This is a genomic window from Pseudomonas sp. GW456-L12 (assembly GCF_059424045.1).
The window spans coordinates 1-41642 of sequence record NZ_JBWKZA010000042.1 but is presented as its reverse complement, the minus strand read 5'-3'; the positions used below and the strand labels follow the sequence as shown (position 1 = coordinate 41642).

The window sequence follows — 41642 nt, the reverse complement described above, 5'->3', positions numbered from 1 at the left end:
CTCATCGCGAGCAAGCTCGCTCCTACAGAGGACGCGATCTCTGTAGGAGCGAGCTTGCTCGCGATAAAGCCAACGCCGATTCAAGGCAACAACAGATACACCGCGCTCGCCACCAGCAGCGCTGCCATGCTGCGGTTGAACAGGCGCATGCCCTTCGGGTTGCTCAGGTACTGGCGCAAAAACGTCCCGGCGTAGGCCCAGCAGGCAATCGACAGGTAGCAGATCACGAAGTACACCAACGCGAACTGCCACACCAGCAGCGCCTCGCCATTGGCGGCAAAGGCCCCCATGCCGGCGACGCAGGCCAGCCAGGCCTTGGGGTTGAGCCATTGCATGATCGCGCCGTACCAGGCCGACGGCACCTTGGCCTTGTCGTCGCTGCTCAGCCGGCCGTCGTCCACCGCCAGCTTCCAGGCCATGAACAGCAGGAAGGCCACCCCGAACAACTGGATGCCACGAGTGAGGAACGGCCATAGCCGCAACAACTCATGCAAACCCAGGCCGATCAGCACCAGCAACAGGACAAAGCCCAGGGTCGCGCCACCGACATGCCGCAGGCTGGCGCGAAAGCCGAACTGCGCGCCGGAACTCAGGGCCACGATATTGACCGGGCCGGGGGTAATCGAAGAGGCTAGCGCGAAGGCCGCCATGGAAAACACTACGCTCATCACACACCTTCAAAGGATCAATCGGAGAGTCCGGTGACCAAGGTAAGTGCGCAGGCCGCCCAGTGTATTGAAGAAAAATACCCCCCTCGCGTATGGACGAATCCCATGACCGATGCTCCCTCCTCCGCGACCACCCTCACCGCCCGCCTGCTGTTGCGCGCGCCAACGGCCGCCGACCTGGACGTCACCCACCTGCTCCACAGCGACCCGCGGACCCAGCGCTATAACCCGGCCGGCCCGGACAGCCGCGAGAGCTGCCAGCACCGGCTGCAGGGCTGGATACAACACTGGCAGGACCAGGGTTTCGGCTATTGGGTGGTCTGCGACCGCGCCCAGCCCGAGCGGGTGCTGGGGTTCGGCGGCGTCATGCACAGCCGCTTCGGCGAGCGCACCGGGCTGAACCTGTACTTTCGCTTCGCCGTCGATGCCTGGGGCCAGGGCTACGCCAGCGAAATGGCCGGCGCCGCGCTGCACCTGGCGTTCCGCGTGCTGGGCAAGGAACAGGTGATCGGCCTGGTGCGCCCCGACAATCTGCCGTCGCGTCGCGCCCTGGAACGCCTGGGCCTGACCCTGGACGGCGAACTGGACGACTTCCCCGGCCTGCCCTCCAGCCTGCTGTACAGCCTCAGCGCCGAACGCTACTTCGCGGCCCAGGCCACATCGCCCACCGACACTGTGCGGAGCCTGGAACCATGAGCCTGATCGAGCTGCACCCGGCCCAGCGCGACGAGCTGGAATGCATCGAAAACCTGATGCAGTTCTTCATGTACGAATTCAGCGAGTGGCTGCCGCTCAAGCTCGGCCGCCACGGTCTGTTCCAGATCCAGCCGAAGACCGAATACTGGCGCCAGCCCGGCACACGTCCCTGGCTGCTGCGGGTCGACGGCGAACTGGCGGGCTTTGCCATCGTCGACGAGCAGGTGCACTTTGCCGAGGTGCAGTACAACCTCGCCTACTTCTTCGTGGCCCGGCGCTTTCGCGGTCGCGGCATCGGCCGGCAGGTGGTGAGGCAACTGCTGGAACAGCTGCCCGGGCACTGGCAGATCGTCCACATCGATGACAACCGGCCGGCCCGGGATTTCTGGGCCCGGGTCATTCCCACGCTCGTCGGCGACGCCTACAGCTGTCATCCAATCACGGCAGACGGCTACCCCTGCACCCTGTATAAATTCCACACCCCGACATCGCCCGGGCAATGATCGAAGCGCAATCATCAACAGCCTCACCCGCCGCACAAGGACCGCCCCGGCATGGATTCAATGAGCCTTCTGGACACCGAGCACTGGCGCATCAGCTATCGCCGCGATGCCCGCCACCCAGGCAGCCTGATCGTCGCCTCGCGGAGCAACGCCCGCGACCTCGCCGACCTTGCACCAGCAGCGCTGGTCGCCCTGGGCCAGGTCCTGGCCCTCAGCGAACGCCTGCTGAGCCAGGAGTACCAGCCGCACAAGGTGGTGTTCTACAAGCTGGGGTTCTCCAGCGGCTTCAGCGTGCATTTCCACGTGGTGGCGGTGACCCGGGAACTGCTGCAAGAGATAGTCGAACACCCGGATTACCCCGACGAACCCGACGGCAACGACGCTATCCTGTTTGTCAGCCGCGAATACGCCGAACGGGCGCTGACACCGATGGAACAACAGGAACAGACGCAGCAGGTCGAACGCCTGCGCCAGCGGCTGGCGAGCTTGAATTGAACCCCGGAAACCTCGCCTTACCAATGGAAACTACCGTTCCAGAGGCGTCCAGCTATTTTTTCGATGCGTCAAAAATATCACGCGTGAGTCATTGAGCCGTAACAAAATCCCCTGTAATGTTCTCACGCGTGATACGTGCACAACGGAGTCACCCCATGAAAAAGACCCTCCCGGCCAGGCAGCCTGCTGACCTACCGGCTTCCTCAGAGAGTCGACAAGGAGAGCGCTCGAAACCTTCCAGTAACAAGGCCTCCAGCAACAAGGCCCCCAGCAAGGCTTCCGCCAAGAAGCCGTCGAGCTTCTACATGAAGCAGATGCGCGCGGGCCTGAGTGCCGCTGGTTATGTGAAACACGAAACCTGGGTACTTCCGGAAAACCGGAGCGTGCTCAAGCACATTGAGAAGAAGCTGCGCCAACCCCTGATCGGCGGCGCACCGGTATTGGAGAATGACATGATCGCAGGTGAGAACTGGACCATCGACCGCCTCTTCGGCGCCTTGCAGGCCCTGGACGAAGTGACCTCGAACGAAATCGGCCTGAGCCTGATTCAAGGCGCCGAGCCAAGCATCAAGCTGGAAATGCACGACTTCGGCGGCCTGCCGATCTACATCGCGGTGGTCGGCGAGCAGATCATCGTCGACACCGTGCTGGTGGACCTGGAGTCGATCAACGACGTTGCCCGCTTCAATGACGCTGTGCTGCGCAGCCGGGAGATGTTCCCCCTCTCCTCGATCGGCATCGAGTCCATGCCCAACGGCCAGACCGTCTACAACATGTTCGGCGCCCTGAGCGCCAGCTCGAACCTGACCAACGTGGTGACCGAGGTCAAGACCCTGGTGGACAACGTCCAACGCGCCACCGAAGCCTTCGAAAGCTTCTTCAACTGATTGCCGAGAATCCGGAGTACACCTACATGACTCAGTCCATCTGGAACAAACTGTTCACCGCCCTGCGCGGCGGCGCCAACGAAGTCGGCGAGAGCATCGCCGACCAGCAGGCCCTGCGCATCCTCGACCAGGAAATCCGCGACGCCGACAACGCCCTGTCCAACGCCAAGCGCGAGCTGGTCACCATCATGGCCAAGCACAAGCTGTCCACTGAGCGGGTCAGTGAATTCACCGCGAAGATCGCCGACCTGGAATCCAAGGCCCTCGCCTCGCTGCAGGCCAACCGCGAAGACCTGGCCCTGGAAGTCGCCGAAGCCATCTCGACCCTGACCACCGGCCTGGAAGCGGAGCAGAAGCAAGCCAGCGAATTCGGCACCTACGCCGAGAATATGCGCAAGGACATCGGCAAGGCCGAAGCGCGCATCCGCAGCCTGCGCCAGCAAGTGGACATGGCCAAGGCCCGGGAGAGCGTGCAGAAGGCCCAGGTCAGCGCCTCGATCGCCAGCGGCGGCGCCAACGGCAAGCTGGAAACCGCGGTCAACACCCTCAACCGCCTGCAAGCCAAGCAAGACCAGCGCGCGGCGGAAATGGAAGCCCAGGAGCAACTGGCCGATGCGAGCAACGGCAACGACCTGGAACGCCGCCTGCGCGAAGCCAACATCGTGCCGGACCAGGGCAGCGCCAACGCCATCCTCGAGCGCCTGAAAAAGCAGAAGTCGGCCGAGTAAACAGCGCTGTTGCACCACTCAACCTGTAGGAGCGCAGCTTGCTCGCGATGGTCGTTAACGATGTCGCGTACTGCCTGGATGAGCGCGGCGCCCTCCAGTCCATCGCGAGCAAGCTGCGCTCCTACAGTGAATCGTCTGTGTTTTCTCGGCCTCCTGGAGGGCCTCGATGGCCGTTGCAAATGGTTTCAAGACCCTGGCGGGCCTGGCCCTGGTAATGATCGCCGTACAGGTGCTCAACAGCCTGAGCGGCTACAGCCTGAATCTCTTCGGCCTGATCCCGCGCACCCTGCAGGGTTTGCCGGGGATACTCGCCTCGCCCTTTCTCCACGGCTCCTTTACCCACCTGACCGCCAACCTGGTGCCCTTCCTGATCCTCGGCGCCATGGTGATCGCCGAAGGCCAGCGGCGCTTCGTGGTGGTCAGCCTGATCATCATCCTGCTCGGCGGCGCACTGGTCTGGCTGTTCGGCTTCAGGGGCATCCACGTCGGCGCCAGCGCCTGGGTCTTCGGCCTGTGGGCCTACATCCTCACCCGCGCCTGGCTGCTGCGCAGCTGGAGCAGCCTGCTGGCCGCCGCGGTGACGATGTTTCTGTATTCCGGCCTGGTCCTGGGGTTCCTGCCACGGGCCGGGGTGTCCTTCGAAGGGCACATCTTTGGCGCCTTCGCGGGGTTTATCGCAGCAAAAGTGCTTTTATCCGGCGCCAAGCCGATGTCTAATGCCGCGCGGCAATGAGCCATGCCTTGCCCGGGCACGGCGCGCTGCATCACGGATAGATCTGCTCATCAGGAAATCAGGGATTCGATGTCGATTTTCATCTTGCTTCGGGTATACGCGGCCACCTTCTTCCAGCGCTTCGGCTGGATGGGCCTGGCCATCGCACTCGGCGTGCATGCCGCAACCTCCTATCTCGGCCTGGTGGCCCTGGGCGAGCAGCACCTCACCGCGCCCGCGACCTTCATCTATTTCTATTTCACCACCACCCTGACCGTGGGTTATGGCGACCTGTCGCCGCAATCCGCCGCCGGCCGGGTGTTCGTCGCCGTGTGGGTGATGCTCGGCGGCATCGCGCTGCTGACCGCGGCCATCGGCAAGACCACCAGCAGCGTTATGGACCTATGGAGAAAAGGCATGAAAGGCAAAGGCGACTTCACCGGCAAGACCGGGCATACCGTGCTGGTCGGCTGGGAAGGCGCGTCCAGCGAGCGGGTGATCGAATTGCTGCTGCAGGACGAAACCTCCAACGACAACCTGATCGTCATCTGCGACGCCAGCCTCGACGAGAACCCGATGCAGGGCAAGGCCGCCTTCGTCAAGGGCGAAAGCCTGTCGTCCGCGGCCCTGCTGTTGCGCGCCGGGGTGCCCGGCGCCGAACGGGTACTGGTGCGCACCAGTTCCGACGACCTGACCCTGGCCAGTGTGCTGGCGATCAACCAACTGCGCCCCAGCGGCCATGTGGTCGCCCACTTCAACGACAGCGAAATCGCCACCCTGGCCGCCTCCTACGCCCCCAAGCTGGAGTGCACCTCGAGCATGGCCATCGAGATGCTGGTGCGCTCCTCCCAGGACCCGGGCTCCTCGGTGGTGATCAACGAACTGCTGTGCGTCGGCCAGGGCGCCACCCAATACGTCATGCGCCTGCCCGAGACTTACGAAGGCCGTTTCGCCGAGTTCTACGTACACCTCAAGGAACGCTACAACGCCACCCTGATCGGCTACCGCGCCCGCGGCGCGCAACACCCGCAGATCAACCCGCACAGCGATACGCGGATCCAGGGCGGCGAACTCTTCTACATCGCTTCCAGCCGCCTCAAGGACATCGACAATGGGATGGTTTAAACGCTTTCTGGGGCTCCAGGCCCCGGCCACCACAAGCTCGAGCTTCGCCACCGGCCCACTGGGCCTGAGCATGGGCGCGGGCATCCGCTTCGATGCCAGCCTCAAGCTGCTGCTCGCCGACAACAGCCGCGTAGCGATTCCCGGCGACCAGGCGGTCTACAGCGAAGGCCTGGTGGACCTGGGCCAGTCCGAATGGCTGTCGCGCTACTACCTGGACGACGAGGACTACTGGCTGCAGGTGCACACCAGCGGCGGCATCGACGGCCAGGTCAAATCGATCATCCTGTTCAACTACCTGAGCAACCAGGCCGTCAACAGCGAAGCCGAGCTGCGGCGCCTGGCCGGCCCGAACAGCCTGATCGGCCAGCCCACCTACAGCCTCGACGGCGTCGAGTACCTGCGCGAATGGGGCACCGAAGCCGGACAGACCGAGCTGGTGCCGCTGCGCGAGCAGGTGTCCAAGCCGGACGAGACCTTCGCCTTCGAAAGCCACTCGATGCTCTATGCCCGCGACACCGGCCTGACCAATCGCCGCGAGTTCCTGCTGTTTTCCGTGGAGCAATACGCCGACGGCAGCGTCAGCCTGGTGACCTCACTGGGCATTTCCCTGTACATGACCGACCTGCAAACCCTCTGACAAGGACCAGAACCCATGCTTGAAGCCCTTTCCATCTCCCTGAACAAATTCGCCGTGGTCGGTTTCCTGACCTACATCCTCGGCGCGGCCGTGCTGTTCGCCCTGTTCCAGTTCGTCTACACCCGCCTGACGCCGCACAAGGAATTCCAGCTGATCCGCGAGGGCAACGTCTCCGCCGCCATCGCCCTGGGCGGCGCCATCATCGGTTTCGCCATCCCGGCGAGCAACGTCATCGCCTACTCCATCAGCCTGCTGGACTTCGCCGTCTGGGCGCTGATCGCCGCCGTGGTGCAACTGCTGGCGTTCCTGATGACCAGCCTGGTGCTCAAGGGCACTTCGCAGCGCATCCGCAACGGCGAAATCGCCGCTGGCATCTATGTCGCCGCCGTGGCCATCAGCGTCGGCCTGCTCAACGCCGCCTGCATGACCCCTTCGCAGAACTGATCGACCGCACGGAGCCCTCGATGAAACGAAGCCAATACGTTCAGCTCTCCCTGGCCGCCTCGGTGGCCCTGGCGATCTCGGGCTGCAACTCGGAGCCGGAGACCCTCGCGGTCCAGCAGAAATTCAACTTCCAGTCGGTGCAGGAATGCGTGGACGGCAAGATCGCCGTGGACGTCTGCTCCGATGCCTATATCAAGGCCATGGCGGAGCACCGCGCCCAGGCGCCGGTCTACGACAACCAGGCCGATTGCGATGCCGACTTCGTCGAAAACTGGTGCCAGGTGGATTCCAGCGGCAAGTTCGTGCCCAAGCTCGGCGGCTTTGAAATCAACGCCCAGGGCGCCTTCACCCGCGAACAGCTGGCGGCAGCCGGGGTCAGCCCCGAGGCTGGCCGCAGCTCGTCGTTCAGCAGCAATGACAGCGGCCTGCTCACCGGCCTGCTGATCGGCAACCTGCTCAGCGGCGGCAACCGCAACTATTACTCCGAGCCGGTCTACCGCTATCGCGACGACCGCGGCAGCTACGCCAACTCGACGCTCAACCAGCGCATCGCCAGCGGCTCGACCTTCTCCAAGTCTCGCCAGGCGCAGTCGGGCAGCGGTTTCCGGACCACCACCCGGCCGATGTCCGTGTCCTCCTCTACCTCCCGCGGCGGCTTCGGCAGCCAGGCCAGCGCCCGCAGCGGCTGGGGCGGCTCCAGCTCCTCGAGCTGGAGTTCGGGACGCTCGAGCAGCTAAGGAGGCGCGCCATGAAGAAGATCCCCTGCAACGAACGCCCGGACTGGCGACAGACCGCGGAAAAACTCGGCTTCCTGTTCCACACCATCGACGGCGAAGCCTACTGGGACGAAAGCGCCTACTACCAGTTCAGCCTCAAGCAGATCGAGGACGACCTGGAAGACCCGACCACCGAGATCCATGAGATGTGCATGGACCTGGTGGACCGGGTGGTGCGCAGCGAGGCCCTGCTCGATCGCCTGAGCATCCCGCCGGCCTTCTACGACATGATCCGCACTTCATGGCTCGAGGGTCACCCGCACCTCTACGGCCGCCTGGATTTTTCCTACGACGGCCAGGGCCCGGCCAAACTGCTGGAGCTCAACTACGACACCCCCACCAGTCTCTATGAAACCGCGGCGTTCCAATGGGGCTGGCTGGAGCAGAACATCGAGCGCGGCCTGCTGCCGCGGCATGCCGACCAGTTCAACAGCATCGACACCCGGCTGCACCAGGCTTTCGCCCAGCTGGGGATCAAACGCCCGTTCTATTTCGCCTCGATGAAGGATTCGGTGGAAGACCGCGCCACCACCGACTACCTGCGCCTGATCGCGGAAAAGGCCGGCATCGAGTCGCGGCACATCGACGTGGAAGACATCGGCCTCACCGCCGAAGGCCGCTTCGTCGACCTGCAGGACCGCTGGATCCCGCACCTGTTCAAGCTGCACGCCTGGGAGTTCATCTTCCACGAGCCCTTCGGCGCGGCGATCGCCGCCAGCGACACGCAGTTCTTCGAGCCGGCGTGGAAATCCATCCTCTCCAACAAGGGCATCCTGCCGCTGCTCTGGGAAGCCCACCCGGGCCACCCGAACCTGCTGGAAACCCACCTGGACCCGCACCCGCAACGCGAGGTGCCCAAGGGCTGGGTACGCAAGCCGTTCTTTTCCCGCGAAGGCGCCAACATCGAGTTGCGCACCCCGCAGGACGAGGTGGTCAAGGAAGACGGCCCCTACACCGACGCGCCCTACATCCTGCAGTCCTTCGCCCCGCTGCCGCGCTTTGGCGACAGCTACACCCTGATCGGCTCCTGGGTCATCGGCGACCAGGCCGCCGGCATCGGCGTGCGTGAAGACAACAGCCTGATCACCAAGGACTCCAGCCGCTTCCTGCCGCACCTGATCCTCGACTGACGATTCGCCCTATTCGCCGGGGCGCGCAATGCGCCTCGGCCTGTTTCTCAATGGCTACAGCACAATAACTATCTCCAGCATTGTTATGGCCGTCATTCAGAACTGCCTTATATAACTTGCCCATCATTTATCTGAGTTCCGCTACAGACCTTGCTTAAAGCTGAACGAATATATGATTCGTGGCAATTTAATCTTGACTTGACAGGTGGCCCTGAGTAAATTGCGCGGGCCGGCCAAACCGGCCTTTTTTCAACTCACAAAAGAAGCCAATGGACACAGTATCTAGACGCTGTCTGGTCGATGCGCTTGCGCAGGGCTGGGCACTTAACCCAGAACATGACGGGACTCGACTTTTCGGTCGGGTGAGCTGCGCTAGAGCTTGACGCTCCTTCGTAACTTGCCTTCACCGGAGCCAGTCCGGTCGCGAGGCAACTGTTATGAACTTCAAATCCACTGTAATGCCCGGCGTACGCGCCTTTGCATCGACCATGCGGGTCAAGCCCTGCGCTGAGCGCGCGGCCGTTTCCCGGGTCGGCACCCTGTATTCCACCCCCTCCTCGCAAACCCGGCCGCGGGCCAACTGGCGCGTCTGCCCGGTCACCTGCCGGCTCCAGCAACGCTGGAGTTTCGACGACAGCCAGGACCCTCAGAGTCGGAGCCTGGCCGGCCTCCTCATGCAGGCCGACCTGCTGCTGAGCCTGTCCCGGGACTCGCACTTCTAGTTCAACCGAAGGCACTTTCAAGTCCTTCCTGAACGTTTTCCCTAATAAGGAATTCGGCAACTTCCTATTGCCTGCTTACAACTAAAAGTTGGTGGTAATTGTTATGGACGAAGCCAGTAGTAGGTTCGTCGCCTGTTCATGTTCATTGAATAGGCGGCGAACGTTAAAACCAATAAAACGCAACTACCTGAATCGATCGCTTACTTGCGGCTCGACATACGTTCGCTCGTCTTTGAATAGGTGAGTGGTCTGTGTGTCGTGCCGCAAGCCTGCGGCAGGAGCACACGTAATGACTACGGTAAAAACCCGCACCTCCTCCTCGCAAAACTCCACCCGCGACGACACCCGGCTGTCGATGCGCGCCGCCCGCGAAGCGCAGAACAGCCTTGGCGTGACCCTGGACAACGTCAAGTCGAACGCCAACGGCCTGACCGAGCTCGACGCCGAAGGCCGCCTGCAGCGCGACGGCTTCAACGAAGTGGCCCACGACCGGCCGCCGCATGCCCTGGTGCAATTGCTGCAAGCCTTCAACAACCCGTTCATCTATGTGCTGATGACGCTGACCGCCATCAGCTTCTTCACCGACTTCTGGCTGCCCCTGCAAGCCGGCGAGGAAACCGACCTGACCGGGGTGATCATCGTCCTGGTCATGGTCCTGGCCAGCGGCCTGATGCGTTTCTGGCAGGAGTACCGCTCGGCCAAGGCCGCCGAGGCGCTCAAGGCCATGGTGCGGACCACCGCCACCGTGCTGCGGCGCGAGCAGATGGGCATGAAAGCCGCGCTGCGCGAAGTGCCGATGCGCGACCTGGTGGTCGGCGACATCGTGCAACTGTCGGCCGGCGACATGATCCCCGCCGATATCCGCCTGATCGAATCCCGAGACCTGTTCATCAGCCAGGCGGTGCTGACCGGCGAGGCGCTGCCGGTGGAGAAGTACGACACCCTGGGCGCGGTGCAGGAGAAATCCGCCCACCGCACGGCTGCTGCTGACCAGCAGGACCTGCTCGACCTGCCGAACATCTGCTTCATGGGCACCAACGTGGTCAGCGGCACCGCCACCGCGGTGGTGGTGGCCACCGGTGCACGGACCTACTTCGGCTCCCTGGCGCGCTCCATCGTCGGCTCGCGGACCCAGACCGCCTTCGACCGCGGGGTAAACAGCGTCAGCTGGCTGCTGATCCGCTTCATGCTGGTGATGGTGCCGGTGGTGCTGCTGATCAACGGTTTCACCAAGGGTGACTGGGCCGAAGCCTTTATGTTCGCCCTGGCGGTGGCCGTCGGCCTGACCCCGGAAATGCTGCCGATGATCGTCAGCGCCAACCTGGCCAAGGGCGCCGCGGCCATGGCCAAGCGCAAGGTGGTGGTCAAGCGCCTCAACGCGATCCAGAACTTCGGCGCCATGGACGTGCTGTGCACCGACAAGACCGGCACCCTGACCCAGGACCGGATCATCCTCGAGCACCACGTCGATATCAGCGGCAGCCGCTGCGACCAGGTGCTGCAACTGGCCTGGCTCAACAGCTACCACCAGAGCGGCATGAAGAACCTGATGGACCGCGCGGTGGTGAGCTACGCCGAAAACAACCCGAAGTTCAGCGCGCCCGACGCCTGGAGCAAGGTCGATGAACTGCCGTTCGATTTCGTCCGCCGGCGCCTCTCGGTGATCCTCGCAGACGCCAGCGGCCATCACCTGCTGGTGTGCAAGGGCGCGGTCGAGGAAATGCTCGACACCGCCACCCGGGTGCGCCAGGACGGCGTCACCGTGGCCCTCGACGCCGGGCGCCGGGCGGCGCTGCTGGAGCTGGCCGAGGAATACAACCGCGACGGTTTCCGCGTGCTGCTGGTCGGCACCCGCGACCTGGCGCCGGGGCAGACCCGCCAGCAGTACAGCGCCAGCGACGAGCGCGAGCTGATCATCGAAGGCTTCCTGACCTTCCTCGATCCGCCCAAGGAAACCGCCGGCCCGGCCATCGCCGCGCTGCGCGAGAACGGCGTGACGGTGAAGGTGCTGACCGGCGACAACCCGATCGTCACCGCGAAGATCTGCCGCGAGGTCGGCCTGGAAGTCGGCCAGCCGCTGCTCGGACGGGATATCGAGCACATGGACGACGCGGTGCTCGCGCGCCTGGTGGAAGAACGCACGGTGTTCGCCAAGCTCACCCCGCTGCAGAAATCCCGGGTACTCAAGGCCCTGCAGGCCAACGGGCACACCGTGGGTTTCCTCGGCGACGGCATCAACGACGCCCCGGCGCTGCGCGACGCCGACGTCGGTATCTCGGTGGACAGCGGCACCGACATCGCCAAGGAGTCGGCGGACATCATCCTCCTGGAAAAGAGCCTGATGGTGCTCGAAGAAGGGGTGATCAAGGGCCGCGAGACCTTCGGCAACATCATGAAGTACCTGAACATGACCGCCAGTTCCAACTTCGGCAACGTGTTCTCGGTGCTGGTGGCCAGTGCGTTCATTCCGTTCCTGCCGATGCTGGCGATCCACCTGCTGCTGCAGAACCTGATGTACGACATCTCCCAGCTGTCGCTGCCGTGGGACAAGATGGACAAGGAATTCCTGCGCAAGCCACGCAAGTGGGACGCCAAGAACATCGGGCGCTTCATGCTGTGGATCGGGCCGACCTCGTCGATCTTCGACATCACCACCTACGCCCTGATGTGGTTCGTGTTCGCCGCCAACAGCGTGGAAATGGCCGCCCTGTTCCAGTCCGGCTGGTTCATCGAAGGCCTGCTCTCGCAGACCCTGGTGGTGCACATGCTGCGGACCCAGAAGATCCCGTTCATCCAGAGCACCGCGGCGCTGCCGGTGATGCTGATGACCGGCCTGGTGATGGCCCTGGGTATCTACGTGCCGTTCTCGCCGCTGGGTGCAATGGTCGGCCTGGTACCGCTGCCGTGGGAATACTTCCCTTGGCTGGTCGGCACCCTGCTGTGCTACTGCGTCGTCGCCCAGACCATGAAGACCCTCTACATCCGTCGCTTCAAGCAATGGTTCTGAGGGCCTGACGGTCCGCTTTGCTGCCATCGCGAGCAAGCTCGCTCCTACAGAACACACCCCCCTTGTAGGAGCGAGCTTGCTCGCGATAGCCGCAAGGCGGCGCTACCCCAGGCACCGCCCATCCAGGTATCGCAAACACCGGGCCCCGCCCAAGTGGAGCACCCAGCATGAAACCGATCATCGAGCTGCTGTCATCGGCCGAACGCGCCTTGCGCGCGCTGCTGGTGATCGTCCTGGAACGGATCGCCACCCTACTGACCAAGGCCAGCGTGCGGCTATATGCCCGGGGCCTGCTGAGCGGGGTCGAGATCCGCCTGCTGCTGGGCTTTGCCAGCGCCCTTCATCGCCGCTGCATCCGCCTGCTGCGATCCGCCAAGCCATGAAACACACAAGGGAGAGTCCTCATGTCGGGAACTACTCTGCTGATCAACCTCGCTGGCTCCATCGCCCTGCTGCTGTGGGGCACCCAGATGATTTCCTCGGCGCTGCTGCGCGGCTTCGGCACCCAACTGCGCCAGTGGCTGGGGCAGCACCTGAACAACCGCTGGATGGCCCTGCTGTCCGGCATCGCCATCACCGGGGTCCTGCAAAGCAGCACCGCAGTGAGCCTGATGGCCAGCTCCTTTACCGCCACCGGCACCCTGGGCCTGGCCCCCGCGCTGGCGGTGATGCTCGGGGCCAATATCGGCTCGACCCTGGTGGTGCAACTGCTCAGCGTCGATATCTCGATCCTCACGCCGCTGGTGCTGCTGGCGGGCTTTATCGTGTTCCGCCTGCGCGACGACTCGCGTTTTGAAAGCCTCGGCTGCGCGCTGATCGGCCTGGGGCTGATGCTGCTGGCCCTGCGCATGCTCGGCGGCACCCTGGGCGAAGTGGAAGGCACGCCGGTGTTCGCCGCGCTGATGCGTGGCCTCGACGGCGACCTGCTGATCGCCCTGCTGGCGGCGGCGCTGCTGACCTGGCTGTGCCATTCCAGCGTCGCCGTGGTGCTGCTGGTGGCGTCCCTGGCCGCCACCGGGCTGCTGTCGTCGGTGACCGCCATGGCCCTGGTGCTGGGGATCAATATCGGCGGCGCCCTGCCGTCGCTGCTCAACGCCGACTCCAGCGTCGCCCGGCGCCTGCCCCTGGGCAATCTGCTGGTGCGCCTGTGCGGTGCCGCCGTGCTGCTGCCGTGCCTGCCCTGGATCGCCCAGAGCGCGCCGGTCGCCGCCCTCGATGCCAGCCTGCAGGTGGTGTACCTGCACAGCCTGTTCAACCTGGTGCTGGCCCTGCTGTTCATCGGCCTGACCGGGCCCATGGCGACGCTGCTCAGCCGCCTGCTGCCGGAGCCGCCGCGCGACGTCGACCCAGGCATGCCGCACTACCTGGACGAAGCCGGCCTGGCGGTGGCCAATATCGGTCTGTCCAACGCCGCCCGCGAGGCCCTGCGCCTGGCCGACATGCTGTCGCTGATGCTCGACCGGGTGCTGCGCCTGTTCCAGGCCTCGACCCCGGCCGGTGCCGATGAGGTGCGGCGCATCGACCAGTCGCTGGACCTGCTCAGCGCGGCGATCCGCGCCTACCTGGCGGATATCGGCCAGGACGGCATCAGCGACCAGGACGCCGACCGTGCCCAGGAAATCCTGCTGTTCGTGATCAACCTGGAACACGCCGGCGACATCCTCTCCAGCAGCCTGACCCAGCTGGCGGCGCGCCGGCTGCGGCGTGGCGAGCAGTTCTCGGTGTTCGAGCTGGACTGCATCGAGCCCTTGCACCAGGCCGTGATCGACAGCCTGAGCCTGGCGATCACCGTGTTCCTGCGCGAAGACCTGGCCAACGCCCACCAACTGGTGAACCGCAAGGAACTGGTCAGGCGGCTGGAAGCCGACGCCAGCCGCGAGCACTTTCGCAGCCTGCGCGAAGACCGCACGGCCTGGGCCGAGTCCGGCGACATTTTCCAGCGGGTGCTGCGCGACTACCGGCGCGTGCACCACCACATCGCGGCCCTGGCCTATCCGGCGCTGGAGCGGGCCGGCGAGCGCGACCTGGATAACGCCGAACTGGGCGAAATGCTGCTGGACAACCCGTTGAGCATCCAGCCGACGGCGCAGGAGACCGCACGATGCGTGTCCTGATCTGCGCCGGGCGCCACTGCGCCGACGTCCAGCTGTGCCGGCGGGTACTCGACGCCTTTCAGCGCCTGCATGAAGTGCAGGTGCTGATCCACGGCGGCAGCCAGTTCCTCGGCGCAGAAATAGAAGACTGGGGCCGGGAAATCGGTGCCGACATCGTGCGTTACCCGGCCAACTGGCAGCTGCACGGCAAGCTCGCCGAACGCCTGCGCAACGCCTTCATGCTGCGCGACAGCCGGCCCGACATGGTCATCGCCCTGCCCGGCGGCGACGACACCGAAGAGCTGGTGGCCCTGGCCAGGGCCGCCGGCATCCAGACCCTGTCAGTGAGCGACTGGCAATGACCCTTTTCCCCACTCGACTACTTCCCCACTCGACTACGCAGCGGCCCACACAGCGCGGCCGCTGCCCATGCCTTAGCGAGAACCGACATGTCCAAATACAGCCCTTCGCGCCACAACCGCTTCGCCAGCCTCACCCGCGACCTGCCCCCGGCGAAACGGCGCATGCTGCGGCGCAACCTGATGTTCGTCACCATCACCCTGAGCCTGATCGGCCTGCTGACCCTGGTCGCCAAGGCCAACGCCGCGGGCGGCGCCTATGTGGTGGACGACGGCGCGATCAACGCCCCGGGAGAGTGCAACCTGGATATCTGGTACCAGAGCCTGCGTCACCAGGGTTCCAACCATGGCGCGGTGATCTCCCCGGCCTGCACCTTCGCCGCCCTGCCCTGGTTGCAGGTGGGTGCCGCCATTGAGCGCAACCGTGAGGACGGCCACGGCGAAACCCAGCTGAGCCCGCAACTCAAGGCGCAACTGTGGAACCGCGAAGACCTGGGCCTGCAACTGGCGCTGGCGACGTCCGCGCATTTCGCCCTCAACCGCAACCACTCGTTCGACGGTGGCGACATCAGTCTGCCCCTGACTTATCAGCCCCTGGACAGCCTGCGCCTGAACCTCAACGCCGGCTGGGCCCACGCCTATGACGACGGCCAGCAGAACCACCACTGGACCTGGGGCGGCGGCTTCGAATACGACCTGGGCGAACGCCTGACCCTGGTCGCCGAGCGTTACGGCCAGCGCGGCGGCGAGCAGGCCTGGCAAGCCGGGCCACGGCTGCACCTGGGGGCGAACCTGGACCTCGACCTGGTGCTCGGTGGCCAGTTGAACGAAGGCCGCGACCGCTGGCTGACCAGCGGCGCGACCTTGAGGTTCTAGAGGCTGTTTCAGAAAGGTCGCGCCAGGGACAACGCGGTGTGCCTGACACACCGCCTCGCGAGCAAGCTGCGCTCCTACAGGATCGGCGCCTGCCGCGAGTCCGCGCTCGCCGCAAAGCCTGTAGGAGCCAGCTTGCTGGCGATAGGCGCAGCGCGCCGGCAGGTCAGACTAATGCAGACTCAGCGGATATCGCTGCGCCGATACAGGCTCAGGCCCAGCGCCAGCACCGCGAGCATGCCGGCGCAGCTGCGGTTGATCCACAGCATCGCCCGCGCGGAGAAGGTGCGCATGGCATAGCGCCCGCCAAAGGCGTAGGTCGCCATCATCACGCAATTGATCGCCGTGCTGACCAGCGCCAGGATCAGGTACTGCTGCGCCACCGGCTGGTCGGGGCGCACGAACTGCGGCAGGAAGGCCGAGAAAAACAGCAACCCCTTGGGGTTCGACAGCCCCACCAGCAATGAGCGCATGAACGCCCCGCGCCCGCTGCTGGCAGCGCCGCTGCTCTGCGCGGCCAGCGCCGTTGTCGGCGCCTTCCACAGCACCCACGCCAGGTACAACAGGTATGCCGCACCGCCCCACTTGACGATGGAAAACAGCTGCTCGGAGGCTTGCAGCAACGCCCCCAGGCCGCAGCCCACCGCACCGATCAGCAACAGGTCGGACAGCATCGCGCCAGCCATGCCGCAACCGGCGATGCGCATGCCATGGGTGGCACCGTTATTGAGAGCCAGCAGCATCGACGGCCCCGGGGTCATCATCACCGCGCTGACGGTGACGACGTACAAAAACAATGTGGTGGCGTCCATCCGAACCCTCCGTAAAACCACAGGTACAACAGGTCGGCCAGCATACACCAGGCGCTTTCAGCCCGGCAGTGACGCGCCCCAGTCCGCCACCTGGCGGGCGCTGATGCTGACGCCGCCGCACACCACGATCACCACGTCCCGCGCCGCGGCGATGGCCGGGTGATCGAGGTAGGCCACGGCCAGCGAGACGCCGCAGGCCGGCTCCACCAATTGCCGCAGATTGTCGGCATAACGCACCACGCCGAGGATCGCCTCGGCATCCGACAACACCAGCGACTGATAGGGAAAACCCTGGATCTGCTGCAACGGCCAGGCCGCCACCTGGGCCGCGCCGAGGGAACTGGCGACGGTGTCGATCTTCGCCAATTTGACCGGGTGCCCGGCCGCCAGCCCCGCAGCAAAGGAAGCGCTGCCGGTGGTTTCGCAGGTGATGATCCGGCAGTCCTGGCGCTGGTGGTGCAGCAGGCCGGTGAGGATGCCGGCCAACAAGCCTCCGCCGCCCACCGACGCCACTATCGTGTCGACCTGCGGACAGTCTTCGAGGATTTCATCGACCATGCTGCTGTGCCCTTGCCACAGCACCGGGTGGTCGAAGGCCGGCACGTATTCGCTGTCGGCAGCGCTGCTCAGTTGCAACGCGCGTTCGTTGGCTTCATCCCAGACCTGGCCATGCACCAGCACCTCGGCGCCGGTCCGGGCGATGCGTTCGCGGGTGGTTTGCGCGGTGGTCTGCGGCACCACGATGCAGGCCTGCAGGCCAAGGCTGGCCGCCGCCATCGCCGTGGCCAGCCCGGCATTGCCGCCGGAGGGACAGACCACGCGGCGCTTGCCCTGCCGCGCCGCCTGGGTACAGAGCAGGCCCAGGCCGCGCATCTTGAACGAGCCGCCGGGCTGCAGGTTTTCCAGCTTGAGCCAGATACGCCGGGTGGCCGTGGACAACCCGGGATGCAGGATCAGGGGGGTGCGGATATGCAGCATCATGGGCTCCTTGGACGAAGACGGGCGTCTTGCAACCATAGATGCTCAGGCTAGCCTATGCCGCCTCCCCCTGGCCGCTCGCCGGTCAGCGAATCGGCGGAATGCGGATATCGCCTTGGCGGCACTGGGTGCGCACGCCCTTGCCACACGCGCCGAACCCCAGGTTCTTGTCCAGGCAGACCCGCACTTCGGAGAGTTCCGGGCCGCTGCACAACACCGCTACGCCCTTCTCCGGGATGCCTGGGTTGGCCTGGCGGAACAACTGTTCGATCTCCCGGGCCTCGAAGTAATGCACGGTGGTCGAAGGTTCCAGCACCTGAGGAATCTTCACCTTGCCCAAGGCCTGGTCGGAGGTCTCCAGGTAGCCCATGGCGCCCAGACCGCTGCATGTGCCGTGCTTGCTCCATTCGTGCTCCATCAGCTTGGCGGTGGGGAACAGGGTCAAGCCCTTGGCCCGCTCTTCGGCGTTCAGCTGCGTCAACGGCGGGCAGGACTGCGGCCAGCCGCCCTTGGCGTATTGCGGCCACAGGCCGTGCAGGACAAAACCGTAGCCCTTGCCGGAGCACTGCTCGTTTTCCGGATGGGTCAGGCAAAAGGTCGGCGACCAGGACAGCGACAGCAGGTAGTAGTCGAACACCCCGGCGACCGAGTCGCGCTGCTGCCGCGCCTCTCGTGCCTGGCTGACCCCGACGGTGCAGATCATCAGCGCGGCCAGTGCCGCGGTTGCGAACAGTTTTCTCATAGACCCTCTCCTTGGGATGGGGCAGTGAATGAACGGCCCCGTAGTGACCTGGCCGGTAGCGGCCAGACACTCTTCTTGGCACGGGGCTGTTGCAGGAAGATGACAGGCCGGCTTCTCCAAGGAAGAGGCCGGTCGATACTAGCGAAGCGTTGTAGCAGACAGATCGGGTTGGCGCCATGGCCGACAGATTACGAACCGGTCATGGACTCGCGGTGAATACTAGCCTCTGTAGGAGCGAAGCTTGCTCGCGAGGCGTCGTATCAGGCACACCGCGTTACCCCAATCGCCGGCAATCGAGCGTCGACCGGCCGCTCCTACAGAAGCATCTGCGGGGTGAACGAAATAACGATCGTTGGCGCCAAGTGCGCAAGATCGTTCAAGCCATTTCCGTCGCGGGCTGGCACAGTCGGTTCCCGTTCCTTGATTGCAGGCTGTCATGTCCAGCGTTCTTCTTCCCCGCACCGCGTTCCTGCGCGGTGCCGTTGCCATCCTGCCGCTGTCCCTGGCCACCGCGCCCTGGGGGCTGCTGGCGGGTTCCATGGCCATCGAGGCCAGCCTCACGCCCCTGCAAGGCCAGGGCTTGTCGAGCATCGTCTTCGCCGGCGCCGCGCAGCTGGTGGCGATCGGCATGCTCAAGGGCGGCGCGGGGATTTTCTCGATCCTGCTCACCACTCTGCTGCTGACCTCCCAGCACCTGCTGTACGGCATGAGCATGCGTTCGGTGATTGCGCCGCTGCCGGGGCGCTGGCGGGTCGGCCTGGGGTTCCTGCTCACCGATGAGCTGTTCGCCCTGACCAGCCAGCACGACAAGCAGCAGTTCGACCGCTGGTACGCCCTCGGCGTGGGCCTGACGTTCTATATCGCCTGGAACCTGTTCACCCTGGCCGGCATCGTGCTCGGGCGCGCTATTCCCGGGCTCGAACACCTGGGCCTGGACTTCTCCATCGCCGCCACCTTTATCGCCCTGATCACGCCGCTGGTGCGCAACGTGCCGACCGTGGTCTGCGTGGCGGTGTCGCTGTTCTGCTCGGTGCTGTTCAGCTACTGGCAATGGGGCTCGGCCCTGGTGCTGTCGGGCCTGCTGGGCATGACCGCGGGTTTTCTCTGCAACAAGTTCTACCGGGAGCGCACATGATGGTCTGGGCAGTGATTTTCGGCATGGGGTTGCTGGTGTTTCTCAACCGCTATGTGTTCCTCGAACCGCGCCTGCCGGTGCGCCTGAGCAGCAACGCCCGGCAGTTCCTCGGTTTCGCCGTACCGGGCATGCTCACCGCGATCTGCGGGCCGATCGTGTTCATGCCCGAGCACCAGCTGAACCTGGCCTACGACAACCCGTACCTGATCAGCTCGCTGGTGGCCATCGTGCTGGTGATCTACACCCGCAACACCCTGGTCAGCATGCTGCTGAGCATGGCGTTCTTTTTCCTGCTGCGGTGGTGGTTGTAGGGGCTGGAAAAAATGGCTAACGCGGGATGTCCTGCAGAGAACGGTAGACCGGCAAGCCCAATTGCTCGCCCATGGCGACCAGGGCATCGGCACGGGCGCAGGCCCCGCCGACGCGCAGCAGCGCGTCGCAACGCTGCAACTGCTGCCGCGCACGCGCCTGGAACTCGTCGACAGCGCTCGAAGCGTCCGCCGCCAACCCCAGCCACTGGCCGAACACGGGGCTGTGCCCGGCCTCGAACAACTGCGCGGCCCAGTCGTCCAGGCTGGCGACCTGCTGCGCCAGCGCCGCCGCATCGTCGGTGGCCGAGTACCGGGGCGCGGCCACCAGGATCGTCAGGCGGCGCGGCGGCATCAGGCGCAGTTCCAGGTATTGCAGGAGCATGATGGTCTTGCCGTCGACGATCTCGCCGCTGCGCACCATGTCCAGCGCCTGCTGGTAACCCAGCTCCAGCACCTCGATGTCCTCGCCCTCTTCCTCCAGGCCGCCACCGTCGCCGATACGATCGTCGGGGGAGTATTCGCCGATGAAAAAGTGGATGCGCTCGGTGACCGAGCCGGGGCTCATGAAGGCTTCATAAACCTTCTCCACCGCGCCGACGCGGTAGCCGGTTTCCTCTTCGGCTTCCAGGCGGATGCGCTCCTCCGGGCTGGCATTGTCCAGCAGGCCGGCGGCGGTCTCGATCAGGTAGCCGCTGTGCTCGTTGACGTAGGTCGGCATGCGGAACTGGCGGATCAGCAGCACCGTGCGCCGCTCGCGATTGTACAGCAGGATGGTCGCGCCATTGCCGCGGTCGTAGACCTCGCGGGTCTGCGCCTGCCAGCTGCCGTCGCGGCGCTGCAGGTCGAAGCTGTATTTCTTCAACAGGTACCAGTTGTCGGAGAGCATCTCCTCGGCGGTGATGCGCACGGGTGCGGCTTGCATGGTCTTCCCCCTTGGCAATGGGCCGACATTCAACACGAGTGATGCGCCAGATGTCGATCTCGGCAGAGCGGAAGGACAGGAACAGTGATGGCAAGATCGTCGAACGGGAAACCTGCGGTGATGGAGACAAGCAGCGGCCTAGCCACGCCCATGGAATCGACCCGCCTGCCCAGGCATGACATTGGGAACAGGGTGATGGCATATTGCCTTGCGCCATTCAATCCAATGGCCTTCACTAAACACCCGAGTCACCTCGGACGATACAACCCGACAAGGAAAGGACAGTGACAAATACTGCGAGTAAATCCACGTTCAAAAAAAGCCCGACGCTCTGGAAGGACCTTGGCGTTCTGATCCTATGGCTGATCGTCCTTACAGCGATCGTGATACTGGGCGCGACAAAACTCTTCGATAGCACCTTTGACTACCGGTTCTTTACAGCACGAATGGCGCCTGTCTATTCGCTATTCGGCACTATCTGCCTGGCCTATGAGTTCTTTACCTGTATCCGTAACGAACGCAATAAAACCTGGCTGACCCAGGAACTGGGTAAAAACCTAGAACACAAGATTGCCGCTGGGGCCATCGTCATAGCCTCCGACCGCCTGCGTCGAATCCAACAGCTGGACCAGGAAATAGCGAGCCTGAACGCTGACCTTCAACATGAAAACCAGTTCATCGGACGCAAATATGTCTTCGGCGTCGTTGGCATCTGCCTGACCCTGCTGTCGACCATGCTGCAATTGCCCTGAGTCTTGCAGAACCGTTGCGCAGAACGCCCCGCTTCGATCACGGCATCCAGCCACTGGTCATCCGCCTGACGCAGAAACGACAACGCCCCTCATGGGAGGGGCGTTGGCGATGACGCATTAAGTTCGCTTACACCTGGATCAGGTTGGCGATCTTCACGTCCGGATCGACATCGGCTTCATAGTCGACGCCGTCGATCTCGAAACCGAACAGGCGCAGGAATTCCTGCTTGTAGCCGGCGAAGTCGGTCATCTGGTAGAGGTTTTCGCTGGTGACTTCATCCCACAGCTGCTTCACGCGGTCCTGGACGGCAGGTTCCAGTTCCTTGTAGTCGGCACGCAGGCGGCCTTCCTGGTCGATGATCGGGTTCGGGTTGTACAGGCTGTCCTTGTACAGACCGTAGACCTGTTCGATGCAACCTTCGTGACTGCCCTGCTCTTTCATGACCTTGAACAGCAGCGACAGGTACAGCGGCATGATCGGGATCGCCGAGCTGGCCTGGGTCACCACGGCCTTGAGCACCGAGACCCGCGCGTCGCCGCCCAGGTCCGACAGTTCCTTGCGGATGCCGATGACTTTCTGGTCCAGGTCCTTCTTGGCTTCGCCGATGGAACCGTTCCAGTAGATGTCGTGGGTCAGCTTCTCGCCCAGGTAGGTGAAGGCGGTGGTTTTAGCGCCTTCGGCCAGGACGCCGGCTTCGTGCAGCGCGTCGATCCACATCTGCCAGTCTTCGCCGCCCATCACGGCCACGGTGCCGTCGATTTCTTCCTGGGTGGCTGGCTGCAGGGTGGTTTCCTTAACGATTTCCTTGTCGGTGTCGACACCGCGCAGGGTCACCGATTTGCCCAGCGGCTTGAGGGTCGAGCTCAGGACTTCGCCGGTTTTCGGGTGGGTACGGCGCGGAGCGGCCAGGCTGTAGACCACCAGGTCGATCTTGCCCAGGTCGCGCTTGATGGTTTCGATGGTCTGGCGCTTGACTTCGTCGGAGAAGGCGTCGCCGTTGATGCTCTTGGCGTACAGGCCTTTTTCTTCGGCGAACTTGTGGAAGGCCGCGGTGTTGTACCAGCCGGCGGTGCCGAGCTTGCCGTCAACGCTGCCGCGCTCGAAGAACACACCCAGGGTGTTGGCGCCGCAACCGAAGGCGGCGGTGATACGTGCGGCCAGGCCGTAGCCGGTGGAAGCGCCGAGCACCAGTACGTTCTTTGGCCCAGCGTCGATGGTGCCTTGTTCGGTGACGTAGTCGATCTGTTGCTTGACGTTGGCTTCGCAACCGACCGGGTGGGTCGTCACACAGATAAAGCCGCGAACGCGGGGTTTGATGACCATACACAATCTCCCAATTTCAATATGCCAAGAGCCAATACGGGCTGCAGCAGCGTCACTTGTTCAAGTCGTAGACGCTCGGAACGTCCTCGCGTCACGCCTTGGGTTTTCAATGAGTGCAGATTTGCCCGCCAGCATAAGTTCATTCCGGGGTTTGGGCCAGAAAACGCTGAGATTGCTCCATGACCGTCGGGCCTGGGAAAAGCGGCGGTCATTTGTTCAAACGGTGGGCATCGTAGGCATCCAGGGCCTGATAGGCGCTGTAGGTCGCCTGCGCCGCGACCAGGCCGGCCAGGCCGAAGGTGGGCACCAGGCCGAACTTGCCAAAGCCCTGGGGAATGGGGATGGCCTTGGCGATGGCATCCGCCAGCACTTCCCCCGCCACCGTGGTCGGCGCCATGCCGTGACCGCCAAACCCCACGGCATGCCACACGCCGTTATCGTCCCGGCCGATCTGCGCCATCTGCTGGCGGCCGTAGCTCATCAGCCCGCCCCAGGAATACTCGATCTCGACGTCGGCCAGTTGCGGGTAGACCGTGATCAGGTCGGCTTTGAGCAAGCCGGCGATCGCCTGCGGGCCCCGATTGAGGATGGAAATACGCCCACCCCAGAGGATCCGGCTGTCCGCCAGCGGGCGGTAATAGTCGAAGGCAAAGCGGGTGTCGTAAATGGCCGACTCGCAGTTGATCGCCTCCCGCAAACGCTCGCCCAGGGGCTCGGTCGCCACCACATAGGTGGCAATCGGCAGCGTCGCCCGCTCCACCGGCCGGTACAGCCCACGGGCGTAACCACCCGCGGCGAACACCACCTGTTCGGCCAGGACTTCACCACCCGCGGTCCTGACCAGGTACTTGCCGCCCTGCCGCTCGATCGCCAGGGCCGCGGAGTGTTCGTGGATATCGATGCCGTAGCCGGCGACAGCCGCCGCCACGCCATACACATATTTGAGCGGGTGGAAGTGAAAGGCATTGCTCTCGAACAAGGCGCCGAAATAGCGCTCGGTCTTGAGCTTTTCCCGCAACTCGCCCGGCGCCACATACTGCCAGTCGACGCCATAGACCTCCTTCATCAGCTGCCGAGGCTTTTCCAGGCGCGCCGGGTCGTTGAACCAGTTGGCCAGCAGCACGCCCCTGTCGGTCAGGTCGCACTGGATACCGTATTGCCGGACGCGCTGGCGAATCAGGTCGACCGCGTCGATGGTCAGCCGGTAGAGCCGCCGCGCTTCCTCGCGGCCCAGGGTCTTGAGCAGCTCGGCATTGCCCAGGCAATAGCCGCCGAATACAAAACCGCCGTTGCGCCCCGAGGCGCCGTGCCCCACGGTGTGGGACTCCAGCACCACCACGTCGGTCACCCCACGTTCGGCCAAACCCAGCGCCGTGGAAAGCCCGGCCAGCCCGCCGCCCAGGATGCATACCCGGGTCTCCACCCGGCCGCCGAGCGCCGGATAAGCGGTCTTTTCAACCGTGGCCTGGTAATAACTTTCGAGAAAATCCTGACTCATCACTTGGCTCCGACCTGGGTCATTCGCACAGGAAGACCCGCATTCTCATTCATAGCCGATTCCAGCGGCGGGCAAGTCTCGGACTTGTTGCGAATCATCGAAAAGCTCATGTCATCGAACCTGACAAACCTGGAGCCACTGATGACTTTGTGCGCCAGCCAGATCGCCAGGAATAGCACCAGGCCAATATAGGTGGCGGTCAGCCCGGCCCAATCGATCGAGTCGCCGAGCAGGGCTTGATAGTTCTGCCCCAGGGTGACGAACAGGCACAGGACAAAGGCGAAAATCGGCCCGAACGGAAAGAACCGCGACACATAGGGCAGATTGCCCAGGTCATGGCCCTGGCGCACATAACCGCGACGAAAACGATAGTGGCTGACCGCAATGCCCAGCCAGGCGATAAAGCCGAGCATGCCCGAGGTGTTGAGCAACCAGTTATAGATCTGCCCCGGGCTGAAGATGAAGGTCAGGAAGCACAAGGCCGCCACCGTGGCCGTGGCCAGCAACGCCCACCGTGGGGTGCCGGATGCGCTCAAACGGGCGAAGATCGCCGGCGCCTTGCCCTCCAGGGCCAGGCTGTAGAGCATCCGCGAGGAGGCGTACATACCGGAGTTCCCGGCGGACAGCACCGAGGTCAGGATCACCGCGTTCATCACCACGGCCGCGCCGAGCATGTCGGCCCGTTCAAAGATCAGGGTGAAGGGGCTGACACGGATATCGGACACCCCATTCCTCAACAGGCTGGGGTCGTTGTAAGGAATCAACAGGCCGATGATCAGAATGGTCAGCACGTAGAACAGCAGGATCCGCCAGAAGATCTGCCGCACCGCGCGCGGCACGTTTTTCCCGGGGTCCCGGGTTTCACCGGCGGCGATGCCGACGAACTCGGTGCCCTGGAACGAAAAACCCACGATCATCGCCACCCCGACCAGGGCCCCCAGGCCGCCGACAATCGGCGCATCGCCAATCGACCAGAGCCTGGGGCCGGCATTTTCGCCGCCGCTGAGAATGCCGAACAACATCAGAATGCCCACCGTGATAAACAGCAGGATAGTGATGACTTTAATCAGGGCGAACCAATATTCGGACTCACCGAACAAACGCACCGAGGCCATATTAAGTGCGGTAATGATCAATAGAAAACCCGCACTCCAGATATACCCCGGCACCTCCGGAAACCAATAAGCCATGATGATCTGCGCGGCCACCAGATCGACCGCAATGGTCACCGCCCAGGCATACCAGTAGTTCCATCCCAGGGCGAAGCCGAAACTTTCATCGACATACTTGGAGGCATAAGTCGAGAACGAACCGGTGACCGGCATGCAGGACGCCAGTTCACCGAGGCTGGTCATCAGGAAGAACACCATGGCGCCGATGACCACAAAGGCCAGCAGCGCGCCGCCCGGCCCGGACTGGGCAATGGTCGAGCCCGAGGCGACAAACAGCCCGGTACCGATGCTGCCGCCAATGGCGATCATGCTCAGGTGCCGGGGCGTCAGGGTTCTTTTCAGTCCGCCGGCGCTTTTCTCGCTGTGAAAATCGCCGGTCAGGTCGCACGCACCCGGCACTTTTGTGGAGTCTGTCATGGATCACCTTTTTATTATATTTAAGCCACCGATGAGTTAACTCACGCGGTATGGCAGTGTCCCTTGATTGTTTTTCCTCCCCACTAAAGCCCACAAAAATACCGCTGACAAATGATTTTCCCGAATCACATCAGTCCCATACGGAATACGCCAACAGTTACAAAATCCAATAATCAGAAACACTAAACACCCACAACTAAACATCTAACAAACCGTCAGGTTTAATTGGTTTTCGACGGCATAAAACAGAAAATCCCTACACACTAACAATTTGACTTAAAGAACAGAGTGTTTGAATGCCCACGCCCATGCCTGGCACCGGGCAATGCCCGCAGCGGCCTTGGAAAGAAGGAAAAGAGAGGGTCGTGCGCAGGCCCGTCGCGGTCCACTTCGCGTCCGCCTGGAGGGCGGCGCTCGCCCCCCATCGACCGGCCGGCTAACTCTGCCAACCCACAAACCACTGCCCGAACGCCCGGGCCGGCAATGGCGAGGAAAACAGCTGGCCCTGCCCCACGTCATAGCCCCGCGCCTGCAGGATGTCGCGCTGCGCGGGGTGTTCGATGCCCTCGGCGATGACCCGCAGGGATAGGCCCTTGCCGATGCCGATGACCGCCTCGCTCAAGGCGCGGCAGGAGGCGTCGTGCTCCAGCTCCTCGACGAAGCTCTGGTCCAGCTTCAGCTCATTGATCGGCAAGCGCCGCAGATAGCCCAGGCTGGAATATCCCGCGCCAAAGTTGTCGATGGCCAGGCGCACGCCCAGGGTATGCAGGTCCTGGAGGGTCTGCTCGGTGGTCGGGCTGCTGCACAGGAAAACGCCCTCCGTGACCTCCACGCACAGGTCCGCCGGCTGCAGGCCGCAACGCTGCAACTGGCGGGCGATCAGGGCCGCCAGGTTGAGGTTGTGGAAGTTGATCGGCGACAGGTTGACCGAGATGGACGGCACCCGGATTCCCGATCGACGCCAGCGCGCCAGTTGCTCGCAGGCTTCGCACAGCACCCACTGGCTGAGGTAGTTGATCAACCCGCACTCCTCGGCCAGCGCGATGAATTGCGCGGGCGCGATAGTGCCCAGGCTTGGATGCTCCCAGCGCGCCAGCGCCTCGACCCCGACCAGGCCGTTGCTGTGCAAGTCGATCTGCGGTTGATAGACCAGATGCAGGCCGTCGCTGGTCAGGGCCTGGCGCAGCGCCGTCTCCAGTTGCAGGCGCTGCTGGGCGAGCTGGTCCATCTCCTCGAGGAAGAACCTGAAACCGCCGCGCTCGGTACGCTTGGCCTGGTACATGGCGATATCGGCGCAATGCAGCAGGCTTTCCATATCCTGGCCGTCGCTGGGGTACAGGCTGACGCCGACACTGGCCGAAGGCACCACGGCGGTCCCGGCAATATCGGCCGGGGCGCCCAGGGTCGGCATCAGGCGTTCGAGAAAGGTCGTGACCCGGGTGGCGTTCATCCGGGGCAGCACCAGCACGAACTCGTCGCTCGACAGCCGGCCGACGATGTCCGACTCGCGCAGCACGCTGCGCAGCCGTTGCGCCATGAGCTGCAGCAGCTCGTCGCCCGAGGCATGCCCCAGGGCCTCGTTGACCTGCTTGAAGCGGTCCAAGTCGACATACAGCACCGCCAGCTCGCCCTGCTCCAGGGCCACCTCGGCAATGCTGCGATTGGCCTCGGCCAGCAGGGAACTGCGATTGGGCAAGCCGGTCAGGGCATCGGACAAGGCCATGTGGCGGATCGACTGGCGCGCCTCCTCGCGCTCCAGGGCCAGCATGCACAGGTGGGTCCCGGTCATGATCAGATGGGCATGGGTGGTATCGGGCTTGCGGCGCTCGCGAAAGTACAGGGCAAAGGTCGCGCACACCCTGCCGGCGCTGTTGCGCAGCGGGATCGACCAACAGGCCCGCACCCCGGCCTGCCGCGCCAACAAACGGTAATCGACCCACAGCGGATCGGTGTCGATATCGGTGACCAGCACCGGCTCGCCGCGAAAGGCTGCGGTGCCGCAGGAACCGGCGGCGGGCCCGATCGGCAGTCCCTCCATGGCTTGGGAATAGTCGGCCGGCAGGCCGGGACTGGCCAATGGGTGCAGCAACCCCTGCGGGTCCACACCAAGGATCGAGACAATAACCTCCGGCGCCAGGCGCTCAATTTCCTGGCACAGCAGCGTCAACAGGCTCTCCAGGGGCTGCTCTTGCAACAAGGCGCCGATGACCTTGTCCTGCAGCACTTCGGGCAGCCTGGAACGGGTGATGTCGGTGAACACAATGACGATGTTGCCGATCCGCCCGCCGGCGTCGAACACCGGCGCCGAGCAGACCTGCACCCACAGCCGCTGGCCGTTGCGCTTGCTGATCAGGCCGCAGGCTTCATGGGGCTGGCCACTGAGGATGCTCTCCAGTTGCAGCTCGTCGGCCCGGGCCTGCCCCGGGGTATCGGTGACGAAGAACATCTGCGGCGAGCGCTCCAGCAATTCCTCGCGGGAATACCCCAGCAAGCGCACCAGCCCGTCGTTGATATAGATCAGCCGGCCGTCGGCGTCGACGATGCAAGTGGCCGAGCTGCTGGCATTGACCGACATCGACAGCAAGCGCTGCTCGATATCCTTGAGCCGCGTCTGGGTCACGTCCTTGAAAAAGGCGGCATACAAAATGCGCCCCTGCAGGGTGATCTTCGAGATCGCCATCGCGCCCCAGCGCTCTTCGCCATCCTTGCGCGTGATGCACACATCGCGGCTGGTGCCGATGATCTTGTTGACCCCGGTCTCGCCGTCGTTCCGCAAGCGGATGGGGATCGGCACCAGCGTGCTGACATCGCTGCCCAGCACTTCGCACCGTGGACAGCCCCAGAAGCGTTCGGCCGCCGCGTTGAAGAACACCACCTGGTTGCGATCGTCGATGATCACCACGGCATCGTTGGCCTGTTCCAGGGTCTGCACGAAAAAGTCCGCCGCCTCTTCTCCGGTCGTTGACCCGACGCTCATATCCATGGCCACCACTGCATGCATGCCCTCACTGTCATCGTCCCTGATCACCGTGAAGCGCCATTAACCGCCCTCGAACTGGAGGGGCCCGTCCTCGAAGCAACACCCGACACGGCTCAGCGAGGCTGAGAAACGCGCGTTTATCCGGGCGAGCAGGACATCAGGCCATAGGCGTGGACATGGATCTTTAGGCCATCGACCTGAAATTAGAGAATAGCCGCGAAGTGGCAGGGCCATGGAAAACCGTGCGAACGCCGGTCAGCCACTACTTCTACCTGACCATTGCCGGCCACTTCCACACCAAGGGCCTGCTGGACGCCATCAGCGAAATCGGTGTCGATCGTGTGCTGTTTTCGGCGGGCTATCCGAGGAATACATGGCGACCGCGAGTAACTGGTTTGATCAGGCGCTGATCAGTGAGAACGATAGGGAGAGGATTGGGCGGGGGAATGCGCGGAGGTTGTTTGGGTTGAAGTGACAAAAATGGGGTGCGGGTATTGGGTGGGGTGGGTGGTGCCTGGGTATCCGTGCTTTTAATCGTTCCTCCTCGGTCTGTCAGTGCGCTTCTGTGCAGGGATGGATGCCGACCTCGAAGCCAGCCTGAAAGTGGAGCAGTTGGTCATTTCAACTAATGATCGAAGTGAGTGACTACATAATGGCCAATAGCTGCCGCTGGTTAAAAAGCCCGGTCAGACAAGAATCGTCCCCCGAAACGTTACCTACAGAAATGGGTGCGATTCATGCTGTACAGATAAACAGCCCATGTATTTATCGAATCCAAATTACCGGTTCCTGCTAGACCAGTTGATAGCGATTTGATAGCTTCTGGGATATCCGAGGTCGCAAGGCCACGCGAAGTAAACAGATGGTGGCCCATCGGCGCCAATAGATTTCGGAAGGATACGATGAGCATCGCCTCCCGATGAGTATTCACAAGGCAGGCATGCAGTGATCACTACACCCGTTGGCAAATTCACAGGTATAACTTGGGAAGCGCAGTGTCAGCTCGCATTTAAACTCAAACATGGCGATGACGGATATCAGCATATACCGGCCTCTCCTGGTGATTTTGGAATCGAGGGATACACGAAACACACCGGATATGCATTTCAGTGTTATTGCCCAGACCGGCTCTATCATCAAGACGAGCTCTATGAGAAACAGCGCACGAAGATCAACGACGATCTGAAAAAACTCAGAGATTATGCTGTTGATTTACAGAAAATTCTGGGCGGTACAAAAATCAAAAACTGGTGTTTTGTCACCCCCGAAATTAGCAGAAACAAACTGCACTCCTACACCCAGACCAAACAGACAGAAGTCAGGGGGTGGAGCCTTCCACATCTCGATGAAAACTTCACGATCCTACTCCATGACCATGAGTTCTACATAAAAGAATTCAATCTGCTGCGAACTACAGAAGGTTTACCTCCATGCCTGGGCTCGCCAACAGAGTCTTTGCCCAAAGTGAGCACTACTCCTGAGCCGTATGACGAAAATCTTGAAAGGAAGTGTCGCCTGCGAATGCCAGGGAGACCCGACAAGAAAATTGAAGATTTGATCAAGCTGACAACCAACAACTTCCTGGATCACGACACATATTTTCAGTCCCTGTATGACCGATCACCCCAAACGTATGTAAACGTTGCCCGAATAGTGAATACCTTTGAGCAAGACGTTTTGGAATGGGGACTGACGTCTGACGCAACACCAGAGGAACTCACCACACTGGTGAGGGACAGGTTGATGGAATACCTGATCACTGATCGCCATCTCAACATAGACAAGTCCATGGCAAGTGATGTGGTGCGAAGGACTGTCGCGCGATGGCTTGCGATCTGCGAACTGGACTTCAACGAGTAAATCATGGCTCAGCTCAAATTTATAAGGCGGCCGATTCCGGTACTCTCGGAGCTTCGCCCTCTCTACAAAATCTCCCAGGCGCTTCTGATTCTCCATCTGTCCGGACGTGGCGGCAGATCAAGCCTTCCAAAAATCCACCTATTGAATTGGGCGCTTAAGACACCCGAGCGTACACGGTCACTAACAGTCGGAGCCGAGCAAGGTCAATTGCAGCTCCCGATCTGGGGGTTTGATCCTGCAATGGCAATCGCACTTAATCTTGCGTTTAGTGAATCATTGATAGCACCCACCACAACGGGGTTTGAGCTCACTGCCTCCGGCAAATCCTATGTGGAACTGATACTCGCTGACGACTCCGTACTCAGCGAAGAAAAGGCTGCCTTGAAGTCGATCGGGAAGAAAATTACGGAAGACATGGTGAGTACTGTGTCCAAGGGATGGGAATAACAATGTACATCAAAGCAATCCATATCGACATTCAGACGGATAGTGGACCGTTTGGATTCTTTACAGAATTCAACCGCAACTTGAACATCATCCGTGGCCGAAACTCTGCTGGTAAAAGTACAATCGTTCACGCGATCATGTATGCCATGGGTATGGAAGAGTTATTGGGTGCGCAGAATGAAAATGCACTGACCTATGCCTTGAAGGACTATCTGGAGCACGAGGGGCTTAAGCATCAGATCCAGACCTCCAGAGTTACAATCGAAATCGAGAGCAACGGCAAGACTATCACCGCAAGACGCAGCGTTAGAGAAAATGGGCTCAGCACGAAGCTCGTGCGGATTCAGGAGTGCTCGGGGCTGACTAAGGGTGAAACGGCCCCCACTCTATACAAGTTCATTCATGACGCAAACAGCGCTCAGATCGAAGAGGGTTTTTTTAGATACTTTGAGCAATTTCTCGGCCTGCAGTTGCCACTCGTACCGAGGACCAATAACAAACCAGCAAAGCTTTATTTACAGTACATCTTCGCCGCGATGGTGATCGAGCAAAAACGTGGATGGACGGACTACATTGCAAACCTTCCATATTTCGGCGTAAGAGATGCGCGCATTAAAATCGTCGACTTTTTGGTTGGCACAGACGTATTCGATACAGATGCTAAACGCGATATCTTGGATCAAGAATCCAAGCAGATTTATGATGAATGGCAAATTATTTACCGAACACTTTTGGGTGAAACTCTCAAGCAGGGCTTCAAGCTTTCCAATATATCGAAATCGCCAGTACCAGATTTCAATGCAAAACTAGTCAACTTCCACAAAACCTCTGATGGTGTAACAGAGAGCATCTTGGAATATAGGAAACGCAAGATTAGTGAGCACCAAATTATCGGTTTGAAACTCTCTAGCCAGGGTGAAACGCCAACACAAGAAATCACTCAGGCAATTGAAAAGCACACGAATGAACTTGAGCGTTTTACAGTTGCTTATGAGACCTGCCTGGGTGACCTCGCTTTATTGCGCGTCAATCTAAACAGCAACAGACTCAACACTCAACAGGCCAAAGATGAACTGACAAAAAACCACGCTGCACAGAAGCTGATCAAGTTCGGTGCATCGCTCAGTCTGTCAACTGCAAACAACTCTTGTCCAGCCTGCCATCAATCTATTGGCAACTCTCTCGTAGACCTGCATGAGAGTACGCCGCACATGGATATCGACACCAACATAGACTACTTATCTGCCCAACTGCGAATGCTCGAAAGAGAAAAGGGTGGAATTGAACAGTCCATCAAAGAGTCTGAGGCGCTGAAGGACCAACTGGCAAGAACACTGTCCGCTACAAAGTCTGCGCTTAGGGCGCTACGATCCGACCTGAACTCCAACTCATCTGTATCCAAATCGGGGATCAGGTTGCAAGTGCAAATCGAGATGGAGCTCGAAGGGCTCACTAAGTTTGAAGAAAGCTCGGATCGGGCACTTGATGCTCTCGGCGCACTGTCACAACGCTTCCTCGATAACCAAAAAGGTCGGAGGATGATGCCAAGCGATCACTACTCGCCCGCTGACCTAGCTAAGTATTCACTCTTCGAAAGAATGTTCCGCGCCAATATCAGTGCATTCGACTATCACAGCGCAGCAATCGAGGACATCGAGTTCAACAGAGAGAATCTCCTCCCATACCTCGCCAAGATTGAACTCAGAGAGATCAATGGTCAAAGACAACCATTCAATTCCGCAGCCCTCGACTACCCCACGGCTCCAAATATTGGAAGAAGCGATGATAGTCCCAAAGGCAAGGGCAATATTGCCAGAGAGTCCAGCGCCAGCGACTTTGTTCGTCTGATCTGGAGCTACCTGCTTTCCATTTACCAAACCTCCTCTCACCACACGGTCAATGGTAATCACTTGGGTTTCCTGTTGCTGGACGAGCCTGGGCAGCACTCAATGGCCACCAAAAGCCAACAGGCACTCTTCCAGCTTCTGTCGTCCGAGAAAGGGCTGCAAAGCATCGTTGCAGCCTCGTTTGATGACAGTGAGGCCACTTACAAAGAGGCAACCTCTAATGTTGAGTTCAAGCTTATTCAGCTAGGGGACAAGTCGATTTTGCCGCTTAAGTGAGTCGCCTCTGGTTCCGTAGACAGGTATGAGCGTCGGCTTTTGGCTGTGAAGCCAACACCTAGGAGCCTCTACTCACGCCCCGAAGCTCCAGATCAAGCCCGAGGCGCAGAACTCCAACACCATCACAGTTTTTTCTAATTTTAAAAGGTTCCTGTTTGCACCTCACTACTGCGAACGTAGCGCGTGATCAACACCCCGCCAGGCGTACAGGTCGAGTTCACCAAAGTGAAAGCCGACGCTTGTGCGTGTTCATCAAACAACCGCTTGCCGCGCCCCAGTACAATGGGATGAATCATCAGCCGCAGCTCATCCACCAACCCTGCGGCAAGCAGTTGGCGCACCAAGTCACCACTGCCCTGGGTCAATAGGTGGGTACCATCCTGCTGCTTGAGGGCCTGTATGACGTCGGCAAGGTTTCCTTGCAGCGCATGGCTGTTGTGCCAATCAAGCGTCTCGGGACTATGGGTGGCCACATGCTTGGGCACGCGGTTGAACAGGTCGGCGATGGCGCTGTTGCTTGAACCGGGCTGTATGTGCGGCCAATAGCCGGCGAATATGTCGTAGGTGCGCCGCCCCAGCAGCAACTCGAACGGCTGCGAGAACAGCTCCTGCATGGCCTGGCCAAAGGCTTCGTCGGCGTAGGGCACGACCCAGCCACCGAAGCGGAATTCGCCGCTGGTGTCTTCTTCAGGCCCGCCGGGCGCCTGGATAACCCCATCCAGGCTCATGAAAGCGGCAACGATTAGCTTGCGCATGGTCTTCTCCTGGTTCGTCTGCGTAAAGGTTCTCAGGTTGGGAGCGCCGACGGTCATTGCGACTCATTGGCTTCGTTCCCTGAAAGATAGTCGAACCAGACTCTGGGAAATCGACAGTGCGATGCGGGGTACCCCCCCTAAGAAACGCCGCTTCCCTGCCACCCAGAAACGGCGCCCTGCCCAACATCCTCCTACCTGTTAAACCTGCAACACCTCCTCTTCCCTCAAGCCCAACCCCACATCATCAATCACCGCCTTGCCCATCTCCGCCAGAAAGTGCGCGGCCCAGGCATAACGTTCGCCCTGCTCTTCCATCGCCGCATCCAGGGCGAGTTTTTTGGCGTAGTACAGCAGGGTCGAAGCGTGTTCCAGGGCTTGGTGCAGAGGTACGTCGGCGTTGACGCGGAACAGGGTGTGCTCGGCATCGCCGCAAGGGCCGAAGGTGACGAAGCCGAGGGTTTTGACCGGGGTGGAGGTGCTCATAGCGCACCTCCGTTTACCCCGTTGAAGCGACCGCGATTGGCAGCGGCTTTGATAGCGCACATGATTGAAACTCCCATATCAAAGTGAGAGCTGCCACGTTCGCGACCAAACAAATGGGTGGCAGCCGTGCGCGGATTGGTCGACCGGAGATACAGGAACCCGGCAGGGCCGAAGCCCTTCCACGCACAGCCGCCATTGCACGGAAATGCGAGCGCAAAAAAAGCGCCTGCAATCGTCAAGGGGGCGCTGTTGCGCCTGTATCAAGTCGGGCGACCAAACCCGATCACTGCGTTTGCAGCGACGATCAAAGGCTAGTCTCGGGCTCTATACAGGGCAACGACAAAGGCGTGGCAGTTTATGTCTAACCCCAGCGTCTTGGAAATATCTGGAATGCGGTCACTCAGGGCGGGCCGCGCTCTGCGCGGGGTATCGAGGAGTCGGCCTATCCGGCCTTGGTCGCAACTGGAAACACAGCCATGCAGCCGCTCACGCGAGACGGTCAGATTCAACGCTGGAAAAACGCCAGATCAATGCCTCTCCAGCCCGGTGAACCTCTTCCTTCGTTCAACGCTCAAAGCGTGCGCGCGCGCAACGGAAATCCGTACGACTCGAAAAGATCCCAGACGTCCTCGCGATCGAAGAGCCGCCACCCCAGTGCGGTGAAGCGCATCAGGTCCTCTTCGCTGGGAAAGGAGTAGTAGGCCCCTGCGGATGGATCCTGAGGCGCCCCCGTCATGGGCTCGCCGCGCTCCAGGCGTCTGATTGCGTCCAGGATGAGGCCCGCGCCGGGTTGATAAAGGGAAAGGATGTGCCACAGCAAGGAGCGCTCCTTTTCGACCGTCACACGCGCAGTCTCAATGATGCGACCCACATCAATGCCGGGACTGTCTATCCAATGGAGCGTACAGCCGATCTCCGGGTCACCATTGAGCAGCGCCCGGAACGTCGCGAGAACGCCTCGATAGTGAGGCAAGAGACCAGAGTGAAGGTTGAGGACGCCGCGTGACGGAATGACCAACGCGTCATTGGACAGGATTTGACCAAAGCGGATTGAGACAAACAGATCCGCTCCCGCCTCCCGCAGCATTTGCAGGCCCGCCGGCTCCCGCAAGCTGGGCAATACCCGCACAGGAACCCCAAAGCGTTGCTGCAGTTCTGCAAAACCGAATCGATGCCCGCTGCCGACCTGGTCGCTCGATCCGCTCAACCCCGGAGCCAAGGCATTGAAGAGGTCCTGCTCGATCAATGCGAGTTGTCCGAGCATGCGGGGTACCTGCCTGCCCGTTCCCACTCTCTCCGAGAGGAATATCCCCACTGTGCTCTTGTGAATCTCGGGCAACAGGAAGTTGAGAGTGAGGTTGCTCTCCACATCTCGGTTCACCAGAAAAGCGATACGCAACTTCAGACCTCCAACAGACCGACCTTGAGAGGCAGCGACGGTCAATTCAACCCAAGCGGATCGATCCCATTCCCATTGCTTTTCCACGACGCAAGGACGGGAAGCCCGATCTGCTCAATCAATTTCGGCATCAGACCTAGCATAGTTGCTCTTTTGTCGTCGCTACGTCCCCGGGCAGCTCCCGACCGATTCGGCGCCCCAGCAGCAACTGCGAGAACAGGTCCTGGATGGCCCGGCCGAAGGGAACGCCGACGGTCATTGCGATCCATCGGCTTCATTCCCTGAAAGATAGTCGAACCAGACTTTGGGAAATCGACAGTGCCGTGCCGAGGTGAGCGCCATAAAAACGCCGCTTCCCTGCCACCCAGAACCGGCGCTCTATCCAGCATCCTCTACCTGTTAAACCTGCAATACCTCCTCTTCCCTCAGCCCCAATCCCACATCATCGATCACCGCCTTGCCCATCTCTGCCAGAAAGTGCGCGGACCAGGCGTAACGTTCGCCCTGCTCTTCCATCGCCGCATCCAGGGCGAGTTTCTTGGCGTAGTACAGCAGGGTCGAAGCATGCTCCAGGGCTTGGTGCAGAGGCACGTCAGCGTTGACGCGAAACAGGGTTTGCTCGCCCTCGCCGCAAGGGCCGAAGGTGACGAAGCCGAGGGTTTTGACGGGGGTGGAGGTGCTCATAGCGCACCTCCATTTGCTCTTGGGAAGCAGACGTAATTGAGCAGGAAAAGGAGATTAGAAAAGCCGCGATCTGCGGACGACTTGTCGGCGCACATGATTGAACTCCATATCGTTGCGCCTGTATCAAAACGGGTTACCAAGCCCGATCACTGCGTTTGCAGCGACGATCAAAGGCTAGCTCTGGGCTCGATACGGGGCAACGACAAAGACGTGGCAGTTTATGTCCGAACCTCGGGGCCTTAAAGTCCGCCTTTTTTTACATAGTTCCAACACACAACCATTGCTCCGCCGACCAAAAAACCACCCACGGCCAGCGCAATATTCACGATATGCAACAGGATCAGCTTGCGCTTCAGGGGCGATGGAAAAGCGTCCAAGTCCGCCTGACTGACTCCGCCGTGACGAAGATAGATTCCGGGAAATGTCATGATTCCCGCAATCGACGCCGTGAGCATGACTGTCCCCCACGGCCCGACGTGCATAAGAAACCTTCTTTGCTGTATTGCTTGGCAATTCTCAAGATGGCCCAGCATTTCCTCCATACGTGAATACCCGACATACAGAAAAACACCCATCAGGGCAAAGGCACCCACAAGTATTCCGGCAAATGTGAATGCAAGCACAACTGCCGCCAGGTTAAGCAGGCCCAATTGAAAACCTCATAACGCCACTTATCACGGCCTGATCAACTTCAGAACAATAAACTCAACTATTAGACAGACAAGGAATACTAACTGCATGTTAAACATTGCAATCAGTCTCCGCTTGAGCGGCTCAGGAAAATTATCTACATCACCAGCATCCATCATCCCCTTTCTAATTTGATAGTTAGAGTATGCCAAGGCACCCGAAATCATCCCAACCATTAAAAAGCGCCCCCAAGCCCCCATATAAAGGTAATACCTTTGGTTATTTACTACTTTGCAGTTTTTTACATACCCCAAAATCTCATCCATTCGGGTGAAGCTCAGATAGAAATACACCCCAGCAGTAATCCCCCCACCCAAAAACGTGGCCACACCCAAAAAGGTAAGCACGTACTCCGCCGTACTTAACTTACTCATTGCCCGACCTCATAAATATTTTCTCCGAGGAGTTCTCCGAAGGCGCCTCCACCCTTCCCTGCCAAATAGCTCCCCGCTCCCACCACCACCAAGCCACAGACAACACCGCCCATCCCCCCTGTAGGAACAGCAACTGCAGCACAGATGGAAGTCATAGCCTGGGTTAAAACCGGGCTGGCGATTGCCCCTCCGAACACCCCACCAACAAAACTCCCCACCTCAGTAAACTTCACCTTCTCGCAAGCCTCTTTATTCCCCGCAGAACAAACATCCTGAACTTTCACGTAAGACGCTCCACCGCCCAAAGCCGTGCCAATCCAGCCACCATACTTGAGCACCTTGGAAGCCTTCGACACGCCCTCGATATGCGTCGCATACCCCGGTATCTGCCCCACTGCTCCCGCTTTGGTCCAATGATGGACCAGGCTGCGGCTGGAAATCCCCAGGGCGGTTTTCAGGTCCGGGTGGTCGGGAAAGGCGATGCTCATTTTCGTGATGGCGGTGAGGTTTGCGTCCAGCCGGGCGAGCAGTGCCCGCCGTTCGGCGAAGAACTGGACGCTGCGTAGATGCCCATCCCACAGGAAGTAGGTTTGGTGGAGGGATTCGATGGCCTGCAAGGTTCTTTTAATGCCGTCCAGATGGTTGCCCGCGGCAGCGGTCGCGACCCCAAGATTGGTTGAGCCATAAGACAGCACCGACTCGATCTGCTGCCGGTACTGGACCATAAAGGCCGCCTCCTCGGCCGTGAGGGTGTCCAACGCGGCGCTGACCTTTTGCGCTGCGTCCATCAGCAGTGCTTCTTCACGGCTGCACTGTTGGTTTTCAGGATGGCTGAGGACCACCATCTGGCCGGGTTTGGCGGTGTCCATCAGTTGGGGGTTGAGCCGACGAAATTTCTTCAGGAGGGCCGCGTCGGGCCGACCGAAAAGCACCACTTCGAGGGCTGCACGGCTCATCGGGGACTGAACGATATAAAAGCCCGGTTCTACGCCTTGTTGTGCCAACCGGGTGGACGCTGACAGCGCCGTTTCGCTGATGGGCGCCAGCCCCTTCACCTGATCGCGCGGCACCGAATCTGCAAATGGGTTTTGCGAATATCCCCGCCTGATCGCTTCGGCCCATTGATGGGTATTCGCCACAACTTGCGGCACCAAGGCGACGGGAACAGGGACCGCTGGCTGATTATCCGAGAGGACAGAAGATTGAGTGGCGACAAGACGGTTAGAACCTACAGGGCAACCACACTGAACGGTGCACCCTTCCACCGCGATAGCCTGTTGGTTATCCAGCCATGTGTTATGGCCCTCCGCGATATACCCCACCGACTGGCACACCGGGCACCACACCGGGTCGGTAATGCGTGCAACTTTGCGGTACTCAACGATGGTCGTTGATGAACCTGCGATAACCTTTCCACCGGTCGTGGTCGGGTCTCCTTCCCTGATGACATAGGCCATGAGTACATCCTGAGTGTCTGAAAAATTCAGGCACCGACCCTATCAATGCAGAAAAGTCGTAAATATCAGAGCTTTCCCAAACCTCCGTACTAAAAACCTTTGCTAATCGTAGGGGACGAGAAGAACGATCAGAACTTCCTGATTTCGCCCTTCAATGGGTCGACGAGGATCACGGATGATGGGTGGAGCTACGCCACCACGCCAATAAACAAATCGAGGTGATCGGGTAAGGATTCTTTGATGGCGGCAGCTATTTGCATGACCTGTTCCTTGGTCAGTGGTAGCTCACCATCAGCCTCTGCGGCGAGGCTTTCCCAGCCCAAGATGTCCATGACCTTCTGTTCAAATTCCGGAGCAACGTCCAACTCATATTTTAATGACGTGTCATCAAAGCCATCGGATAAAAAGCCGGTGAGGTACAGGTGCATAGACCGCATCCCAGTTTCTAGGCAAAAACGCTGATACAGATATCCAGATCACTCGGTATGGGTTGCCCAAGCACACTCTCAATCTGCCTGACTTGTGTTGCGGTTAACGCTACAACGCCATATTTCACGCCCTCTTCGAGGGAGCTCCAGCCGACCAGATCAAGCACGGCCTGATTGAATTCCGCTGCTACGTCCAGTTCAAATTGCACATATTCATTTTCGTGACCATCGGGAAAAAAGCCTGCGATACATAAAAACATAAGGGTCTGCTGGCCTCGTTCATTCCGTCGTTGCAGAGTCGGACTCCCTGCCTTTTTGTCATCCTCACCCGCACCGTACCGAGTAACCCATTCATCGATGTTTCCTGGGCTATCGACCCAACAGGGACGCTTCAACCCCAATAAAAATATCCAGATCATCAGGAATGGGTTCTTTGATCAAAACAGCGATCTGCCGAGCCTGCTCCACCGTCAACAACCACTCCCCGCTTGCCATGGCGTTGAGGCTTTTATGACCCAGTAGGGCTACGATCTGCTGTTCGAATTCAGGCGCTACGTCCAGCTCGTATTTCAATGAGGTGTCGCTGAAATTGTCAGGCAAAAAGCCGGTGATACACAGATACATAAAGCACTCCTATTTTTCTGCTGTTCGTCCAGGCATGATTCACCCGTTCTACGCAGTTACGCCGATGAACAAATCCAAGTCTGCCGGAAGAGATTCGCCAACAATCTTTGCAATCTGCTGTACCTGCATAGTGTTAAGTAGCCAATCGCCCTCGGGGCTGTTTTCCAAGTCTGTCCATCCAAGAGTATCCAGGACTTTTCGTTCAAACTCGTGAGGTACATTGAGCTCGTACTTCAGTGAGTCGTCTTCGTTATCGCCCGGCAAGAAACCGCTAACCCATAAAAACATGCTGACCGCCTCTCTATTTTGGGGTTGTTCTACCGGCTTTGGCAGGTTTGGTTTGTTCACCTGTTTCAATCGCACCTGTGCGGGAAGTCCCCAGGTAAAAAGCCAGTGAGGCAGAGGTACATGGGGGGGTATCCCAATTTCAGTGGTGACTGGTGTTCTGCCAGGTATCAACCCAACAGCGGCGCTACGCAATAACACCAATAAACAAATCGAGGTGATCGGGTAAGGATTCTTTGATGGCTGATGCTATCTGTCTGACCTGCTCCTTGGTGAGCAGCAGCTCGCCATCAGCTTCGGCTGCCAAGCTCTGCCAACCCAATATTTCCATTACGGTCTGCTCACATTCAGATGAGACTTTTAGCTTGTACTGCAATGAGTCGTCATTAGCTTCGTCAGGTAGAAAACCAGTGATGCGCAAGTACATAAAACTCCTCTTCATTTGAGTGTGGTTCTTCCCTGCGCAGAGTGCCCTACTCATAAACGTTCCTGAGCTATCGCCTCAACATTGATGCCTCAACACCAATAAACATATCAAGGTCGTCAGGTAAGACTTCGTTGATGGCCGTTGCTATCTGCCTGACCTGCTCCTTGGTGAGCAGTAGCTCACCATCGGCTTCAGTTGCCAAGCTCCGCCAGCCCAATATTTCCATTACGGCCTGTTCAAACTCAGACGAGACGTCCAACTCGTACTGCAATGAACTGTCGTTAGCTTCATCAGGTAGAAAGCCAGTGATGCATAGGCACATAAAAACTCCTTTTCAGCAGGCCGTGTCCACTTCCACATCGTCCATAAAAAAGCCCCCATCAAGATGGGGGCAAGTTTGGTTGCAGTTGGCAACGGAACGTTACGCTAAGTGGCGACAGTCGGGGTGTAGGAAGATTCTGAAATTGCTCGGTGCTGCTGCGCTATACGACATGCTCCGGTGGACTCAACCGCCCATCCAGCGCAAAGCGCTCCTGCAACACCAGCTCATACAACCCCGTGGCCAGCAAGGGGTTGATCAGCAGGTTCCAGCTATGGCGCGACACGCTGGAGGGGATCAGCACGAAGGGATGCTGCTCCAGCAGGCGAGCGCCGAAGGCTTGTTGGCTGTGGCTGGGGGTGCCGGGGATCAGCCAGTTGGGGTTGGGG

The 41642-nt window shown here is 60.7% G+C and carries 47 protein-coding genes; 24 read left to right on the top strand and 23 right to left on the bottom strand.

The window, feature by feature from the left end; all coding sequences use genetic code 11:
• Positions 1-80: 80 nt before the first annotated feature.
• On the bottom strand, positions 81-668 hold the full coding sequence (locus AC07Y9_RS29780) for a LysE family translocator (protein ID WP_102679373.1): 588 nt from the start codon (positions 666-668) through the stop codon (positions 81-83).
• Between the two features lie 105 nt (positions 669-773).
• On the opposite strand from AC07Y9_RS29780, the gene AC07Y9_RS29775 reads away from it, so the two are divergent.
• From AC07Y9_RS29775 to AC07Y9_RS29695, 17 genes are all read left to right on the top strand, one after another.
• Positions 774-1364 carry a GNAT family N-acetyltransferase gene (locus AC07Y9_RS29775; RefSeq protein ID WP_087092838.1) on the top strand — a complete coding sequence of 197 codons (591 nt, stop codon included), beginning with the start codon at positions 774-776 and terminating at the stop codon, positions 1362-1364.
• A complete protein-coding gene (locus AC07Y9_RS29770) occupies positions 1361-1867 on the top strand; it encodes a GNAT family N-acetyltransferase (RefSeq protein WP_087092837.1) in 507 nt (168 codons plus the stop codon). Before AC07Y9_RS29775 ends, AC07Y9_RS29770 begins: the two co-directional genes overlap by 4 nt.
• Before the next feature lie 51 nt (positions 1868-1918).
• The gene (locus AC07Y9_RS29765; protein ID WP_102679374.1) at positions 1919-2362 is read left to right on the top strand and encodes an HIT family protein; all 444 of its coding nucleotides are present in this window, start codon (positions 1919-1921) and stop codon (positions 2360-2362) included.
• Positions 2363-2517: 155 nt separating this feature from the next.
• Positions 2518-3249: a YjfI family protein gene (locus tag AC07Y9_RS29760; RefSeq protein ID WP_371858194.1), complete on the top strand. Its 732-nt coding sequence runs from the start codon at positions 2518-2520 to the stop codon at positions 3247-3249.
• A 26-nt stretch (positions 3250-3275) separates the two neighbouring features.
• The gene (locus tag AC07Y9_RS29755; RefSeq protein WP_102679375.1) at positions 3276-3977 is read left to right on the top strand and encodes a PspA/IM30 family protein; all 702 of its coding nucleotides are present in this window, start codon (positions 3276-3278) and stop codon (positions 3975-3977) included.
• A 166-nt stretch (positions 3978-4143) separates the two neighbouring features.
• Positions 4144-4710 (top strand): rhomboid family intramembrane serine protease, encoded by a 567-nt coding sequence (locus AC07Y9_RS29750; RefSeq protein ID WP_037033661.1) that lies wholly within the window; start codon positions 4144-4146, stop codon positions 4708-4710.
• Positions 4711-4779: 69 nt separating this feature from the next.
• Positions 4780-5814 (top strand): potassium channel family protein, encoded by a 1035-nt coding sequence (locus tag AC07Y9_RS29745; protein ID WP_102690506.1) that lies wholly within the window; start codon positions 4780-4782, stop codon positions 5812-5814.
• The gene (locus tag AC07Y9_RS29740; protein WP_053260903.1) at positions 5801-6451 is read left to right on the top strand and encodes a DUF2491 family protein; all 651 of its coding nucleotides are present in this window, start codon (positions 5801-5803) and stop codon (positions 6449-6451) included. Before AC07Y9_RS29745 ends, AC07Y9_RS29740 begins: the two co-directional genes overlap by 14 nt.
• 15 nt (positions 6452-6466) lie before the next feature.
• On the top strand, positions 6467-6895 hold the full coding sequence (locus AC07Y9_RS29735; RefSeq protein ID WP_009043573.1) for a DUF350 domain-containing protein: 429 nt from the start codon (positions 6467-6469) through the stop codon (positions 6893-6895).
• 20 nt (positions 6896-6915) lie between these two features.
• Positions 6916-7632 (top strand): DUF1190 domain-containing protein, encoded by a 717-nt coding sequence (locus AC07Y9_RS29730; protein ID WP_007920978.1) that lies wholly within the window; start codon positions 6916-6918, stop codon positions 7630-7632.
• An 11-nt stretch (positions 7633-7643) separates the two neighbouring features.
• Positions 7644-8801: a glutathionylspermidine synthase family protein gene (locus tag AC07Y9_RS29725; RefSeq protein ID WP_102679377.1), complete on the top strand. Its 1158-nt coding sequence runs from the start codon at positions 7644-7646 to the stop codon at positions 8799-8801.
• Between the two features lie 437 nt (positions 8802-9238).
• Entirely contained in the window at positions 9239-9523 is a 285-nt protein-coding gene (locus tag AC07Y9_RS29720; protein WP_102679378.1) for a hypothetical protein, read from the top strand.
• A gap of 289 nt (positions 9524-9812) precedes the next feature.
• A complete protein-coding gene (mgtA, locus tag AC07Y9_RS29715; protein WP_102679379.1) occupies positions 9813-12530 on the top strand; it encodes a magnesium-translocating P-type ATPase in 2718 nt (905 codons plus the stop codon).
• 167 nt (positions 12531-12697) lie between these two features.
• The gene (locus AC07Y9_RS29710) at positions 12698-12913 is read left to right on the top strand and encodes a hypothetical protein (RefSeq protein ID WP_007920984.1); all 216 of its coding nucleotides are present in this window, start codon (positions 12698-12700) and stop codon (positions 12911-12913) included.
• A 21-nt stretch (positions 12914-12934) separates the two neighbouring features.
• The gene (locus tag AC07Y9_RS29705) at positions 12935-14644 is read left to right on the top strand and encodes a Na/Pi cotransporter family protein (RefSeq protein WP_102679380.1); all 1710 of its coding nucleotides are present in this window, start codon (positions 12935-12937) and stop codon (positions 14642-14644) included.
• Complete coding sequence (locus AC07Y9_RS29700) at positions 14632-14985, top strand: DUF2493 domain-containing protein (RefSeq protein ID WP_007920988.1); 354 nt, start codon at positions 14632-14634, stop codon at positions 14983-14985. Before AC07Y9_RS29705 ends, AC07Y9_RS29700 begins: the two co-directional genes overlap by 13 nt.
• An 87-nt stretch (positions 14986-15072) precedes the next feature.
• Positions 15073-15858: a PA4824 family protein gene (locus AC07Y9_RS29695; protein ID WP_102679381.1), complete on the top strand. Its 786-nt coding sequence runs from the start codon at positions 15073-15075 to the stop codon at positions 15856-15858.
• Between the two features lie 179 nt (positions 15859-16037).
• On the opposite strand, the gene AC07Y9_RS29690 is transcribed toward AC07Y9_RS29695, so the two are convergent.
• The 3 genes from AC07Y9_RS29690 to AC07Y9_RS29680 form a co-directional block, all read right to left on the bottom strand.
• Positions 16038-16667 (bottom strand): LysE family translocator, encoded by a 630-nt coding sequence (locus tag AC07Y9_RS29690; protein WP_007920992.1) that lies wholly within the window; start codon positions 16665-16667, stop codon positions 16038-16040.
• A 57-nt stretch (positions 16668-16724) separates the two neighbouring features.
• Positions 16725-17645, bottom strand: coding sequence for a pyridoxal-phosphate dependent enzyme (locus AC07Y9_RS29685; protein ID WP_102679382.1), 921 nt, complete (start codon positions 17643-17645; stop codon positions 16725-16727).
• Between the two features lie 85 nt (positions 17646-17730).
• Complete coding sequence (locus AC07Y9_RS29680; protein ID WP_053260895.1) at positions 17731-18387, bottom strand: ribonuclease T2 family protein; 657 nt, start codon at positions 18385-18387, stop codon at positions 17731-17733.
• 436 nt (positions 18388-18823) lie between these two features.
• Between AC07Y9_RS29680 and AC07Y9_RS29675 the strand changes: the two genes are divergently transcribed.
• Both AC07Y9_RS29675 and AC07Y9_RS29670 read left to right on the top strand, forming a co-directional pair.
• Complete coding sequence (locus tag AC07Y9_RS29675; protein ID WP_102679383.1) at positions 18824-19522, top strand: AzlC family ABC transporter permease; 699 nt, start codon at positions 18824-18826, stop codon at positions 19520-19522.
• Complete coding sequence (locus AC07Y9_RS29670) at positions 19522-19833, top strand: AzlD domain-containing protein (protein WP_009043562.1); 312 nt, start codon at positions 19522-19524, stop codon at positions 19831-19833. The genes AC07Y9_RS29675 and AC07Y9_RS29670 overlap by 1 nt, the downstream gene beginning before the upstream one ends.
• 16 nt (positions 19834-19849) lie before the next feature.
• Here AC07Y9_RS29670 and nudK read toward each other — a convergent pair whose 3' ends face one another.
• Positions 19850-20755: a GDP-mannose pyrophosphatase NudK gene (nudK, locus tag AC07Y9_RS29665; protein WP_102679384.1), complete on the bottom strand. Its 906-nt coding sequence runs from the start codon at positions 20753-20755 to the stop codon at positions 19850-19852.
• A gap of 284 nt (positions 20756-21039) precedes the next feature.
• Here nudK and AC07Y9_RS29660 point away from each other — a divergent pair, with 284 nt between their 5' ends.
• Positions 21040-21507 carry a hypothetical protein gene (locus tag AC07Y9_RS29660; protein WP_102679385.1) on the top strand — a complete coding sequence of 156 codons (468 nt, stop codon included), beginning with the start codon at positions 21040-21042 and terminating at the stop codon, positions 21505-21507.
• Between the two features lie 127 nt (positions 21508-21634).
• Here AC07Y9_RS29660 and fabV read toward each other — a convergent pair whose 3' ends face one another.
• From fabV to AC07Y9_RS29640, 4 genes are all read right to left on the bottom strand, one after another.
• Positions 21635-22831, bottom strand: coding sequence for an enoyl-ACP reductase FabV (fabV, locus tag AC07Y9_RS29655; protein WP_016704607.1), 1197 nt, complete (start codon positions 22829-22831; stop codon positions 21635-21637).
• Between the two features lie 208 nt (positions 22832-23039).
• On the bottom strand, positions 23040-24329 hold the full coding sequence (locus AC07Y9_RS29650) for an NAD(P)/FAD-dependent oxidoreductase (protein ID WP_102679386.1): 1290 nt from the start codon (positions 24327-24329) through the stop codon (positions 23040-23042).
• Complete coding sequence (locus AC07Y9_RS29645; RefSeq protein WP_102679387.1) at positions 24329-25918, bottom strand: amino acid permease; 1590 nt, start codon at positions 25916-25918, stop codon at positions 24329-24331. The genes AC07Y9_RS29650 and AC07Y9_RS29645 overlap by 1 nt, the downstream gene beginning before the upstream one ends.
• 436 nt (positions 25919-26354) lie before the next feature.
• Positions 26355-28946, bottom strand: coding sequence for an EAL domain-containing protein (locus tag AC07Y9_RS29640; protein WP_256580912.1), 2592 nt, complete (start codon positions 28944-28946; stop codon positions 26355-26357).
• Between the two features lie 194 nt (positions 28947-29140).
• Here AC07Y9_RS29640 and AC07Y9_RS29635 point away from each other — a divergent pair, with 194 nt between their 5' ends.
• The 4 genes from AC07Y9_RS29635 to AC07Y9_RS29620 all read left to right on the top strand — a co-directional run bounded on the left by AC07Y9_RS29635 (position 29141) and on the right by AC07Y9_RS29620 (position 33328).
• The gene (locus tag AC07Y9_RS29635) at positions 29141-29308 is read left to right on the top strand and encodes a hypothetical protein (protein WP_207240216.1); all 168 of its coding nucleotides are present in this window, start codon (positions 29141-29143) and stop codon (positions 29306-29308) included.
• 535 nt (positions 29309-29843) lie between these two features.
• Entirely contained in the window at positions 29844-30758 is a 915-nt protein-coding gene (locus AC07Y9_RS29630; protein WP_102679389.1) for a hypothetical protein, read from the top strand.
• A 3-nt stretch (positions 30759-30761) separates the two neighbouring features.
• Positions 30762-31205 carry a hypothetical protein gene (locus tag AC07Y9_RS29625; protein WP_007936162.1) on the top strand — a complete coding sequence of 148 codons (444 nt, stop codon included), beginning with the start codon at positions 30762-30764 and terminating at the stop codon, positions 31203-31205.
• Positions 31206-31207: 2 nt separating this feature from the next.
• The gene (locus AC07Y9_RS29620; RefSeq protein WP_102679390.1) at positions 31208-33328 is read left to right on the top strand and encodes an ATP-binding protein; all 2121 of its coding nucleotides are present in this window, start codon (positions 31208-31210) and stop codon (positions 33326-33328) included.
• Positions 33329-33468: 140 nt separating this feature from the next.
• On the opposite strand, the gene AC07Y9_RS29615 is transcribed toward AC07Y9_RS29620, so the two are convergent.
• The 14 genes from AC07Y9_RS29615 to AC07Y9_RS29550 form a co-directional block, all read right to left on the bottom strand.
• Entirely contained in the window at positions 33469-34083 is a 615-nt protein-coding gene (locus AC07Y9_RS29615; protein ID WP_102679422.1) for a dihydrofolate reductase family protein, read from the bottom strand.
• A 198-nt stretch (positions 34084-34281) separates the two neighbouring features.
• Positions 34282-34566 (bottom strand): DUF3077 domain-containing protein, encoded by a 285-nt coding sequence (locus tag AC07Y9_RS29610; protein WP_102679391.1) that lies wholly within the window; start codon positions 34564-34566, stop codon positions 34282-34284.
• Between the two features lie 571 nt (positions 34567-35137).
• A complete protein-coding gene (locus tag AC07Y9_RS29605; protein ID WP_256580914.1) occupies positions 35138-35830 on the bottom strand; it encodes a formyl transferase in 693 nt (230 codons plus the stop codon).
• A 534-nt stretch (positions 35831-36364) separates the two neighbouring features.
• The gene (locus AC07Y9_RS29600) at positions 36365-36649 is read right to left on the bottom strand and encodes a DUF3077 domain-containing protein (protein ID WP_102679393.1); all 285 of its coding nucleotides are present in this window, start codon (positions 36647-36649) and stop codon (positions 36365-36367) included.
• A gap of 239 nt (positions 36650-36888) precedes the next feature.
• Positions 36889-37299: a hypothetical protein gene (locus AC07Y9_RS29595; RefSeq protein WP_087087662.1), complete on the bottom strand. Its 411-nt coding sequence runs from the start codon at positions 37297-37299 to the stop codon at positions 36889-36891.
• 24 nt (positions 37300-37323) lie between these two features.
• Positions 37324-37713, bottom strand: coding sequence for a hypothetical protein (locus AC07Y9_RS29590; protein WP_102679394.1), 390 nt, complete (start codon positions 37711-37713; stop codon positions 37324-37326).
• Complete coding sequence (locus AC07Y9_RS29585; RefSeq protein ID WP_102679395.1) at positions 37710-39170, bottom strand: PAAR domain-containing protein; 1461 nt, start codon at positions 39168-39170, stop codon at positions 37710-37712. Before AC07Y9_RS29585 ends, AC07Y9_RS29590 begins: the two co-directional genes overlap by 4 nt.
• A gap of 188 nt (positions 39171-39358) precedes the next feature.
• The gene (locus AC07Y9_RS29580; protein WP_087089266.1) at positions 39359-39598 is read right to left on the bottom strand and encodes a pyocin S6 family toxin immunity protein; all 240 of its coding nucleotides are present in this window, start codon (positions 39596-39598) and stop codon (positions 39359-39361) included.
• 17 nt (positions 39599-39615) lie between these two features.
• Positions 39616-39858: a pyocin S6 family toxin immunity protein gene (locus AC07Y9_RS29575; RefSeq protein ID WP_087087668.1), complete on the bottom strand. Its 243-nt coding sequence runs from the start codon at positions 39856-39858 to the stop codon at positions 39616-39618.
• Between the two features lie 109 nt (positions 39859-39967).
• On the bottom strand, positions 39968-40222 hold the full coding sequence (locus tag AC07Y9_RS29570) for a pyocin S6 family toxin immunity protein (RefSeq protein WP_087087670.1): 255 nt from the start codon (positions 40220-40222) through the stop codon (positions 39968-39970).
• Between the two features lie 48 nt (positions 40223-40270).
• On the bottom strand, positions 40271-40510 hold the full coding sequence (locus tag AC07Y9_RS29565) for a pyocin S6 family toxin immunity protein (RefSeq protein WP_087087673.1): 240 nt from the start codon (positions 40508-40510) through the stop codon (positions 40271-40273).
• Positions 40511-40694: 184 nt separating this feature from the next.
• Positions 40695-40934 carry a pyocin S6 family toxin immunity protein gene (locus tag AC07Y9_RS29560; RefSeq protein WP_087089267.1) on the bottom strand — a complete coding sequence of 80 codons (240 nt, stop codon included), beginning with the start codon at positions 40932-40934 and terminating at the stop codon, positions 40695-40697.
• A 67-nt stretch (positions 40935-41001) separates the two neighbouring features.
• Positions 41002-41256: a pyocin S6 family toxin immunity protein gene (locus AC07Y9_RS29555; protein ID WP_062825653.1), complete on the bottom strand. Its 255-nt coding sequence runs from the start codon at positions 41254-41256 to the stop codon at positions 41002-41004.
• Positions 41257-41416: 160 nt separating this feature from the next.
• The coding region (locus tag AC07Y9_RS29550; RefSeq protein ID WP_371919109.1) for an RES domain-containing protein at positions 41417-41642 on the bottom strand (226 nt) is incomplete at its 5' end.

What these genes read in the sequence shown, in the direction of transcription:
- AC07Y9_RS29770 (WP_087092837.1), top strand. Translation starts at nt 1,361, where the DNA reads ATGAGCCTGATCGAGCTGCACCCGGCCCAGCGCGACGAGCTGGAATGC.
- AC07Y9_RS29735 (WP_009043573.1), top strand. Translation starts at nt 6,467, where the DNA reads ATGCTTGAAGCCCTTTCCATCTCCCTGAACAAATTCGCCGTGGTCGGT.
- AC07Y9_RS29750 (WP_037033661.1), top strand. Translation starts at nt 4,144, where the DNA reads ATGGCCGTTGCAAATGGTTTCAAGACCCTGGCGGGCCTGGCCCTGGTA.
- AC07Y9_RS29725 (WP_102679377.1), top strand. Translation starts at nt 7,644, where the DNA reads ATGAAGAAGATCCCCTGCAACGAACGCCCGGACTGGCGACAGACCGCG.
- AC07Y9_RS29585 (WP_102679395.1), bottom strand. Translation starts at nt 39,170, where the DNA reads ATGGCCTATGTCATCAGGGAAGGAGACCCGACCACGACCGGTGGAAAG.
- AC07Y9_RS29560 (WP_087089267.1), bottom strand. Translation starts at nt 40,934, where the DNA reads ATGTACTTGCGCATCACTGGTTTTCTACCTGACGAAGCTAATGACGAC.
- AC07Y9_RS29690 (WP_007920992.1), bottom strand. Translation starts at nt 16,667, where the DNA reads ATGGACGCCACCACATTGTTTTTGTACGTCGTCACCGTCAGCGCGGTG.
- AC07Y9_RS29650 (WP_102679386.1), bottom strand. Translation starts at nt 24,329, where the DNA reads ATGAGTCAGGATTTTCTCGAAAGTTATTACCAGGCCACGGTTGAAAAG.
- AC07Y9_RS29570 (WP_087087670.1), bottom strand. Translation starts at nt 40,222, where the DNA reads ATGTATCTGTGTATCACCGGCTTTTTGCCTGACAATTTCAGCGACACC.
- AC07Y9_RS29575 (WP_087087668.1), bottom strand. Translation starts at nt 39,858, where the DNA reads ATGTTTTTATGTATCGCAGGCTTTTTTCCCGATGGTCACGAAAATGAA.
- AC07Y9_RS29590 (WP_102679394.1), bottom strand. Translation starts at nt 37,713, where the DNA reads ATGAGTAAGTTAAGTACGGCGGAGTACGTGCTTACCTTTTTGGGTGTG.
- AC07Y9_RS29685 (WP_102679382.1), bottom strand. Translation starts at nt 17,645, where the DNA reads ATGCTGCATATCCGCACCCCCCTGATCCTGCATCCCGGGTTGTCCACG.
- AC07Y9_RS29555 (WP_062825653.1), bottom strand. Translation starts at nt 41,256, where the DNA reads ATGTGCCTATGCATCACTGGCTTTCTACCTGATGAAGCTAACGACAGT.
- AC07Y9_RS29720 (WP_102679378.1), top strand. Translation starts at nt 9,239, where the DNA reads ATGAACTTCAAATCCACTGTAATGCCCGGCGTACGCGCCTTTGCATCG.
- AC07Y9_RS29760 (WP_371858194.1), top strand. Translation starts at nt 2,518, where the DNA reads ATGAAAAAGACCCTCCCGGCCAGGCAGCCTGCTGACCTACCGGCTTCC.
- AC07Y9_RS29610 (WP_102679391.1), bottom strand. Translation starts at nt 34,566, where the DNA reads ATGAGCACCTCCACCCCGGTCAAAACCCTCGGCTTCGTCACCTTCGGC.
- AC07Y9_RS29565 (WP_087087673.1), bottom strand. Translation starts at nt 40,510, where the DNA reads ATGTTTTTATGGGTTAGCGGTTTCTTGCCGGGCGATAACGAAGACGAC.
- AC07Y9_RS29705 (WP_102679380.1), top strand. Translation starts at nt 12,935, where the DNA reads ATGTCGGGAACTACTCTGCTGATCAACCTCGCTGGCTCCATCGCCCTG.
- AC07Y9_RS29730 (WP_007920978.1), top strand. Translation starts at nt 6,916, where the DNA reads ATGAAACGAAGCCAATACGTTCAGCTCTCCCTGGCCGCCTCGGTGGCC.
- AC07Y9_RS29700 (WP_007920988.1), top strand. Translation starts at nt 14,632, where the DNA reads ATGCGTGTCCTGATCTGCGCCGGGCGCCACTGCGCCGACGTCCAGCTG.
- AC07Y9_RS29600 (WP_102679393.1), bottom strand. Translation starts at nt 36,649, where the DNA reads ATGAGCACCTCCACCCCCGTCAAAACCCTCGGCTTCGTCACCTTCGGC.
- AC07Y9_RS29670 (WP_009043562.1), top strand. Translation starts at nt 19,522, where the DNA reads ATGGTCTGGGCAGTGATTTTCGGCATGGGGTTGCTGGTGTTTCTCAAC.
- AC07Y9_RS29755 (WP_102679375.1), top strand. Translation starts at nt 3,276, where the DNA reads ATGACTCAGTCCATCTGGAACAAACTGTTCACCGCCCTGCGCGGCGGC.
- AC07Y9_RS29605 (WP_256580914.1), bottom strand. Translation starts at nt 35,830, where the DNA reads ATGCTCGGACAACTCGCATTGATCGAGCAGGACCTCTTCAATGCCTTG.
- AC07Y9_RS29675 (WP_102679383.1), top strand. Translation starts at nt 18,824, where the DNA reads ATGTCCAGCGTTCTTCTTCCCCGCACCGCGTTCCTGCGCGGTGCCGTT.
- AC07Y9_RS29745 (WP_102690506.1), top strand. Translation starts at nt 4,780, where the DNA reads ATGTCGATTTTCATCTTGCTTCGGGTATACGCGGCCACCTTCTTCCAG.
- AC07Y9_RS29645 (WP_102679387.1), bottom strand. Translation starts at nt 25,918, where the DNA reads ATGACAGACTCCACAAAAGTGCCGGGTGCGTGCGACCTGACCGGCGAT.
- nudK (WP_102679384.1), bottom strand. Translation starts at nt 20,755, where the DNA reads ATGCAAGCCGCACCCGTGCGCATCACCGCCGAGGAGATGCTCTCCGAC.
- AC07Y9_RS29740 (WP_053260903.1), top strand. Translation starts at nt 5,801, where the DNA reads ATGGGATGGTTTAAACGCTTTCTGGGGCTCCAGGCCCCGGCCACCACA.
- AC07Y9_RS29710 (WP_007920984.1), top strand. Translation starts at nt 12,698, where the DNA reads ATGAAACCGATCATCGAGCTGCTGTCATCGGCCGAACGCGCCTTGCGC.
- AC07Y9_RS29580 (WP_087089266.1), bottom strand. Translation starts at nt 39,598, where the DNA reads ATGCACCTGTACCTCACCGGCTTTTTATCCGATGGCTTTGATGACACG.
- fabV (WP_016704607.1), bottom strand. Translation starts at nt 22,831, where the DNA reads ATGGTCATCAAACCCCGCGTTCGCGGCTTTATCTGTGTGACGACCCAC.
- AC07Y9_RS29765 (WP_102679374.1), top strand. Translation starts at nt 1,919, where the DNA reads ATGGATTCAATGAGCCTTCTGGACACCGAGCACTGGCGCATCAGCTAT.
- AC07Y9_RS29680 (WP_053260895.1), bottom strand. Translation starts at nt 18,387, where the DNA reads ATGAGAAAACTGTTCGCAACCGCGGCACTGGCCGCGCTGATGATCTGC.
- AC07Y9_RS29620 (WP_102679390.1), top strand. Translation starts at nt 31,208, where the DNA reads ATGTACATCAAAGCAATCCATATCGACATTCAGACGGATAGTGGACCG.
- AC07Y9_RS29625 (WP_007936162.1), top strand. Translation starts at nt 30,762, where the DNA reads ATGGCTCAGCTCAAATTTATAAGGCGGCCGATTCCGGTACTCTCGGAG.
- AC07Y9_RS29615 (WP_102679422.1), bottom strand. Translation starts at nt 34,083, where the DNA reads ATGCGCAAGCTAATCGTTGCCGCTTTCATGAGCCTGGATGGGGTTATC.
- AC07Y9_RS29780 (WP_102679373.1), bottom strand. Translation starts at nt 668, where the DNA reads ATGAGCGTAGTGTTTTCCATGGCGGCCTTCGCGCTAGCCTCTTCGATT.
- AC07Y9_RS29775 (WP_087092838.1), top strand. Translation starts at nt 774, where the DNA reads ATGACCGATGCTCCCTCCTCCGCGACCACCCTCACCGCCCGCCTGCTG.
- mgtA (WP_102679379.1), top strand. Translation starts at nt 9,813, where the DNA reads ATGACTACGGTAAAAACCCGCACCTCCTCCTCGCAAAACTCCACCCGC.
- AC07Y9_RS29695 (WP_102679381.1), top strand. Translation starts at nt 15,073, where the DNA reads ATGTCCAAATACAGCCCTTCGCGCCACAACCGCTTCGCCAGCCTCACC.